The organism is Acinetobacter sp. BZX-2, assembly GCF_055179795.1.
Window position 1 is genome coordinate 2,363,336 of sequence record NZ_CM143686.1, and the last position, 57,671, is coordinate 2,421,006.

General features: G+C 37.6%; 49 protein-coding genes, 3 tRNA genes and 1 pseudogene (1 of these 53 cut by a window edge). 30 read left to right on the forward strand and 23 right to left on the reverse strand.

From position 1 onward, the window contains the following. The 3 genes in view from ACY45D_RS11150 to ACY45D_RS11160 are tightly spaced (at most 38 nt apart) and all read right to left on the reverse strand, a layout consistent with a single transcriptional unit that may run on beyond the window. Positions 1–198, reverse strand: partial view of a transglutaminase family protein gene (locus ACY45D_RS11150; RefSeq protein ID WP_463106812.1) — the start only. Its footprint begins 582 nt before the window's first position; 198 of the gene's 780 nt are visible here — the first part of the coding sequence; its start codon is at positions 196–198; its stop codon lies off the left edge, out of view. After that, positions 195–803, reverse strand: a complete 609-nt coding sequence (locus ACY45D_RS11155; protein WP_463106813.1) for an alpha-E domain-containing protein — start codon at positions 801–803, stop codon at positions 195–197. The genes ACY45D_RS11150 and ACY45D_RS11155 overlap by 4 nt, the downstream gene beginning before the upstream one ends. 38 nt (positions 804–841) lie before the next feature. After that, the gene (locus tag ACY45D_RS11160; protein ID WP_463106814.1) at positions 842–2,488 is read right to left on the reverse strand and encodes a circularly permuted type 2 ATP-grasp protein; all 1,647 of its coding nucleotides are present in this window, start codon (positions 2,486–2,488) and stop codon (positions 842–844) included. Between the two features lie 258 nt (positions 2,489–2,746). On the opposite strand from ACY45D_RS11160, the gene ACY45D_RS11165 reads away from it, so the two are divergent. Then, positions 2,747–3,742: a helix-turn-helix transcriptional regulator gene (locus tag ACY45D_RS11165; protein WP_463106815.1), complete on the forward strand. Its 996-nt coding sequence runs from the start codon at positions 2,747–2,749 to the stop codon at positions 3,740–3,742. A gap of 395 nt (positions 3,743–4,137) precedes the next feature. On the opposite strand, the gene ACY45D_RS11170 is transcribed toward ACY45D_RS11165, so the two are convergent. The 5 genes from ACY45D_RS11170 to mnmG form a co-directional block, all read right to left on the reverse strand. Beyond that, the gene (locus ACY45D_RS11170) at positions 4,138–5,115 is read right to left on the reverse strand and encodes a PoNe immunity protein domain-containing protein (protein ID WP_463106816.1); all 978 of its coding nucleotides are present in this window, start codon (positions 5,113–5,115) and stop codon (positions 4,138–4,140) included. Between the two features lie 60 nt (positions 5,116–5,175). After that, positions 5,176–6,162: a PoNe immunity protein domain-containing protein gene (locus ACY45D_RS11175; protein WP_463106817.1), complete on the reverse strand. Its 987-nt coding sequence runs from the start codon at positions 6,160–6,162 to the stop codon at positions 5,176–5,178. Positions 6,163–6,188: 26 nt separating this feature from the next. Beyond that, on the reverse strand, positions 6,189–7,541 hold the full coding sequence (locus tag ACY45D_RS11180) for a hypothetical protein (RefSeq protein ID WP_463106818.1): 1,353 nt from the start codon (positions 7,539–7,541) through the stop codon (positions 6,189–6,191). Between the two features lie 12 nt (positions 7,542–7,553). Next, entirely contained in the window at positions 7,554–10,418 is a 2,865-nt protein-coding gene (locus ACY45D_RS11185; RefSeq protein ID WP_463106819.1) for a type VI secretion system Vgr family protein, read from the reverse strand. Between the two features lie 145 nt (positions 10,419–10,563). Then, complete coding sequence (mnmG, locus tag ACY45D_RS11190) at positions 10,564–12,444, reverse strand: tRNA uridine-5-carboxymethylaminomethyl(34) synthesis enzyme MnmG (protein ID WP_463106820.1); 1,881 nt, start codon at positions 12,442–12,444, stop codon at positions 10,564–10,566. 253 nt (positions 12,445–12,697) lie between these two features. On the opposite strand from mnmG, the pseudogene ACY45D_RS11195 reads away from it, so the two are divergent. The 7 genes and pseudogenes from ACY45D_RS11195 to purD all read left to right on the forward strand — a co-directional run. Further along, a pseudogene (locus ACY45D_RS11195) lies at positions 12,698–12,931 on the forward strand (hypothetical protein); the annotation flags it as partial. 463 nt (positions 12,932–13,394) lie between these two features. Beyond that, positions 13,395–14,288, forward strand: coding sequence for a bile acid:sodium symporter family protein (locus tag ACY45D_RS11200; protein ID WP_463106821.1), 894 nt, complete (start codon positions 13,395–13,397; stop codon positions 14,286–14,288). Positions 14,289–14,406: 118 nt separating this feature from the next. Then, a complete protein-coding gene (gene prmA / locus ACY45D_RS11205) occupies positions 14,407–15,309 on the forward strand; it encodes a 50S ribosomal protein L11 methyltransferase (protein WP_463106822.1) in 903 nt (300 codons plus the stop codon). A gap of 20 nt (positions 15,310–15,329) precedes the next feature. Continuing rightward, a complete protein-coding gene (locus tag ACY45D_RS11210; RefSeq protein ID WP_463106823.1) occupies positions 15,330–16,202 on the forward strand; it encodes a zinc-ribbon and DUF3426 domain-containing protein in 873 nt (290 codons plus the stop codon). Positions 16,203–16,573: 371 nt separating this feature from the next. Then, entirely contained in the window at positions 16,574–16,843 is a 270-nt protein-coding gene (gene fis / locus ACY45D_RS11215) for a DNA-binding transcriptional regulator Fis (protein ID WP_001086304.1), read from the forward strand. 96 nt (positions 16,844–16,939) lie between these two features. Continuing rightward, positions 16,940–18,514: a bifunctional phosphoribosylaminoimidazolecarboxamide formyltransferase/IMP cyclohydrolase gene (gene purH, locus ACY45D_RS11220; protein ID WP_463106824.1), complete on the forward strand. Its 1,575-nt coding sequence runs from the start codon at positions 16,940–16,942 to the stop codon at positions 18,512–18,514. A 159-nt stretch (positions 18,515–18,673) separates the two neighbouring features. Next, positions 18,674–19,957, forward strand: coding sequence for a phosphoribosylamine--glycine ligase (gene purD, locus ACY45D_RS11225; RefSeq protein WP_463106825.1), 1,284 nt, complete (start codon positions 18,674–18,676; stop codon positions 19,955–19,957). Between the two features lie 280 nt (positions 19,958–20,237). On the opposite strand, the gene ACY45D_RS11230 is transcribed toward purD, so the two are convergent. After that, a complete protein-coding gene (locus tag ACY45D_RS11230) occupies positions 20,238–21,320 on the reverse strand; it encodes an AraC family transcriptional regulator (RefSeq protein WP_463106826.1) in 1,083 nt (360 codons plus the stop codon). A gap of 200 nt (positions 21,321–21,520) precedes the next feature. Between ACY45D_RS11230 and ACY45D_RS11235 the strand changes: the two genes are divergently transcribed. The 7 genes from ACY45D_RS11235 (at position 21,521) to ACY45D_RS11265 (ending at position 27,995) form a co-directional block, all read left to right on the forward strand. Then, positions 21,521–22,411 carry a 3-hydroxyacyl-CoA dehydrogenase gene (locus tag ACY45D_RS11235; protein ID WP_463106827.1) on the forward strand — a complete coding sequence of 297 codons (891 nt, stop codon included), beginning with the start codon at positions 21,521–21,523 and terminating at the stop codon, positions 22,409–22,411. A 603-nt stretch (positions 22,412–23,014) separates the two neighbouring features. Further along, positions 23,015–23,890, forward strand: a complete 876-nt coding sequence (locus tag ACY45D_RS11240; protein WP_463106828.1) for a MetQ/NlpA family ABC transporter substrate-binding protein — start codon at positions 23,015–23,017, stop codon at positions 23,888–23,890. Positions 23,891–23,963: 73 nt separating this feature from the next. Then, on the forward strand, positions 23,964–24,989 hold the full coding sequence (locus tag ACY45D_RS11245; RefSeq protein ID WP_463106829.1) for a methionine ABC transporter ATP-binding protein: 1,026 nt from the start codon (positions 23,964–23,966) through the stop codon (positions 24,987–24,989). Further along, the gene (locus ACY45D_RS11250) at positions 24,986–25,681 is read left to right on the forward strand and encodes a methionine ABC transporter permease (protein ID WP_120384415.1); all 696 of its coding nucleotides are present in this window, start codon (positions 24,986–24,988) and stop codon (positions 25,679–25,681) included. Before ACY45D_RS11245 ends, ACY45D_RS11250 begins: the two co-directional genes overlap by 4 nt. A 149-nt stretch (positions 25,682–25,830) precedes the next feature. Continuing rightward, the gene (locus ACY45D_RS11255; RefSeq protein WP_463106830.1) at positions 25,831–26,454 is read left to right on the forward strand and encodes a hypothetical protein; all 624 of its coding nucleotides are present in this window, start codon (positions 25,831–25,833) and stop codon (positions 26,452–26,454) included. 126 nt (positions 26,455–26,580) lie between these two features. After that, the gene (gene gloB, locus ACY45D_RS11260; RefSeq protein WP_463106831.1) at positions 26,581–27,312 is read left to right on the forward strand and encodes a hydroxyacylglutathione hydrolase; all 732 of its coding nucleotides are present in this window, start codon (positions 26,581–26,583) and stop codon (positions 27,310–27,312) included. Between the two features lie 479 nt (positions 27,313–27,791). Then, complete coding sequence (locus ACY45D_RS11265; protein WP_120384413.1) at positions 27,792–27,995, forward strand: hypothetical protein; 204 nt, start codon at positions 27,792–27,794, stop codon at positions 27,993–27,995. 318 nt (positions 27,996–28,313) lie between these two features. Here the strand turns inward: ACY45D_RS11265 and ACY45D_RS11270 are convergent. The 5 genes from ACY45D_RS11270 to ACY45D_RS11290 form a co-directional block, all read right to left on the reverse strand. After that, a tRNA-Leu gene (locus ACY45D_RS11270) sits at positions 28,314–28,398 on the reverse strand. A gap of 37 nt (positions 28,399–28,435) precedes the next feature. Continuing rightward, positions 28,436–28,509 (reverse strand) — tRNA-Trp (locus tag ACY45D_RS11275). A gap of 41 nt (positions 28,510–28,550) precedes the next feature. Next, positions 28,551–28,635 (reverse strand) — tRNA-Leu (locus tag ACY45D_RS11280). 108 nt (positions 28,636–28,743) lie between these two features. Beyond that, positions 28,744–29,577 (reverse strand): protein kinase domain-containing protein, encoded by an 834-nt coding sequence (locus ACY45D_RS11285; RefSeq protein ID WP_463106832.1) that lies wholly within the window; start codon positions 29,575–29,577, stop codon positions 28,744–28,746. Then, the gene (locus tag ACY45D_RS11290; RefSeq protein WP_463106833.1) at positions 29,577–31,088 is read right to left on the reverse strand and encodes a DUF3336 domain-containing protein; all 1,512 of its coding nucleotides are present in this window, start codon (positions 31,086–31,088) and stop codon (positions 29,577–29,579) included. Before ACY45D_RS11290 ends, ACY45D_RS11285 begins: the two co-directional genes overlap by 1 nt. A 226-nt stretch (positions 31,089–31,314) precedes the next feature. On the opposite strand from ACY45D_RS11290, the gene ACY45D_RS11295 reads away from it, so the two are divergent. The 6 genes from ACY45D_RS11295 to ACY45D_RS11320 all read left to right on the forward strand — a co-directional run bounded on the left by ACY45D_RS11295 (position 31,315) and on the right by ACY45D_RS11320 (position 41,299). Beyond that, positions 31,315–32,187 (forward strand): ATP-binding protein, encoded by an 873-nt coding sequence (locus ACY45D_RS11295; RefSeq protein ID WP_463106834.1) that lies wholly within the window; start codon positions 31,315–31,317, stop codon positions 32,185–32,187. A 673-nt stretch (positions 32,188–32,860) separates the two neighbouring features. After that, complete coding sequence (dnaE, locus tag ACY45D_RS11300) at positions 32,861–36,430, forward strand: DNA polymerase III subunit alpha (protein WP_463106835.1); 3,570 nt, start codon at positions 32,861–32,863, stop codon at positions 36,428–36,430. 40 nt (positions 36,431–36,470) lie between these two features. Then, positions 36,471–37,304, forward strand: coding sequence for an RNA methyltransferase (locus tag ACY45D_RS11305; RefSeq protein ID WP_463106836.1), 834 nt, complete (start codon positions 36,471–36,473; stop codon positions 37,302–37,304). Further along, positions 37,304–38,149: a serine O-acetyltransferase gene (gene cysE, locus ACY45D_RS11310; RefSeq protein ID WP_463106837.1), complete on the forward strand. Its 846-nt coding sequence runs from the start codon at positions 37,304–37,306 to the stop codon at positions 38,147–38,149. Before ACY45D_RS11305 ends, cysE begins: the two co-directional genes overlap by 1 nt. A 116-nt stretch (positions 38,150–38,265) precedes the next feature. Then, positions 38,266–39,186, forward strand: a complete 921-nt coding sequence (locus ACY45D_RS11315; RefSeq protein WP_463106838.1) for an ABUW_2363 family tetratricopeptide repeat lipoprotein — start codon at positions 38,266–38,268, stop codon at positions 39,184–39,186. Between the two features lie 100 nt (positions 39,187–39,286). After that, positions 39,287–41,299, forward strand: coding sequence for an esterase/lipase family protein (locus ACY45D_RS11320; protein ID WP_463106839.1), 2,013 nt, complete (start codon positions 39,287–39,289; stop codon positions 41,297–41,299). A 102-nt stretch (positions 41,300–41,401) separates the two neighbouring features. On the opposite strand, the gene yaaA is transcribed toward ACY45D_RS11320, so the two are convergent. Beyond that, on the reverse strand, positions 41,402–42,181 hold the full coding sequence (gene yaaA / locus ACY45D_RS11325) for a peroxide stress protein YaaA (protein ID WP_463106840.1): 780 nt from the start codon (positions 42,179–42,181) through the stop codon (positions 41,402–41,404). 124 nt (positions 42,182–42,305) lie between these two features. Between yaaA and ACY45D_RS11330 the strand changes: the two genes are divergently transcribed. Further along, positions 42,306–42,938, forward strand: coding sequence for an alpha/beta hydrolase (locus ACY45D_RS11330; protein ID WP_463106841.1), 633 nt, complete (start codon positions 42,306–42,308; stop codon positions 42,936–42,938). A 64-nt stretch (positions 42,939–43,002) separates the two neighbouring features. On the opposite strand, the gene rtcR is transcribed toward ACY45D_RS11330, so the two are convergent. After that, positions 43,003–44,598, reverse strand: a complete 1,596-nt coding sequence (rtcR, locus tag ACY45D_RS11335; RefSeq protein ID WP_463106842.1) for an RNA repair transcriptional activator RtcR — start codon at positions 44,596–44,598, stop codon at positions 43,003–43,005. A 213-nt stretch (positions 44,599–44,811) separates the two neighbouring features. Here rtcR and ACY45D_RS11340 point away from each other — a divergent pair, with 213 nt between their 5' ends. The 8 genes from ACY45D_RS11340 (at position 44,812) to ACY45D_RS11375 (ending at position 50,394) form a co-directional block, all read left to right on the forward strand. Beyond that, a complete protein-coding gene (locus tag ACY45D_RS11340; RefSeq protein WP_463106843.1) occupies positions 44,812–45,087 on the forward strand; it encodes a hypothetical protein in 276 nt (91 codons plus the stop codon). Between the two features lie 94 nt (positions 45,088–45,181). Next, complete coding sequence (locus ACY45D_RS11345) at positions 45,182–45,664, forward strand: hypothetical protein (protein ID WP_463106844.1); 483 nt, start codon at positions 45,182–45,184, stop codon at positions 45,662–45,664. Between the two features lie 209 nt (positions 45,665–45,873). Beyond that, complete coding sequence (locus tag ACY45D_RS11350) at positions 45,874–47,145, forward strand: RtcB family protein (RefSeq protein WP_463109479.1); 1,272 nt, start codon at positions 45,874–45,876, stop codon at positions 47,143–47,145. 4 nt (positions 47,146–47,149) lie between these two features. Continuing rightward, complete coding sequence (locus ACY45D_RS11355; protein WP_463106845.1) at positions 47,150–47,569, forward strand: hypothetical protein; 420 nt, start codon at positions 47,150–47,152, stop codon at positions 47,567–47,569. Between the two features lie 5 nt (positions 47,570–47,574). Next, the gene (locus ACY45D_RS11360) at positions 47,575–47,979 is read left to right on the forward strand and encodes a DUF7684 family protein (protein WP_463106846.1); all 405 of its coding nucleotides are present in this window, start codon (positions 47,575–47,577) and stop codon (positions 47,977–47,979) included. 25 nt (positions 47,980–48,004) lie between these two features. Next, positions 48,005–48,466 carry a DIP1984 family protein gene (locus ACY45D_RS11365; protein WP_463106847.1) on the forward strand — a complete coding sequence of 154 codons (462 nt, stop codon included), beginning with the start codon at positions 48,005–48,007 and terminating at the stop codon, positions 48,464–48,466. 250 nt (positions 48,467–48,716) lie between these two features. Further along, a complete protein-coding gene (gene rtcA / locus ACY45D_RS11370; protein ID WP_463106848.1) occupies positions 48,717–49,748 on the forward strand; it encodes an RNA 3'-terminal phosphate cyclase in 1,032 nt (343 codons plus the stop codon). Positions 49,749–49,953: 205 nt separating this feature from the next. Then, on the forward strand, positions 49,954–50,394 hold the full coding sequence (locus ACY45D_RS11375) for a DUF2147 domain-containing protein (RefSeq protein ID WP_463106849.1): 441 nt from the start codon (positions 49,954–49,956) through the stop codon (positions 50,392–50,394). A 317-nt stretch (positions 50,395–50,711) separates the two neighbouring features. Here ACY45D_RS11375 and ACY45D_RS11380 read toward each other — a convergent pair whose 3' ends face one another. The 7 genes from ACY45D_RS11380 to pheA all read right to left on the reverse strand — a co-directional run bounded on the left by ACY45D_RS11380 (position 50,712) and on the right by pheA (position 57,669). After that, positions 50,712–51,278: a hypothetical protein gene (locus ACY45D_RS11380; protein ID WP_463106850.1), complete on the reverse strand. Its 567-nt coding sequence runs from the start codon at positions 51,276–51,278 to the stop codon at positions 50,712–50,714. 64 nt (positions 51,279–51,342) lie between these two features. Beyond that, positions 51,343–51,873 (reverse strand): IS630 family transposase, encoded by a 531-nt coding sequence (locus ACY45D_RS11385; RefSeq protein WP_463109389.1) that lies wholly within the window; start codon positions 51,871–51,873, stop codon positions 51,343–51,345. Continuing rightward, complete coding sequence (locus tag ACY45D_RS11390; protein WP_463106851.1) at positions 51,870–52,247, reverse strand: IS630 transposase-related protein; 378 nt, start codon at positions 52,245–52,247, stop codon at positions 51,870–51,872. The genes ACY45D_RS11385 and ACY45D_RS11390 overlap by 4 nt, the downstream gene beginning before the upstream one ends. 206 nt (positions 52,248–52,453) lie before the next feature. Further along, positions 52,454–53,194, reverse strand: a complete 741-nt coding sequence (locus tag ACY45D_RS11395) for a hypothetical protein (protein WP_463106852.1) — start codon at positions 53,192–53,194, stop codon at positions 52,454–52,456. Between the two features lie 170 nt (positions 53,195–53,364). Continuing rightward, complete coding sequence (locus ACY45D_RS11400) at positions 53,365–53,742, reverse strand: hypothetical protein (protein WP_463106853.1); 378 nt, start codon at positions 53,740–53,742, stop codon at positions 53,365–53,367. Positions 53,743–54,282: 540 nt separating this feature from the next. After that, complete coding sequence (locus ACY45D_RS11405) at positions 54,283–56,529, reverse strand: bifunctional prephenate dehydrogenase/3-phosphoshikimate 1-carboxyvinyltransferase (RefSeq protein WP_463106854.1); 2,247 nt, start codon at positions 56,527–56,529, stop codon at positions 54,283–54,285. Positions 56,530–56,562: 33 nt separating this feature from the next. Further along, the gene (pheA, locus tag ACY45D_RS11410) at positions 56,563–57,669 is read right to left on the reverse strand and encodes a prephenate dehydratase (protein ID WP_089604838.1); all 1,107 of its coding nucleotides are present in this window, start codon (positions 57,667–57,669) and stop codon (positions 56,563–56,565) included. Between the last annotated feature and the right edge of the window lie 2 nt (positions 57,670–57,671).

Below are 57,671 nucleotides of genomic sequence, written 5' to 3' on the forward strand. Positions count from 1 at the left end.
AGGTTCGCGCTGTGTACTGGTCAACCAAACATTATTAAATGCATCTTTTTTAATATATTTTTGCCCTGGAACGCTCACACCCCAAGTGTGAATCTGCTGATGTGCATTACTTTGTGGCGTCATTTTGATGTATTGAATACTATTTTTCGCCCAGTCTGAATATTGATAATGGGTTTGATGATTAATCATGAGCTTCATAAGCGAACCATCTCAAATAGGGAATCAATATGATCACTAAAATGATAATAACGCATACTATCAGGCTGCTTTTTAAGTTCACCCCATGCATCTGGTAAACTGGCCATACCCTGCTGATCTAAGCGCTCAATTAAACCATCTAGGGCTTGCAAAGTTTGCACACTAGTTTGTTTTAAACGAATTTGACGATCTAATTGCTCCATTTTCTGGCCTAAGCTAAAAAATAAAAATAACAGCTCATCTTCTTCTGCTTCTAAAACGTCATTACATTCGTCACACACATCACAAATAAGCCCTGCATTTTTCTCAGCTTGTTGTAATAACTGATTTAAAGCTGCAAAAGACTGCGCAGAAATCACACCACGTAAGTCATAAATATTATTCTTTGCATTTTGAAATTGTTGATGAAAAGAAGCAGGTTGTTCTGTATCTAAAATCATTTCATTCAATGAAGATGCATCAAATGCAGGCAAACAAAATGCATGCGCATAGTCCAGCGCTGAAGTATTATTTTTAAACGGAAACTGGCTACATAAATATTGTATACGGGTCAAATAGCGACCTAACCAAAATATATTTTGTGCATTCATACTTAGTAAAATCATGTTCACTCCCCTATGGTTAAATGAATCATTTGAATGTTCTAAATAGAATATTCATCAATCACCCATGTATCCTTAATTCCACCACCTTGCGATGAATTGACCACCAAGGAACCCTGTTGCATCGCTACTCGGGTTAAACCTCCTGGTACAATTTCAATTCGCTCAGGTGAACTCAAAATAAATGGGCGTAAATCAATATGACGCTCCACAATACCTTGTGAAGTCAACGTAGGCGCAACAGACAAATCTAAAGTCGGTTGTGCAATATAAGCCGATGGTGAGGCGATGAGTTTCATTCTAAATAAATCAATGTCCTGTTCAGTCGCTTGCTGGCCGATTAACATACCGTAGCCACCAGAACCCTGAGCTTCTTTCACCACCAATTGATCTAAATTGCTCAGTACATAATCCAGTGCATCAGGTTCACGACATTGATAAGTTGGCACATTGGATAGAATTGGCTGTTCATTTAGATAATAGCTGATCATTTGATCAACATAAGGATAGATTGACTTATCATCCGCCACACCTGTGCCGGGCGCATTGGCTATCACGACATTATGACTTAAATAAGCGGACATTAACCCCGCTACGCCAAGTGTGCTATCGGGTCTGAAACTCAATGGATCCAAAAAACCATCATCCAAACGCCTATAAACTACATCAACTTGGCTACATCCTCGGATCGTTTTGACATAAACCTTCTCGTTCTCAACAAAAAGATCACGTGATGTTACTAAAGGAACACCCATCTCTCTTGCTAGGAAAGCATGCTCATAGTAAGCACTATTATAACGACCAGGGCTAAGCACAACGATCAGTGGCGCATCCACTTTAGAGTTTTCAGCTAATATTTCACGCAACAATTGTGGGTATTGTTCAATCCCTGCCCCATATTGATGACACAATTCAGGCATGAGTTTTTGACTCATTTTGCGACTTTCTAGCATGTACGACACCCCAGATGGTGTGCGTAAATTGTCTTCTAAAACAAAAAACTCTCCTTTGCTGTCCCGAACGATATCGATCCCACTAATTTGACTATAAATATTGCCATTCAAAGTATGATTTAACATTACGGGTTGGTAGGCTTCATGGGTTAATACTTGAAGTTCAGGAATCAATCCTTCCTTTAAAATACTTTGCTCATGGTAAATATCGGCCAAAAAAAGATTTAAAGCCTTAATCCTTTGCGTACAACCAGCTTCTATGGTTTTCCACTGTTGTTTAGCGATCACACGAGGAATCAGATCAAACGGAATAGTCCGTTCAATGCCTGTATTCTCACCATACACAGCAAAGGTAATACCTTGATATAAAAAATGTTCCTGCGCCAATTTATTGAGTTGTTCAAGTTCACAAATACTATGTTTAGATAACCAATCTTCGATTTTATTTGCCACCTCAGGTGATAAAACCTGATCATCCGTCAATTCATTAAAAAAAAGGGAGTTTGCCTGTTTCAGCAAATGCTGTGTCGTGTGTTGTTTTTCGATTTGCATATTCGACTGATTCGTTTGGTTATTTAAACCATGATGGGGAAATACTGGCTCAGATAAGACTTGTTTCATCTGTAAAGTTGGATCGCTCAACTCAGCCTGCTGTTTTGCTTCTAAAACTGGCAAAATGAGTTGTTCTGTATAACTTGCACTGCTTGAATTTGTATCTATGGTTTCTTTTAGCATACAAACCTCTTTTTTATGTCTTCTAATGGCAACTTAAAAACAGCAATTTCAATGCCAATACTTTTAGATTTTCTAAATAGTTTTTGTCTATCGTATGATGATTGATGAAACAAATATAAATTCTGAACCCATATTTTTATTTTCATTATCAATACTTAAACACTTTTTTTAGGATATAACTTGCGAAATGTGCCGTAATTTTCTATTGTGTTATAGGTTCTGCTCCCATAAACATTCACGATTTTATTGATATCCAACATGCCTGCACAAGAAAAAGAAACGTCAAATAGCCTATATCGCCAATGGCAAATCCTTTCCCGCCTATCCACTGGAAAATGGATGGGCACACGTGAGTTACAAGAAGTATTAGAACGTGAAGGTATTGAGATTAGTTTAAGAACGATTCAACGTGACTTAAACCAAATTGCGCAACGCTTCCCTATTGAAAGTAATAAAACAGTTCCGCAAGGCTGGCGCTGGCGCTCAGATGCACCGATTCAAAGCTTACCGCACATGACCAGTTCGCAAGCGGTGACCTTTATGATGGTTGAAGAACATCTTAAACATTTGCTACCACCTAGCCTGATTGATGAAATGAATCCTTGGTTTGATTTGGCGAAACGTAGCTTATCGACCCAAAATAATGTTCGACAATGGATTAATCGTGTACGCATCGTCCCTGCAACACAACCTGTAATTCCGCCTTTGGTTGAGCGCCATGCACAACAAGCGATTTATGAAGGTCTGTTACAAGACAAACAAATTGAATGTATTTACCGTTCTCGTGGACACTTAGGTGAAGACAAAACCTATTTGCTCAATCCACTCGGCTTAGTTCAAAAAGGTGCAATTATTTACTTGATTTGCACGCGCCATGATAAATCTGACGTACAAACTTTCGCTTTGCATCGTTTTAAATCAGCAACAGTTTTAGATACACGTGCGTTGCATCCTGTTGATTTTGATATTGATACCTATATCGACTCTGGTGCTTTAGGTTTCCGCGTTGATTTTTCAAAACCAACAGAGAATGTAGAGTTAAAACTCATCATGCACGAAGATGATGCACAATACTTTACTGAAAGCCAGCTGAGTAAAGAGCAAAAAGTTGAAGCGCTGAATGATCAACTTTATCAAATTAGTGCGGTTGTTCCTTTTACCTCACAATTGGTTTGGTGGCTCAGAAGTTTTGGTAAAAAATTAGTCCGTATCGAACCTGTTGAAGTATTTAATGCAGTGCATGAGATTGAGTAATTAAGTACTTATCTAAATGACTCACTTGCTTTTAAATCTATAAAAAAAGAGCCTTAACGGCTCTATAGTTTGGTCATTTTTGTTTTATTTACTTTTACTGATTGTTTTATTGCTGATTCAAATCATTGATGTTGTATGTCCACACCAATACAACATCAATTCTTAATTGGAGAATGGTGAACTATCGTGACATCGCACATGCAAGCTCACCCGTGTTATAACGTATCGATTTCTTTGTCATACTCGTTTACCTCTTGTTTTGAATGTAAATTTAATTTAGCTGATAAAAATGATGTTGTGAAATAAGCAATTCAGTATCGTTTTTCTTAAATTCTGTTTAGGAATTATTTTGATATTGTTATTCAATATTGAATACGTTCTACATTTATTTAAAATTATTCCTCGCCACTAAACTGCCAATACACCATACCCCAATTATTTTTGAAGTTTGGGAATACATCGCCTTTATTAAAATATTGACGTGAATTTTCCTTCGCTACCGTAAACCAATAACCTGATCGTGGGCAGATTTCTCCTGCTGCAATACTGTACTGTTGAGTGTCTAGCCTTGGATCATGACTTGGTTTTTGGCTTCGTGCCCACTGAACTATATCTTTTGGGTAAAACAAATATTTATGTAATGCGCTATCATCCAAATCTAATAAATAAACCAGTGCGGCTGCTTCAAATGCCCAATAACCTGAATACCCAAAACTATTTTCTAAATCTAAATGACTGTTATACCAAAGTTCATGTTTATTCATTTGATACCAATCAGATAAATATTCATCTAAATGTTCTAAAGCACGATCTTTATTTTTCTTAATTAAAACATTGTCTATCACATCGCATAATGATGAATAGGTTAAAGAAAACAAATTACCTTCGTTTATAGTCGGATGTTTTGGATCATTCAGCTTAAAAAATTTATTTATAATTTCATCTTCACCTGAATATCTTTCGCCTTCACCATTGACCAATTGATGTATACGTTCAAAGAGATCATCCCTATTTAATAAAAAAGCCAAACCTAATATATTCAATGTAGCTGATTGGGTCGCTATCACAGATGGCTTTTCTGATTGTTTAAAAATTGCCAATGCCTCAGCTTGTTTTTCATATCCTTCAATCATTTTTTCAAATAAGGCAATCATTTCCTCTATTGCTTGTCCAGCCGTATATGAAAGATAAAGTAAAAACAAATAATCATTAGTGATAAGGGTCCAACGCCGATCCTCGCCACAATTATATTGATCATCCTCAAAAGCATCACTTTCTTTCCAAAAATCAATGTCCTCAATGTAAAAATCATGTGCATTTTGATAATATTCTTCTGTTACAAATTGCTGTCTACGTTGTTCTGTAAAATTCATTATTTTTCTCTAAATCAAAAAATTAAAAGACCCATATAAATATGAGCCTTTAAAAATAAACTATTCCTCACCACTAAACTGCCAATACACCATACCCCAATTATTTTTGAAGTTCGGGAATACATCGCCTTTATTAAAATATTGACGTGAATTTTCCTTCGCTACAGTAAACCAATAGCCTGATCGTGGACAGATTTCTCCTGCGGCAATACTGTACTGTTGGGTATCTAGATTTGGATCATGACTTGGTTTTTGGCTTCGTGCCCACTGAACTATATCTTTTGGATAAAATAAATACTTATGTAATGCGCTATCCTCTAAATCTAATAAATAAACCAATGCAGCAGCCTCAAATGCCCAATATCCTGCATATGAAATACCACTTTCTAAGTCTAAATGACTGTTATACCAAAGTTCATATTTATTCATCTGATACCAATCAGACAAATATTCATCTAGATATGTAATTGCATTCTTCTTATTTTCATCATTATTATTGTCTATCACTCTACACCAATCTAAATGGTAGGCAGGGTTATATAATGCTTCATCTCCAACCGCTATAACAGGATGATTTGAATCATTAAACCTTAAAAAGCGTGATGTAATTGCATCTTCAACTAATGTTCCACCATTTTCTCCATTGATAAGTGTAATTATCCGTGGTAATAAATCTCTGCGATCTAATAAATAGGCTAAACCTATAATAGAAAGTATTTGCCCTATGACACCTATAATTGAAGGCTTTTTAGATTGATTAAAAATTGCCAATGCCTCTGCTTGCTTTTCATAGTCTTCAACCACCTTTTCAAATAATGGAATCATTTCCTCTATAGGTTGTCCAGCAGTATATTTCAAATATAAAATATCCAAGTCAGTAGCTGTTATTAGACTCCAACGGCTTGCTTCACCACAATTATATTGATCATCTTCAAAGGCATCACTTTCAATAAATAAATCAATACTTTCATTATAATGTTTTAACGCATTAACATAATATTCTTCTGTTAGAAATTGCTGTCTACGTTGTTCTGTAAAATTTGACATTATTTATTCCTTATCTAAGTAAATCTTTATTTGGTATGACCATTTTTAATATTTGCCCGAGTAACGCGATTTTTTAAAGCCTCATCTATTTTTGCAGCACCCCAAAAGTTAGAAGGTGTATGTTCATTTAAATGATCTCGATGGTTAACAGGTTGAGCATTTTGGATAGACAATGCCAAAGCATTGAGATGTTCAACCGTTTCAGGATGCGCATAATTATAATAAAGCAAATGTTTAGTAAAGCCTGCTGCAATAACTAAGGGGGTTTTACGCAAACGATGTTTTACCCATTCATCACTCATCTGTTGATCAATTAAGTATTTTCTTTGCGGTTTTAATTTAACGGGTTTTCTCTTTGTTTTAGCTGCATTTTTATTTTCTGCATCTTGAGCTGCTTTGTCACGGCTTGCATTTAAATCATTCAGCAAAGACCCTGGCCCTTTACCAACGCCCATACTTAGACTCGCTTTAGCTTCAATAATCGCATAAGTCTTGGTATTCATTATGCCAATATCTTTCTTATCCGATTTCCATATCGCATCAATCCCTTGATCATTTACACCAATATGTAGCCTCGTCATAATCCGCTGTAGTTTTTGTGGCAGTTGTTGTCCAGAATCATGAACTGCAAATACAGCTAGCTGTTTAGCAACCCAATAATCTGCCATATGTTCACCCACACCACCAACCTCTAAATTCGTTAAAACTTTTGAAAGATCTGCTTTTGATAAGCTCCGCCCTTTATTGCCTTGTCCATTTCCATTTTGTCCAGTTTTACCATCGTAGGTGGTTTTATTTGCAGTGCGATTTTCATACCCTCTTCCGCCTCTAGCGTTATTTCCACCATGCATTGCGGAGGTTTTAGGTACTTTTGTTTTCCAATGCAAAATCTTTCTTGCAAGTAACTGTATCAACGATGAAACTGAAGTTTCGATAAAATTAAATGTAATTTCGATACTTTGATTAATCCAATATTTCGCCCATTTATTGTCAATATTTTTATTGGATGCAGTCAAAGCTTCTCGCTTAGCACTTTGAATTAGCGCTCTTATTGTTTTATCACTGACGACTGCACTCAACCATTTTTCTGGGTCACCATAGATTTTACAATGTGCCATGATAAAGCGAATAAGCTCAAAGAGTATTTCAGGTCTCCGATTCACTATTCTTAGACCTGCTTTGACGCCATCTCCTGGCCCAGGAATAAAGCCAATAATGCATAAAATTACTTCAAAATAATGATCATCTGTTTTTTCTTGATACAAATTGTACGAAGCTCTAGCTAAGTCTGCGACATCAAGGGCTACGCCAGCTGGCGAAAAACCGATTGCGATTGCTTGTGTAATAAGTGCCACATCATCTTTATTAAAATCAACCATATATAACCTATTTTAATTTTCAATATTCCAATCTTTTAATAATTCTTCAAGCTCTAGCTCATCTTGACTTGTAAAATTTTCTAAATTGTTTTCTTTAAGAACATCTATTTCAACTTCTCGTTGATCCTCTCCATACCAAACTGTATAAGACTCACCCGATGGAACATTTGGCATTTTTGCAAAACCGTTATCATCTAAATGCCCCTTAAATTCCTGTCCTTTCTCAAATATAACCAAGTAAGGTGCACCCTTCATTGGTTCAAGTGTTGGCCAGTGATAATGCAGTTCAAGGAAATTCTTAAACTCTCCTAAAGGCGGTAAACTATACGTAACCTGATCTCCCTCCTTAAACACATGCTGCCCCGCTCTATTCTCCAACACATGACTCGTTGCGAATAAAATCCCTGCTTCATCTAAAACAATTTCTGCAATTTGAGATTTAATTCTTATTCCTTTCGGCGCACTAATCACAACCTGACCATCTACAGAACTAATTTGAATATTTTCCTTGGCTAAAATCTCCATCCCTTTCGATTGCACATGAATACTGAATTTACCTTGTGCTGCAACCCACTTAACATCCTGTATTGCAAACATGCTCATTTTGTTCAATGCATGCACAATATAGTTATTCTGCGTGCTGACATTCATACTATCACCTGCATAATGGTTAATCTGACCCGCTGCAGAAAGGTGAATATCTTCTTGTGTTGTGAGTGCGATACCATCAGGTGAATCAAGTAGTAATAATGCTTTGTTAAATTTGGCTATCTTGTCTTCTATCTGTTCTGCAAAGGCTTTGAGTTGCTCGATTGATTCTATTTCATCGGTTTGTTGGTTCTTGGCAAGATCACTCAGTGCCTTGGTGTTGCTTTGGCTATGTTCAAGTTGTTGCTTGGCCTGTGTGGCATCGAGGTGGTCGCCTTGAGCCTGCTGTTGTGCATCGGTAGTGATCAGTAAGCCCTGTCCTGCTCGTACTGCACCCCATTGGTCTGTTCTTAGTTCAAAGCCTTCGCCTCGGTCGTCACTTTCTGCTTGGGCTTTGGGATGACTTAACTTACCAAGGTTGAGTTGGCTGGCACCATGGCTGCTGTGGAGTTGGGTGCTGATTTGTCCTTTTGTGTCGTCAAAGCGCAGTTGGTTGTAGCCTGTGCCTTGGTATTCTTTGCTTTTAATCCCTGCCAGTTTTTTGGTTGCGGGAAGTTTGCCAAGGTTGTCAAATTTAGTCGGTTGGCGTTGTCCTTCGTGGATGCGTCCTGTGACAAAGGGTCGATCGATATCACCTTCAAAGAAGTCGATCACCACGATTTCATTTATACGGGGGAGGAATCTTGCCCCGTAGCCATCGCCTGCCCATGGGGTCAGTACATCAATCCAAGCCGAGTCGGTATCGTTGTTGTTGCTACCTGCACCAGCTGCATGTTGGTGGTCTTGGTTGCGGGTAAACAGAAAGCGGACTTTGATGCGCCCCCATTCATCGACATGGATTTCTTCATCACTGGGACCCACCACTCTGGCGCGTTGTGGATGTGCGACTGGACGTTGTTGTGGATGGTATTCTGGAACTGTGGGGATGTGACGTCGTTGTAGGGTCAAGGTATTGGCTTGGCGTTCGTCGTTGTTTGTTTTGTCATTATTATTGTTTGGATGGTTGTTTTGATTATTGCTTTGCCATTGGCTTTGTTTCAGCAAACGATTGACTTGTTGATTGAGGTCTTTGGGTAAGTTGTTTTGGTTGTAGAAGCTTTTGGCGGTGATCAGGAATTGTTTGTCTGCATCTGTATGTTGTTGTATTTCTGGGTGTTCGGTGAATTCGAACCAGTATCCAACGTGGGCATCTCGGACTGTGGAGTGTGCTGTAAATTGTTTGGCTTGTGAATTGTAGTATTGGCTGAGGTTGTTGTTGAATTTTTCGAGTTGGCGGTTGCCTGCTCGGCTTACGCCATCGTCTCCATTGAGGTCAGGTATCCATGCTGGACTGTAATACCATGCGTGTTCAAGGGAGAGTCGGCTGTTGTCTTGGTTATCACTGTGTTGATGGTGGCTGAGTACTGAGCCTGCACCTTCTTCGGTGTCGAGGAGTTCAGCTTGCCAGCGTTGTAGATGGACTGCGGTGGGTTGGAGCGTGCGTTGTCCTGCAAAGTGTGTGATGCTGTCTGTGTGTTCCACGGCACTGCTGCGGTGAAAACGGATGTTGCGACGTTCTAGGGATTTGTATTGGTTGTTATTGTCAATCAGTCTGAGTTTTTGTGCTTGTATCGGGTGTTTTGAATGGGGTACGCTAAGTTGGCCCTCGTCTATTAATGTGCTTACACCTTCCTCAGCAAGTATCCTTTGAATGAATGTTTCATCTCGTTCGTTGTATTGCATGATAAAGGGACGTACAGCGTAATCTTGGGTTAATCCACTGAGATCTAGACTTAAACTTGAAGCGAATAACGGGCTTTGTGTTTGCCATTCTTTGAACAGGATTTGGATGACTTCGATCGCGGTTTTATTCATAAACACGCGTGAATTTGTTCGGTGTTTCCACAGTGCGGTTGGGTCTTCAACCGTGAGGCGGTAAATTGTCAGTGCGCCATCACTCGCGCCAATTTCAGCTTGGGTAACAATACCTGAAATACGTGTCAGGTCTGATCGATCTGTGACGATGTCGATGGCGGCTTGGCTGGCAATGAATTGTTTTAAGGGAATTTTATCGTTGGTCGATAGGCAGATGAGTTGTAGTTTTATGCCTGTATTAAGCTGATGTGTGCCTTCGATGTGTTGTAAAAGGACTTGTTGGTTTAAGTTATCATTACTCAGTTGTAGGTGTATGGCACGTTTTTGGGCGCTGAGTCCAATGCGTTCTAACGCGGTGTAGATATTTTGAGACATAATTTGTTATTTATATTTAATATTGAGAATTATTATGCATTTTAAATTAAATAATGCAAATTAAACCATATTATAAATTACAAAACAGCATTAAAAAAACCCGCTCTCGGCGGGTTTTTTACAACTTTAATTTTTGAATAAAACGTTAAGCAGATTTTTTCGCTTGATTATTCTTACGAATCGTAATCATCACCAATTGAACCGCAGCAGGCGTTACACCCGGAATACGACCTGCTTGCGCCAAAGTTTCAGGACGTACATCTTTCAATTTCAAATTAATTTCACGAGATAAACCTGAAACAATATCATAATCAAAATCAGCAGGAATACGTGTTTCTTCCAAACGCTTCATTTGAGCCACATCTTCTTGCTGACGGTTAATATAGCCTGCATATTTCACCGCAATTTCAATTTGCTCACCGACAAATGCAGACACTTCAGAACCTGTAATTTCAGCAATTTGCGAGAAATTGATATTCGGACGTTTCAACAAATCAATTGCATTGGTTTCTTTAGACAAGTCATCACCTGTCAAATCAACGAATTTTTTACCCAATGGATTGTTCGGTGCAGCCCAAAGATGCTGTAAACGACCTGTTTCTTTCTCTACTGCTTCCATTTTTTCACAGTAGTTCGTCCAACGCGCATCATCCACTAAGCCCATTTCACGACCAATTGGTGTCAAACGCTGATCCGCATTGTCTTCACGCAACATCAAACGATATTCTGCACGTGAGGTAAACATACGGTACGGTTCTTTTGTGCCTAATGTAATCAAGTCATCGACTAGCACGCCCATATACGCTTCATCACGTTTTGGTGTCCATTGTTCTTGATCCCACGCACGGCGAGCAGCGTTCAGACCAGCAAGTAAACCTTGCGCGCCTGCTTCTTCATAACCCGTCGTACCATTAATTTGACCTGCAAAATATAAGTTACTGATCGCTTTGGTTTCTAAAGAGAATTTCAATGCTTGTGGATTGAAATAGTCATATTCAATCGCATAACCCGGACGAAGGATGTGCGCATTTTCCATACCACGAATTGAACGAACCAATTCAAATTGAACATCAAATGGCAGTGATGTTGAAATACCATTTGGATAAAGCTCATGGGTATCCAAACCTTCAGGCTCTAAGAAGACTTGATGTGAATTTTTATCTGCAAATTTATGAATTTTGTCTTCAATCGATGGGCAATAACGTGGGCCAACGCCTTCGATGACACCTGTGTACATGGGTGAACGATCTAAGCCACCACGAATAATGTCATGGGTACGTTCATTGGTATGGGTGATGTAACAATTCACTTGCTCAGGATGCATAGATGCATCGCCCATGAATGACATCGTCGGAGATGGGAAATCACCCGGCTGTGGTGTCATCACTGAGAAATCAACTGAACGTGCATCAATACGTGGCGGCGTACCTGTTTTTAAACGACCTACTGGTAAATTCAATTCACGAAGACGCGCAGCCAACGAAATTGAAGGTGGATCACCTGCACGACCACCTGAAGAATTATTTAAACCAACATGGATCACACCACCAAGGAATGTCCCTGTGGTTAATACAACCGTTTTCGCATCAAAACGGATACCCATTTGAGTCACGACGCCTTTAACGGTATCACCTTCAACAATTAAGTCATCTGCTGATTGTTGGAAAATGTCTAAATTGGCTTGATTTTCTAGGGTATGACGAATTGCTGCTTTAAAACGAACACGATCGGCCTGAGCACGTGTTGCACGAACCGCAGCACCTTTACGTGAATTGAGAATACGGAATTGAATACCACCTTTATCGGCAGCCAAAGCCATTGCACCACCTAGTGCATCAATTTCACGGACAAGATGTGATTTTCCAATACCACCAATTGCTGGGTTACAGCTCATCTGCCCTAAAGTCTCAATGTTATGAGTTAGGAGTAAAGTCTGTCGACCCATACGTGCTGCAGCCAACGCCGCTTCCGTACCTGCGTGACCGCCACCAATAACAATGACATCGTAAACTTTAGGATAATGCATAGTGATAATTGAGAGATAAATAAAATGACAGAAAATTATAGCAAAATTTTGTTTTTTATTTTAGCTCGTTTTACAAATTTTATTTATACAGGATAACAATACATCTTACACAACTTGACACTTTGTTTCATGATTCCCCCATAAATGAAATTTAATTTAATCAAAAACTTCTCTAGGATAAATACCGAACTGGCAATGATTCAATCTCTTTTTAGCGATTAAATCCACACTTTTTAATAAAAGGAATATCATCATGAAAAACACGATGTCTAAAGTGATTGCAACGACCTTACTCAGTTTTGTGACTTTTTCATTCGCTCATGCGGCAGAAGAAAATGCCAGCAAAGCTGAAGTTAAAAAACAGATTCAAATTTGTAGCAAGAAAAAGCAAGGCGACTGGGTGGTATATGCCAACAAAGGTGTTACTTTTAACGGTACTTGTGAACCAAATGCAGAAGGTAAATTGCAATTCACGTTCCCTGCACCACCTGCTGGCGCTAGCGCGATGAATGCACCGAGTGCAGAAGCAACGACAAATAGCGCAACGATACAATCTGCACCTGCTGCTGAACCAATGGCTGCTCCTGTCAATGAAGCACCTCAAGCAACTGAACAACCAAGTGAAAGTCAACCTGCTGAAGCGCCTATCCAAGCGCAATAATGCAATCACTGTAATATTCAACAGTTATAAGCGATAAAAAGTCTATTTCAACGATGTTGAAATAGCATATAGATGTAGAAAACAAAAAGTGGTTGACGAGAATGTCAGCCACTTTTTTATTGTCCGATCTCTTTACTTTTGGGTATTGAAATATCTTATACACAAATATAAGTTACTAATATTTAATATATTTTAATTAATCAAAAATTCATTTTTAAAAATAAAGATTATCAATTACACTCAAAGAAAATAGATATTTTAAAAACAATGACATGGAGTGTACAAAAAGATGGATTCGGGAATTATTACTATAATGTTACCGCTAGCACTGGCCATTATTATGATGGGTTTGGGCTTAGAATTAACGCCAAAAGATTTTGCACGTGTTTCAAAACACCCCAAAGCTGTACTGATTGCTTTATTTTGCCAATTGGTACTTTTAGTGGGAATTGCCTTTATTATCTGTAAAGTCCTTGCTTTGCCTCCTCTACTTGCAGTCGGTCTAATGCTCTTGGCAGCATCACCAGGAGGAAGTACTGCAAATTTATTTAGCTATTTATTTAAAGGGGATATTGCACTCAATATTACCCTCACGGCAATTAATTCGATCATTGCAGCTTTTACCCTGCCTTTAATTGTGAATTTCGCTATTCAGCACTTTATGAATGATGGCCAGCAGATCAGTATGCAATTCGGGAAAATCCTACAGGTTTTTGCCATTATTTTAGTTCCTGTGTGTATTGGTATGCTCATTCGCCACTATGCGCCCTCTTTTACAGAGAAGCTGAATAAGCCCTTACGTATTTTCTCTGTGGTCTTTTTAGTCTTGATTATTATTGGTGCGATTGCCAAAGAGCGTGCCCATATTTTGGAGTATTTAGCGCAGGTCGGTTTAGCTACAGTGATCTTCTGTATTTGTAGTTTGCTGATTGGTTATTTTGTTCCAAGACTCCTTGGTATTAATAGTGCCCAAGCACGTGCATGTGCTTTTGAAATTGGTATTCATAACAGTACACTGGCAATGACAATCGCACTGACTGTCATTGCAAATAGTACAGTGGCGATGCCTGCTGCTGTTTATTCTATTTTCATGTACATCTTTGCAGCTATTTTTGGCATGTTGATTTCTCGTTTAGCAAGCAATGAACCAAGCGTAGAAAACTCACCGAACCCCACTACATAATGCTGAATTAATCATTTTAAAATGGATGGTTTAGCCATCCATTTTTATTTTCATAAGGCGTGACAATGGAGTTTCGGCTACAATAGCTTTTTTTAAGAAAATACATTAGGTCTTTGCCGTGAAGTGGTTACAAATTCATATTACTGTTGAACAAGCTCAAGTTGATTTTACAGAAACATTATTAAGTTCTCTTGGCGCTGTGAGCGTTACACTCGATGATGCTGAAAACCAAGACTTGCTTGAACCACTTCCGGGTGAAACACCACTTTGGAATAAAGTCATTGTTACTGGCATCTATGCACAAGAAGATGATGAGCACATTGATGTTGAAGCTTTAGAAACATTTATTCGCACCCAAATGCCAGAAGTACCAATGCGTAGTGAATTTCTTGAAGACCAAGCATGGGAACGTACTTGGATGGATGCTTATGAGCCTATCCAAATTGCTGAAAAATACTGGATTGTTCCTGAATGGATGGAAGCACCTGAAGCAGATGCGGTCAATATTAAACTCGATCCAGGTTTAGCATTTGGTACAGGTAACCATGCTTCAACATTTCTATGCTTACAATGGCTAGGCAAAATTGATGTTAAAGATAAAGTTGTCATCGACTACGGTTGTGGTTCAGGCATTTTAGGTGTCGCTGCGCTGCTGTTAGGTGCTCGAAAAGTTTATGCCACAGATATCGACCCACAAGCTGTTTTAGCGACCAAACAAAATGCTGAATTAAATGGTGTGCTCGATAAGCTCTATGTTGGACTTCCAGAAGAATTCAATACAGAACTTGCAGGCCAAAAAGCAGATGTGTTTGTTGCAAATATACTTGCAGGACCACTTATGGCACTTGCGGCTGAATTCTCAACTTTGATTAAATCTGAGGGTGAGTTCGCACTCGCAGGCGTAATTGAAGAGCAAGTTACTGATGTTTCTAATGTTTATTCTGAGTTTTTTGATATAATAGAAGTGGAAAAACGTGATGAAAATTGGTGCCGAATTTCAGGATCACGTCATATGTATTAATCTGTGAAAAATAAGTTTTTATGACTGACAAACAAACCCGCTGCCCAAACTGTGAAACGATCTATAAAGTATCAGTTACGCAACTAACTGTTGCTCAGGGTATGGTTTGTTGTCCGAAATGTTCGACTAACTTTAATGCTTTATTACATTTACAAAGCCCCCCAGCTGTAGAAGAAATTAAAACCCTCACACCACAGCATATTGATCAAACACCACAGATGATCAATACATCGAACCATGACCATGACGCTGAAACACATTTTTTAGATATTTTTGATCGTAAAATAGAAAACTCAAACATTGACCTCAGAACCTACTTAAATAATCTCAATTATTTTAATAACGAGCCACTTCACAGCATTCCGAGTTTAAATTTAGCGCAAGGCATCATTGATCATGCCGATAATCAAAGCATCAATCCTAAAAGCAAAATTTACTATACATCTTGGGGGCTGATTAATTTCGCCTTACTGATTATCTTACTGTTTCAAATCGTATGGTTTAACCCCAGCCTGACTGACCGCTATCCTTTAATCAATCGGATATTTACACAAACCTGTTCGATTCTACGTTGTGATACGGCTGACCAGCGCTATAAACATATTGTGATTAGCAAACTAAAAGTAAAAGTTATCGATAATCAACAAACTCAATTTACAGGTCAACTGACCAACCAATATTCTAAAAGTTTAGAATTACCACTCATAAAAGTATTGCTTAAATCACATGATAATGTTGTAACAACGTATATCATTACACCGGATGAATATTTAATCGAAAGCTTGATTGGAATTAAACGCATTCCAAAAAATAGCCCCTACCCTTTTAAATTTGTTGTTACAGCGTCCAGAAATACATTTGATGCATACCAATTAGAAGTAATTCATCCCTAAGATTGAAAAAATCTATAAAAAAATGAAAAAAAATGTAGTTTTCTTGCTCATTTTTTCTTAGACAATGGTATCATGTGCGCCACGAAAGCTTTGTGCCACAAACTCCTCGCAATTTTTCACAAAAAATACAATCTTGTTTATGTGCTTTATAATAAATTCAGCGCATCAGGGCTGTTTTTTGTTTTGAGGCGTTCCGTAACAAATATTAATCTATTGTTACGCTTATTTTTCGCTCAATTGTGTAAGCTGTGGCAAGCTAATTGTTTCTGTTTTAGAGCCAACCGTTTTAGGATCTAAGACGGAGCTCAGTATTTTTTAGACCACATTGATCACTTTACCCAAGTGATTATAGATTTTTCGGATTATCTCGCATGAATAGCAAATCTCCTATTTTTACTGCACAATCTGATGTCGCTCTTCGTATCCACGTAGATCGCGCAGTTCGTCACTATTTTGCACAATTGCAAGGTGAACAACCATCACAAGTGTACGACATGGTGCTAGCAGAAATGGAGAAACCTCTTTTATCTGTAGTTCTAGAATATACGCGAGGTAACCAAACTCGCGCCGCTGAGATTCTAGGACTCAACCGCGGTACTTTACGTAAAAAGTTGAAAGCTCACGGTTTAATGAGTGAATAAATGATAAAATGCTCACGACTTGCGTGGGCATTTTTTTTACCTACGTTTTGCCTATTTGTTTAAATCTCTAGACTTAAAAAACTGTTGATGAAGATCATGACTATTAAACGCGCTTTAATCTCTGTTTCCGATAAAACTGGGATCGTTGAATTTGCCCAGAACCTTGTAGCTCTTGGGGTAGAAATTTTATCTACTGGTGGTACATATAAGTTGCTTAAAGACAACAATGTATCCGTAGTTGAAGTTTCAGAGCATACAGGTTTTCCTGAAATGATGGACGGACGTGTAAAAACACTACATCCAAAAATTCATGGTGGTATCTTAGCTCGTCGTGGTCTAGACGAAGCTGTTATGGCTGAACACAACATCGATGCGATCGATTTAGTTGTTGTTAACCTTTATCCATTTGCAGCAACTGTCGCAAAACCAAACTGTTCACTGGCTGATGCGATCGAAAATATCGATATCGGTGGGCCAACAATGGTTCGTGCCGCTGCTAAAAACCATGCTTCAGTCGGTATTGTTGTCAATGCTTCTGACTATGCAACGATTATCGATGAATTAAAAACAAATGCGGCGTTGTCTTATGAGACTCGTTTTGACTTAGCAGTGAAAGCTTTTGAACACACTGCGCAATACGATGGCATGATCGCTTCATATTTAGGTGCGCGTGTAGGTAAAGAGGAAGGCCAAGCTGATAAGTTTGCTCGTACTTTCAATACGCAACTGAATAAAGTACAAGATTTACGTTATGGGGAAAATCCTCACCAATCTGCTGCCTTCTATGTAGAAAGCACAGCAACTGAAGCTTCTGTTTCAACTGCGAAGCAACTTCAAGGTAAAGAACTTTCTTATAACAATATTGCTGATACCGATGCAGCACTAGAATGCGTTAAATCATTTGCAAAACCTGCCTGTGTTATTGTTAAACATGCAAACCCTTGTGGTGTTGCTGTTTCTCTAGATGGTATTCAAGTTGCTTATGATCTTGCTTATGCGACTGATCCTGAGTCTGCTTTTGGTGGCATCATCGCATTTAACCGCGAGTTAGATGTTGCAACTGCACAAGCAATTGTTGATCGTCAATTCGTTGAAGTGATTATTGCACCAAGCATTGCAGAAGGCGTACTTGAAGTTACTGGTGCGAAGAAAAATGTACGTGTGTTAGTTTGTGGTGAATTACCAAACATTGATGAACGTGCTGCACAATACGACTATAAGCGTGTCAATGGTGGTTTGTTGGTTCAAGACCAAGACTTAGGCATGATCACCAAAGATGATCTTAAAGTGGTCACCAAACGCGCTCCAACTGATGCAGAAATTGATGATTTGATCTTTGCTTGGAAAGTTGCGAAATACGTGAAGTCTAATGCGATTGTCTATGCAAAAGGCCGTCAAACCATTGGCGTAGGCGCAGGTCAAATGAGCCGTGTCAACTCAGCACGTATTGCAGCGATTAAAGCTGAACATGCAGGTCTAGTCGTTGAAGGTGCTGTTATGGCATCGGATGCTTTCTTCCCATTCCGTGATGGTATTGATAATGCAGCGAAAGCAGGCATTAAATGCATTATCCAACCAGGTGGTTCAATGCGTGATGAAGAAACGATTGCTGCTGCTGATGAAGCAGGTATTGCAATGGTCTTTACTGGCATGCGTCATTTCCGTCATTAATTTACAATAATTCATATTCAAAAATCCCCCTAAATCCCCCCTTTTTAAAGGGGGACTTGTCATGAATCAAAGAGCTCTTTAAATTCGTGATGCCCCTCCCTCCCTTTTCAAAGGGTGAGAAGCACCGCTTCGCAAGGGGGATTAAAAAAGGATAGTAAGATGAACATTTTAGTATTGGGTAGTGGTGGTCGTGAACATGCACTTGCATGGAAAATCGCGCAAGATGAAAAAGTAACTAAAATTTTTGTTGCTCCTGGTAATGCAGGCACTGCAACTGAAAATAAATGTGAAAATGTCGCTTTAGATATCCAAAATAACCCTGCAATTATCGATTTTGCTCAAAACAATGCCATTGATCTGATCATTGTCGGCCCAGAAGCACCACTCGTGAATGGTGTTGTGGATGCATGTCGTGAAGCGGGTCTTAAAATTTGGGGACCAACCCAATTTGCTGCACAGCTTGAAGGGTCTAAAGCATTTGCCAAGCACTTCTTAAAACGTCATAACATCCCAACAGCGTTCTACGATGTATTTACTGAAGTAGATGCTGCAAAAGCTTTTGTTGAAAAAAATGGGGCACCGATTGTGATCAAAGCGGATGGCCTAGCTGCTGGTAAAGGCGTGATTGTTGCCATGACCAATCAAGAAGCATTTGATGCGATTGATGATATGTTAGCAGGCAACAAATTTGGTGATGCAGGTTCTCGTGTTGTTATTGAAGAATTCCTTGCAGGTGAAGAAGCCTCTTTCATTTGTATGATTGATGGTGACAACATTTTGCCAATGGCAACGTCGCAAGATCATAAGCGTATCTTTGAAGGTGACCAAGGTCCAAACACAGGTGGTATGGGTGCGTATTCCCCTGCGCCTGTTGTGACTGCGGATGTTTTTGAGAAAGTCATGCAACAGGTAATGCGTCCAACAGTGGATGGTATGAAAGCTGATGGTCATATCTATACAGGCTTTTTATATGCGGGCTTGATGATTGATGAGACAGGTCAACCGCGTGTCATCGAATTCAACTGTCGTTTCGGAGACCCTGAAACTCAACCGATTATGATGCGCTTAAAATCATCTTTAGTTGATTTAGTTGAAGCAGGTATTGCTGGAAATCTTCCTGCTGAAGCAGATTGGGATGAGCGTAAAACTGTAGGTATCGTACTTGCGTCTAAAGGCTACCCTGAAACTTCAAGTAAAGATGACGTTATCTCGGGTTTAGATACAGAAATGACTGATGCTAAAGTTTTCCATGCAGGCACAGCAAGCAATGCCAATGGTGAAATCGTCACTGCTGGTGGTCGTGTACTTTGCGTAACTGCTCTTGGCAATACTATTGGTGAAGCTCAAGCCAAAGCTTTAGAACTTTGTCAAAAAGTAACTTTTGATGGCGTTCAATATCGTAAAGATATTGGTTATAGAGCGATTGCACGTGAAAATGCTTAAATAATTAATTTTCACCAATAAAACCCGCTCAATGCGTAATACTGATCAGTTAAGCATTTTTAATCCTCCCCCAACCCTCCTTTGAAAAAGGGGGGAGTATCTTGGATTTAATACCGTATTGAATTCACGAGTGTTCCCCTTTTGCCTTGCGCCATATATGGCTCAGGGTTTGGGGAGATTTATTAATCAGTAATAATAAAATTATGCTTACTGACTGACATTAGCTCAATGCGGGTTTTTTCATAACACATTATTTTATCTAGAAAACAAAAACACTTGCCTATTCATTTCTGACCTTTCGTAATTGTCTAGGCGTCATTCCAAACCAATTTTGACATGCACGGCTTAACGCAGATTGCTCAGAAAAACCAAGCACTGATGCAATTTGACTCATAGATGCTTTTGAATCTGCTAAATATTGTAAAAGTAATTGTTGTCTTAATTTGTCTTTAATCAATTCAAAGCTTGTACCCTCTTCATGCAGTTTGCGTTGCAAACTTCTTGGGTGCATCGCCAACATGTATGCAATATCCGTTTTATTGGCCTTTGGACTCGATAAGTTAATACGTATTGCATGACGAACTCGGTCACTGATTGAACCCTGATGACTGCGAAAATTCCGTTCAAGATAGCTTTCTACAATTTCACGTAAACCATGATCTGTACTGCCCAATGCCGTGTCGAATAATTTTTTATGAAAATACAAAGCTGCATGTTGTTGATCTGCAATCACTTCTGCTTGAAAGAATCGTTTATAGACATTCAAAGATGCAATAGGACTATGCGGCAAAGTAACTTTAAGTAGTTGATAATGATCTCCACTGAGATAGCGCATCACTCGATGGCAAACCGCAAGCCCAAGATCCATAGACTGGCGTTTACTTAAAATATTGGTCGCTTGCTTTAACTCAATATCAAAAATAACTTCCACAATATCATGATCATGCTTAAATAAATCTATAGTTGCATGCTCATTAAAATATAAGCGTGGTGCAGAACCATGTAAGAAGAGTAAATCAGAACTGTACTTCAGTACGTCACGAAGTGTCGATGCACTTTGTAAAATTGATCCAAGCACCCCCAAAATACTAATATCCTGATAACGTGAAATTCGTAAACCGAGGTCAGCACAATTGGATCGTTGTGCACTATCTTCCAAAAGTTGAATCACCGCATAGTGTGAAATCCATTCATTATCATCTTGTAATTGCAAAGCTTGAATACCATGCTTTTCCAACAAAGGCATGGGATCAATGTCTAACTGTTGCATAACCTCGACATAACCACGCAAGCCAGAACTATGCAACATGTCTTCATGGGTATTGTTATGGTTCACAAAATCGATCGAATCTGCCTGATTCATTTAAACAATCCTTGTCTCAATAAGTCAAGAAATAGACTCATTCTGTCAAGTTAGCATAAAAATTCAAAGACACAATAGGATGAATGGACATTTTAACCACATCTTAAATTTTGCAGATTAAACGTATGGATTCGGCAAATTAAATGCGGTGAAAAAAGGAATGATTCATTTTTGATTAAGGATAAAATAAGGAAAATACAATGCATTTCAAGAATGTAACTGTAGCTGGCAGTGGTGTACTCGGTTATCAAATTGCTTTTCAAACTGCTTTTCATGGATTTAAAGTCACGGTTTACGATATCAATGATGAAATCCTTGATAAAGCCAAAGAAAAATTTTTTGTATTAGCTGAATGTTATAAACGCGATTTGAATGCCACCCAAGAACAATTGGACAATGCATTTAACAATTTAAGTTATGATTCTAATCTTGCAGAAGCAGTAAAAGATGCGGATTTAGTCATTGAAGCTGTACCTGAAGACCCAAGTATTAAACAAAACTTCTATCAAAAACTCAGCCAAGTCGCGCCTGAGAAAACCGTATTTGCAACCAATACCTCTACTTTATTGCCGAGTCAATTTGCAGAATTTACAGGAAGACCTGAAAAATTCTTAGCGCTGCATTTTGCCAATATGATTTGGGTCAATAATATGGCAGAAATTATGGGACATGCATCTACAGATCGAGAAGTCTTTGATGATCTAGTCGAATTTGCCAAGGCAATTGATATGTTGCCATTACCGATCTACAAAGAGCAGCCAGGCTATCTACTTAACTCAATGTTAGTCCCGTTTTGTATCTCTGCACTGGAACTTTGGGTAAAAGAAGTTTCAGATCCTGAAACCATTGATAAAACTTGGATGAAATCCTTCGGTTCACCAAAAGGCCCTTTTGCGATCCTAGATATCATTGGCATTAACACTGTCTACAATGTTGCCAAATTGAATATTGATACGAGCCCTCTTATGGCTCGTATCGCAGAAAGACTACAAACTGAATTTATTGATCAAGGCCACTTAGGTATGCCTACAGGTAAAGGATTTTATAGTTACCCAAATCCTGCATATGAATCAAAAACATTCTTACAGTAAATTGATTTAAATTATCAATCCACGCATTCATGACGATATTTTATCCAGTCGGAAGCGTTACATTTACGATAATACGATAAAATATGTGAATGCTAGAAAGATAATTTTGAGTTTAAATGGTATTCAATATCCAAAAGATATTGAATACCACACGAATACTTGTACAAATGCTAGCTCTGCTGCACGCGATGGAGTAGCGACAGCGGGTCTTATATATTCAAAAATAAGATAATAAATCCTTAAAAACTTATATGCAAAGAATAAGTATAAAAATTAACCACATACACATTAATATTAAACAAAAGCAATTGTTTTACTTATCAATTTAATAAAAACATTAAATTTATATCGATTATTTTTTAAATATTCGTTCAAACCTTTTCACTATATATAAGATAATTTTATTGATATGATAAACAAATCTTTAGGGAATCGTTGAAGAATCCAATTTTACAACCTGACTCTAATCCACAAATCAAAGAACACAATATTCATGGATAAATACAAAAAAATCTATGCATATGTTTTCTATAAAATGTTAGAAATTCAATTAAATCAAATGAGAGTGTAAAGAAGTTTGCATTTCCTCACTAGGATGAATACATGAAAAAGCTGTTTGGTGTTTTATTGAGTGCCTCTGTGCTTACCCTCTCTGCTTGTGGAAAACAAGAAGCGCCTAAAAATGATGCAGCAGCTCCAGCAGATGCAAGCAAAGAACAAGTAGTGACCATGGCTTCAACTGGCTCGGATGCTGATATTTGGCGTTACATTGCAACACTACCTGAAACAAAACAGGCAGGAATCAAACTAGAAGTTAAAAACTTCACTGATTACGTTGCAATGAATACTGCTGTTGCAAATAAAGAAGTTGACATCAATGCATTCCAATCTTATGCATATCTTGTTGCTTTTAACGATTCAAACAAAGACAAAATTGCAGCTGTTTCTACGACTTACTTAGAACCAATGGGTATTTACTCAAGTAAAGTTAAAAAAGTTGAAGACTTTGCCCAGGGTGCAACCATTGCGATTCCAAATGATGGTGCAAATGAATCACGTGCATTATTGCTTTTACAATCTGCTGGCTTAGTAAAATTAAAGGATGGTTTTGATCTTGTAAAAGGTACACCTGCTGATATTACTGAAAATGCTAAAAAAATTGTGATCAAACCGATTCAAATGGCAACAGCTGTACGTGCTAAAGATGAAGTTGATGCGATTGTATTGGGTAATACACTTGCAATGGAAGGTGGTTTAAACGTACTCAAAGACTCTGTTTACTATGAGCCAATCGATCAAACCACAAAAATGAACGTGAATGTTCTTGCCGTTGCAGAATCACGTAAAGATGATCCTATTTTGAAAAAAGTGGGTGAGTTATATCACGTTCCAGCTGTAGGTAAGTATGTTCAAGAACACTTTGGTGGAACTAAAGTCGATGTAAATAAACCTGTAAGCTATCTTACAGAATCAAAATAGTCTTATAATGGCTTAAACGAAACAGGCAAAGTTACTTTGCCTGTTTTTTCATTTTTGTATAGTTTCTGACGATATGATTGAATTTAAAAACATTTCAAAACACTATGAACTTAAAGGTCAAACCATACCTGCATTGGATCAGATCAATCTGAATATTCCAGCAGGAAGTATTTTTGGCATTATTGGTTATAGTGGTGCAGGAAAAAGTACCTTAATCCGTATGATTAATTTGCTTGAGCGTCCGAGTCAAGGGCAAGTCATTATTAATCAAAAGGACTTTACGGCACTAGATGCACGAGCATTACGTCAAGAACGTGCAAATATCGGTATGATTTTTCAGCATTTTAATTTACTGCAAACCAAAACAGTTGCAGATAATATTGAAATGCCACTCATTTTATTGGGTATCAATAAAGCTGAACGTGAAAAGCGTCTGAATGAGCTACTTGAGTTTATTGACTTAAAACACAAAAAAGATGCCTACCCTGATGAACTTTCAGGTGGTCAAAAACAACGTGTCGGAATTGCACGTGCTTTGGCGAATCATCCTAAAATTTTACTGTGTGATGAAGCAACATCTGCGCTTGACCCTCAAACCACCAAATCCGTTTTAGCATTGCTCAAAAAAATCAATAAAGAGCAAGGAATTACCATTGTCATGGTCACCCATGAAATGGATGTAATTGAAAGTGTTTGTGACTATGTTGCAGTTATGGAACAAGGTAAAGTGATTGAAACTGGCTCTACATTGGAGCTATTTAGTCAACCACAGCATCCTACAACTCAAAACTTTATTCAAACTGTACTACAGCAACAACTGCCTATAAATATTCTCAATAATCTTGAGAATCAAAATCATAACAGTATTTATAGCCTACAATTCTTAGGGACTTCTGCACAAGAAACAGTGGTACAAGCGGCGATTAAACAGTTTGATATTAGTTTAAATATTTTATTTGCCAATATGACTGAAATCAATGGTTCGGTGATTGGTCAAATGTTTATTCAATTACTTGGTGATCCTAATATTATCAGTCAAACTGTTGAATTTTTTGAACAAAATGGCGTTAAAGTGACACAATCAGGAGTAACTGTATGAGAGATTTAATCGTACAATGGCTCACTGAAATCACAGCTCCTTTTTGGCATAGCTCATTATCAATTGACCAATTTGTGACTGCGCTTCAAGAAACCTTTCACATGGTTTTCTTTGCCATGCTTTTTGGTACGATTTGGGGCTTTATTCAGGCCATTATCCTGTTGGTAACACGTCCACAAGGGATTATGCCAAATCGAGTGATTTATCATGTACTCAACCCAATTGTGAATGCTTTACGTTCACTGCCCTTTATTATCCTTTTAATCGCAGTCATTCCTTTGACCAAACTGATTGTAGGCACTTCAATCGGAACTTGGGCTGCCATCGTACCTTTAACGATCTATGTAGGCCCTTATATCGGCCGTTTGATTGAAACTTCACTACTTGAAGTCAATGAAGGCATTATTGAATCTGCGCAAGCTATGGGGGCTTCTCCAAGCCAAATTATTTTTAAATTTATTATCCCTGAAGCGCGTAGTTCTTTGATTTTAAATTTAACCACTGCAACCATTAGTTTGATCGGTGCAACAGCAATGGCTGGTGCAGTTGGTGCAGGTGGTATTGGTGACTTAGCTATTTCTTATGGTTATCAACGTTTTGATACCAGTGTTGTTATTTTGACCGTTATTGTTTTACTTATCTTAGTACAACTTGTACAAAGTATCGGTGATTGGTTATCTAAACTGAGATAACCACTTTTCACACTATATTCCATTGAGCATTTTCAATATACCCTCTTTTCGGAGGGTATTTTTTATTCCCACCGCATCAATGATTTAATAATTAAGCCATTGAAAGATTAAAATATCTTCATTAATGTAAATAAACTTTAAGATAAACCATGCAAATGAATAAGCTTACTCAAATAACCACAATGATCGCAGTCCTATTACCATCAATAAGTTCTGCACAAACCACCATGGACTACACCACCACAGTAAAAGTCAACCAGATTGAACTCGTTCAAAGCGTAGCGGCAAATCAAATTGAAAAACTTATAGGCAAATCGGTACAAAAAATCAAGAAAGAATACTCTGAATGTACTGCAAATCATGAATATTCCACATCATTTCCACATGGAAAGACTTTGAAATTTGAAATATTCTCAGAAGACAACCCGCAAATTAAATCAGAGAATTTCTATAAAACTAAACATAACTTTCAACAACTTAGTACAACCCAAGGTCGTGTTTGGCTCTCATGGAGCAATATGCAGTCACTCACTGAAATAGTCCTCATAAATGGTAAACACATCAATAATCGATATACATTCAATCAATTCAGAAAGGACTTTCCGCTGAGTGCTAAAACAGGAAATTCAGTGTTAATGTTGAGCAATGCAGAGGTCAAAAACTACCTTAAAAACCCAAATGACTACACGGCTGGTTATACAGCATATGTTCATTTTGAATTTAAACATGGAAAATTAAGTCAGCTAGAAATTAACCAAGCCATCGCCTGCTAGTGAATAATGCCAGTGAGCGCTTTTTTAAATAGCCCAATGCAATGCATAACAATACATAAATCCAAGATTTAATAGGATGATTCATTTAAAATATGCATTAAATAAGATTAGAGACGGAAATCTGTTATGCGCTATAAAATTCACGTGATCGATGTAAAGAATCAATTGCAGAACTATATTTGGCTCATAGAAGAAACCACAAGCCATGATGTGGTCGCTATTGACCCTACACAGGCCGATTTAGTTGAACGCTACTGTGCAGAACATCAACTTCATTTACAACAAATATGGCTAACACATTGGCATAAAGACCATATTGGTGGTGTACCTCAGTTGATTGCTGATCATCAAGTCCCTGTTTATGGGCCACGTGAAGAATTAACTCAGATCCCCTTTCTAACCCACCCATTACAACATGATGATCATTTCAAATTTCATGATTTAAACATTGAAATTATTGCAATTCCAGGTCATACCTTGGGACATATTGCGTTTTTTATAGATGAAATTGACAGTGTTTTTTGTGGTGACACCTTGTTTGCCATGGGTTGTGGACGTATGTTTGAAGGTACACCCGAGCAATTTTATCACTCGTTGAATCGCCTAGCAGCATTACCACCGAGAACAAAAGTCTACTGCACACACGAATACACGCTTTCCAACGCTCAATTTGCACTCCACATTGAACCTGAGAATAGAGCCATTCAACAACGTGCTGAAGAAGTGACTCAACTTCGTGCGCGAGGTGAAATCACTCTACCGAGCACCATCGAATTGGAGCTTGAAACCAACCCTTTTTTAAGAGTTGACAGCGCGGACGAGTTTGCACGTATTCGCGCATTAAAAGACAACTTTTAATACAAGTCATTCATTTCTCTTGCTCTGTATTTCTTGTTCTGTGTCCAACGTTAAATTTGCCAAAAATTTCAGCCACGATACACGTATAGATACAAGATATATAAATACAGAGCATACGCTAAAAAACACTTTAAATTTTGCGTTTAGCATATAAGTACCACAGCTATTTTTACGCTCTGATAAATTTATTTACATTTTCAGCAGATATATGCCTTGTTAAAAATTTGTGACAAATCATGTAGAAGCTTATGAGTATTTTTCACCATTAAAGCTATATCCATTTAATATTTATATATATTTTTAATAAAACAATTCGCACAACATACTTTTTAAATCATTCAATTCTTTTATATTTAAAATAGTGATTTTTAGTTGTGATCAAAAATTGATATAAAAAATAACTTTATGCAAATTGCCCCTTTAAAAATTTGATGGTCATCCCTATTAAATTTTAAGGGAAGGAATTAAGGAGATCTTCTGTGAAAAAGGTTGTTAAGGCAAAAAATTTAATTGCATTTCGTATCTGGTTAGAGAAATTAGGTTACTCAGTAAAAAACTTAGCTGATGGTAAAGGATTTACATTCAGCTTTAAGAAAGAATATGGCTTGGTCACATGTGATTTATCAGGTAACCCTTTGGCGGTTCAGCTTGGTGAAGAATTTGAAGATCACTTAAAAGCTTAGTGAATTTTTATAAACGATATTTAAATGAAGTGTCTCTTTGAATCAAAGACCTGCGTTGGATTTTTCTTTAAATAAAACTCAGGTCTTTCTGCATAATACACGGCATTCTGATTCGCTTTTAACTCGTAACAATCCCTTACCTCATTGTGATTATTCAAACCACTGCTTCGCTATGTTTTGCAAACTGTAGCCAACACTCAACGAATCTCAAATCATAAATATCGATACATTCAATGAATCAATATCGTATTCGTGTGAATCGTGCTTTGTAAATTTTAGGCAATAAAAAGGCAAGATTTTCATCTCGCCTTTTAAATATGGTGGGGACGGAGAGACTCGAACTCTCACACCTTGCGGCGCTGGAACCTAAATCCAGTGCGTCTACCAATTTCGCCACGTCCCCGAATAAAAAAACCACAACAGTGGTATTTTAAATAACTTGGCAGAGGATCAAGGATTCGAACCTTGACGAACGGTTTTGGAGACCGTCATGCTACCATTACACCAATCCTCTATCACATTTCATTTCGCTTTAATGCCACAAAATGAATTGCTTGGTGGGGACGGAGAGACTCGAACTCTCACACCTTGCGGCGCTGGAACCTAAATCCAGTGCGTCTACCAATTTCGCCACGTCCCCAATGGCTGTGTATATTATAGAGATCGTTTCAGTATGACAAGCCCTTTTTTATAAAAAGACGCTCGTTTGTTTAAATAAAAAACAAAAACGACCCGCACTGCTTTTTCATTAAAAAATTTGGCTTAATACTTGTTTTAATTGATAAATATTTGAACAACGTTGTGCTTTATTTTTCATCAGCATCTTTAATAATATTTCTTCCAACATTTCAAATTGTATTGGAAGATCAATTTTTAAGCTTTGACAATGTAAATTTGCCCAATCTAAATAGTGCTTTTGCTTAAATCGTATTTGAGTCAGCCATTCCAACCAAATAATACCCAATGCATAAACATCACTCGCAAATGATTTACTTTCGGCATGAAATAATTCAGGCGCCATATAGCGTGGAGTCGCAGTATTTGGCATTCGACCAATCCATTCAATAGCAGAAGCTTGTTCGAAATCAATTAAAGCAGCGACATCATTAGAATAACGAAAATGTGCTCCTTTCAAATCACCGTGGATATAACCGTATTCATGTAAATTTTCTAACACATCCAAGCTCAATTTCAACCGCCGAAGAATTTCAGTTCGAGATAATTGCGCTATATTGTTAGGAAATAATAAAGGTGCGTCCTCAACACACAATATTTGCTCAATAAATGCTTCACTTTTTTGAAAGTATTGTGGGGTGTTTAATATTGAGAAATTCAACAATAAGGTTCTTTCACAAGTTTGTTTTAGCTTAAGTTGTCTATAACAATTTAATTCATTTAAAAAGCTTTGCTCATGCGCCAAATAATCATTTGTAGATGCTGCACTTTGTAATTGCAGTTTCAACCAAAAGCCTCGCCCTTGCAGTTCAATGAAATAAATACGGCGACCAAAACTTTGGCTTTTGGGGGAATTTATCGCTGTTGCTAAATCAATATATTCTGCTGGTAATCCAATAACTACCATTAGACCTCTGCAAGTTGTACTGGAGTATTCGCTGCTTTTTGCTCAAAATTTAAAACTTCAAGACAATGCTGAATGGTTTTACCAATCCGTGCATGTGTTTCAATACTTGAAATTTTTGGCCAAGTCGCACGCTCCCCTTCTCGCTGTAAAAGTTTAAACAAATGCGGACGAGGGTTTTGCAACATATAGCTATAATGGCGCAAACTATACTGCCCAATAATATTCACATCACCATAATAACGCTGATCAACCACGCCATAGCCATGATCGAGTAAACGACGCACCGATGGAATTCGCCCCATGCGCCCACGAGCAAAGTCCATAATCCCCATAGTTGCCAATTTACCTTGTTGGCGCACAATACGCTCAGGCCAACTCAATAAATCCTTACGATAACGTTCTTCATCATTCTGCATAAAAGGCACGATATGCGGATTCACTTGACTGGCGATGGTGTAATTTAAGTTATAAAGGCGCGACATCCGTTCTTGAGGAAAGTCATTACGCACACTGCCATCTACCCAACGCGTATTGGCTAAATAAGGCGTATGCACGCCATCAAATCGTTTACTGGTCAATCGAACTGGTGGGAATAAAATCGGTACCGCGCAAGAAGCCAAAACTGCACTCCAAACCAACAAATCAGGTGATGTATACTTATTCATAATCCGTGCATCTTCTTGTGTAACATCATAAGGTGCAACGGTGACATTAATATCTAAGCCTGATTTCTCGAAGGCTTCCTCAAAAGTGACATCGCCTAAATTTTCGATTAAGAATTTTTTGAGATATTTTACATCAGCAAAACCACCATTTCCTTTAATCAACTCTCTAAAACCACGGAAATGGAATGCTTCACTATAAAATTGATCACCTGAAAGTAAGTTTGGAATTTGACTGGGTTCATTCACCCCCAATAAAGCAGTCATCAAGGCACCCGCACTTGAACCTGACAATACATTAGGCATTAAATCCTGTTCCATCAGTGCCTTACACACACCACTATGGAATAATCCTAAGGTTGCACCACCCGAAAACATCAGAGCAGGCTGACCATATGCTTTTTCACAATTTTTGAAAAAATTGATTTTATTTTCAATGGTAAACAACTGACAACTTTCTGAAGCAATAAACGTGAGGCTTTTATTCACCTCATCGATATAATCTTCAATAATTTTTTTTGTTCCAACATAACTATGTGTAAATAACAAAGGGTGACCAATATTTGCGACATCATGGCTAAAGCCTTCTCGCAGAATATAAATTAAATCTTGTGTTCTGTTCTGTTGACGATAACGGCGCAACAAATTTAAACGATAAGAAATAATTTCAGCATCAAAATAAGGTGAACTGTTATCGAACTTCCACTCTTGCGCACCCGTCTCTTCATCCAGTTTTAAAGCAATCGATTGCCACTCTTCATAGTTTTCAGCATGCGCCAATCTTCTTTTAAGTTTTTTTATACGATAAGCTTGATGCGGATTTAAATCTTGAGTGAGTTCTAATAGCATTTCTAATATTCCTTTGATTTTAATCCGATGAACTACACGATCATCTAACTGGACTAAATGTTCATCTATAAACTATGCTTAAAAATAAACAGATAATCAATCACCATCAGTCATTTAATCGACTGAACAAAGACAAATTATCGAAACCTAAGAGAAATCTACTAAAAAGGCTGTGCTAAGATAAGCACCTCATCGTCGTTTATTAAAATATCGAACGGATATCACAATGGCAACTTTCGATTTACCCGATAATATCATTCAGAAATTATCAACAGTACTTGATCAATTACAACAAGCTCTTCCAGAAACAAAACAAGAAACTGATTTTTCAGCACCTGCTTTTAGATGGCACAATAAGCAGCTTAAAGCGATATATCAACCAAAAGCAATGCATCTTGAAGATCTTAAAGGGATTGAACGACAAAAAGCAAAAATCCTACAAAATACAGAGCAATTTTTACATGGACTCCCTGCCAATGACATTTTGCTTACTGGCTCACGTGGCACAGGAAAATCGTCCATTGTCCGATCATTACTAACGCAATATGCAGATCAAGGCTTACGTTTAATTGAAATTGAACGTGATGATTTATCAGATCTGCCAGAAATTCAAAAAATAATTAAAGATCGTTCTGAAAAATTCATCGTCTATTGTGATGACTTGGCTTTTAACGCTGAAGATGAAAATTATCGCAGTTTGAAAAGTGTGTTAGATGGTTCATTACAATCAGGTTCTAGTAATTTTATTATCTATGCCACCAGTAACCGTCGTCATTTATTGCCTGAATTTATGCATGAAAATATACCCGTAACGAAAGTTGATGTACCTCAATATAAAGAGTTACACCCTCAAGAAGCGATTGAAGAAAAAATTTCTTTGTCTGATCGTTTTGGTCTATGGTTGTCTTTCTATCCGATGGATCAAAACCTTTATTTAGAAATTGTTGAGCACTATTTAAATAAAGAAAATATAGCGTTTAATGAAGATGTTCGAGCAGAAGCACTAAGATGGTGTCAAGCACGTGGGCAACGTTCAGGTCGTGCCGCTTATCAGTTTTCGAAACATTGGATCGGTTCAGAACGCTTAAAAGCGCTTTAATGCCTTTAGCACTTGTAAGTGCCTGAAAGCAGCTTAAGTAACCTGAGCTCGAGATAAGATATATCTCAACTATATGATACGCGGAAACGTCAGTCGCATTGTTTGAGGCATGAGGAATATATTCCGCAAGATCTGTAATATACTGTTTTTGCAAGATATTAGATACTTGATGGTATCTGTCGAGTTGGCGATGAGCGACACTGTCGCGCAAGATGGTTTTGCCCTTGCGTGGCAGTGCCACTCATCCCGAAAGCCTTGCGAGGTAATACCTCTCAGGTCGAACCTGAACAAGTTTGAAATATATTTCAATCGAAGTACAAGACGAAGTGAGTTAATCCTTACATTTAACTTTAAACGGTAAGACTCCGCAGCGCCTGATCTATCTTTTCAATAAATTACATCAGAGTTTATCCCGAACTGACGTTAAGCACTTTATTTTAAAGCCCAGTGATTATTGAAATATGCTGTTTCGATAATCACTTTTTACAAGTTTGATGCACAGAGGATTTGGCTTTTTTACATTCAATCAAAACAAAATGCTTTAAAAATAATTTAATAACATTGTATATCAATCATTTAATCTAAAATATTCTCAAACCAAAGAATAAGTTATTTCAGCACATCAGAGTTTAAGCGTGATAAAATGCCCCACAGTTTGATATAGGATTCGTCTATGCAGTTTGTTCATCTTGGTATTCATACAGAGTTTTCGATCACTGAATCGATCGTACGGATACCTGATCTGATTAAAGCTGCGACATCAGACGAAATGCCTGCTTTAGCCATTACAGACTTGTCCAATCTACATGCTGCTGTTAAGTTTTATAATAAAATACAGGGCAAAGGCATTAAGCCTATTTTTGGTAGTGTAATCCGTTTAAATGACGCTAACCATAAAGCAACTTTATTGGCGATGACCAATAAAGGTTGGCGTAGCCTCACTGAAATTGTTTCTCGTGGTTTTATTGAAGGTCAGCAACTTTCTATTCCATGCATTCAAAAAGATTGGATTCTTGAACAATCTGACGATTTAATTGTTTTATTAGGTTTACATAGTGATGTCGGAGAAATGCTCTGCTCTGCATATCCTGAAAAAGCTGAACCTTTATTAGAACAATGGATTGAAAAGTTTGGTAATCGTGTCTATTTAGCCCTGACACGTACTGGACGCCCTTTAGAAGAAAACTTTAACCAAGAAGCGTTAAAACTTGCTGCAAAATACAATATTGGTGTCGTTGCACACAATGATGTGCATTTTGTAAAACAAGAAGACTTTGAAGCACATGAAGCTCGAGTGTGTATTGCCGATGGTTATGTTTTAGGTGACAGTAAACGTCCTAAAAATTATACACCTGAACAATATTTCAAATCCTCAGCAGAGATGATCGAGCTGTTTGCCGATATTCCAAGTGCGATTGAAAATACGTTACAAATTGCAAAACGCTGTACTGTATCTTTACGATTAGGTTTCAATGACTTACCCGATTACCCTATTCCAGAAGGTCATACGATTCACAGTTATTTCAACCATTTATCTGAAGTCGGTTTGGAAGAACGCTTAACCGTACTCTACCCTGTTGAAAAACGTGATGAAGATTGGGCTGAAATCCGAAAACCGTATGATGAGCGACTGGCTTATGAGTTGGGTATTATCAATAAAATGGAGTTCCCCGGTTATTTCTTAATCGTAATGGACTTCATTCAATGGTCAAAAAATAATGGGGTTCCAGTAGGCCCAGGTCGTGGTTCAGGTGCAGGCTCTTTAGTTGCATATAGTTTAAAAATCACAGACTTAGATCCATTACGCTATGATCTACTCTTCGAACGATTCTTAAACCCAGAACGTGTATCGATGCCCGACTTCGATATCGACTTTTGTATCGCAGGTCGAGATAAAGTCATTGATTATGTAGCTCGACACTATGGGCGAGATGCCGTTTCACAGATTGCCACCTTTGGTACCATGGCTGCAAAAGGTGCGATTCGTGATGTCGCACGTGTTTTAAGCAAATCTTATGGTTTGGCTGACCGTATTTCAAAAATGATTCCCACCAAGCCACTTGGCCTGACCTTAGAAGAATCTTTAGAAGCAGAACCACAACTTAAAGATATCGTGACCAATCCTTCAAACCCTGACTATGATGATGCATCAGAAATTTGGGAAATGGCTCTCAAGCTTGAAGGCATTACCCGTAACACAGGTAAACATGCTGGTGGTGTGGTGATTGCACCTACTAAAATTACTGATTATTCAGCAGTTTTGTGTGAAGCAGATGGTACTGGTCGCGTCGCTCAGTTTGATAAAGATGATGTTGAAGCTGCTGGACTGGTTAAATTTGACTTTTTGGGCTTACGAAATCTGACGGTGATTGAAGCAGCCGTTCAAAATATCAATAAACGTATTCAATCAGAAACACCTGTCGATATTTCACTCATTTCTTTGACTGATTCAAAAGCATATTCGGTCTTTGCTGATGCAAATACCACTGCGGTATTCCAGTTTGAATCCGTGGGCATGAAAAAAATGCTCAAAGAAGCACGCCCAAGTAAGTTCGAAGAAATTATTGCCTTTGTATCCTTGTACCGTCCGGGGCCAATGGATCTGATTCCAGACTTTATTCATCGTATGCATGGTGGTGAGTTTGAATACCTTCATCCACTACTCGAAAGTGTACTTGAACCAACCTACGGCATCATGGTTTACCAAGAACAAGTGATGCAGGCAGCGCAGCTTTGCGCCGGTTATACATTGGGTGGTGCAGATTTACTTCGACGTGCAATGGGTAAAAAGAAAGTCGAAGAAATGGTCAAACAACGTGCCACCTTTATCGAAGGTGCTGCACTAAAAGATATCGATGAAGGCACTGCCAACCATATCTTTGACTATATGGAGAAATTTGCAGGCTATGGTTTTAACAAATCACATGCAGCAGCCTATGCACTCGTTGCTTACCAAACTGCTTGGCTAAAAGCACATTATCCTTCTGAGTTTTTAGCAGCTGTTTTATCTTCGGAAATGCAGAATACAGATAGTGTTGTATTCTTAATTGATGACTGTCGAAATAATGGTCTAGAAGTTTTACCGCCATCAATCAATATGTCGTTCTATCAATTCCATGCCAGTGATGCAGAAACCATTATTTACGGCTTAGGTGCAATCAAAGGCGTTGGTGAGCAAGCCATGCAATCTGTGATTGATTCACGGATTCAAGACGGCCCATATAAAGATTTATTCGATTTCTGCCATCGTGTAGATTTGAAAAAAATCAATAAGCGTACTTTAGAAGCTTTAATTCGTGCAGGTGCTTTAGACTGTCTCGGTATTGAACGTGCAAGTTTAATGTTACAGCTTCCTGAAGCCGTTCAAGCAGCTGAGCAAGCCCGATCAAACCGTGAAACAGGGATTATGGACTTGTTTGGAGAGGTTGAAGAAGTTCAGCGCAAGCCAGCCAAGCCTGTAAAACCATGGTCAGACGAAGTTCGCTTAAAAGGTGAAAAAGATACCCTTGGCTTGTATTTGACAGGTCATCCAATCGATGTTTACCGTGCTGAACTTAAAGCCTTTATTCCAAATAAAATTAATGAGTTAACACCTACACGTCGTGGTGTGACGACTGTTTTTGCAGGCTTAGTTGTTGATGTAGCAAACTTCCCAAATCGTATGGTTATTACACTGGATGATGGTACAGCACGTATCGAAGTTTCTACAAATCATGAGCGATTCCAACGTTTTAAAGACATTATTCAAAATGAAAAAGTGGTCGTGATAGAAGGTGAAATATATGAGCGTGAAGGGTTTGATCGTCCAATGGGACGTTTGACCAAAGCCTTTACACTCAATGAAATTCGTCAGAAACGTGCCAACCATATTGCGGTGACAATCAATCCTGAAATTATCACTAAAGCATTAGCATCGGATATTCAAAAGATTTTATTACCTTTCTGTAATGTCGATATGTGTCAACACATCCCGATGCAAATCCAACTAGACTATGACTATGCGACTGCTGAATTACATTTAGGGCAACAATGGAAAATTGCACCTTTAGATGAATTACTTGCAAAATTACGTGACTATTTCGGTAAAGAAGCAATCCACATTGAATATCAAGTCAAATCAAAAGCAGCTAAAGCTGTTGATCATCGACAACAACAGACTCAGCAACTTGCCCCTCCCCCAAGTGATATGAGTATGGATGATGCCATGGAGCAATACATGGCAGATGCAGGTCAGTTTTCGTAATTCACATTCTCAAATCAAAGCTTATATTTTTGGAAAAATAATGGATATTATCGAAAATGCTGTGATTTCACAGCATTTAAGTCATATACGTATTGTGATGGTCAATACCACGCTACCTGCCAATATCGGAAGTGCCTTGCGCGCAATGAAAACTATGGGCTTATGTAAATTGGTTCTTGTTGCACCCAAAACCTATCCACATCCAGATATTGATGCACTTGCAGCAGGTGCTACCGATCTTATCGATCAAATTGAAATTGTAGAAACGTTAGAACACGCCATTAAAGATTGTCATTTGGTCTTTGGTACGAGTGCGCGTAGTCGCACTATTCCATGGCCACTTTTAGATGCTCGCCCTGCTGCGCAAAAATCAATGCAAGCTGTTATCAAAGACCAACAAGAAATTGCCATTGTATTTGGGCGTGAAGATCGTGGCTTAACCAATGAAGAATTGGCACTAGCGAATTACCATGTCACTATCCCCGTGAATACAGATTATGGTGTTTTAAATGTTGCACAAGCTATCCAAGTACTGTGCTACGAAATGCGTATGGCAACCTTAGAATTAGTAGAAAAACAAGTTGATACACAGGCCGTCATGCATGTTACTGACTCAGATGCTATGCACTGGGATGAGCCTTTGGTTACACATGAACAAATGGAACAGTTTTATCCGCATTTTGAAAAAATGCTCGCTGAAATCGAATTCTTAGACCCTAAAAATCCAAGATTACTGCCATTACGCTTGCGCCGATTATTTGGGCGTATACAATTAGATAAAATGGAATATCATTTATTACGTGGCATATTTAGCCGAGTTCAAGCTTTAAATAACGGTACATGGAAAAAATCCCAAAATGAGGATCAAAACTAATGCTTAAACAGCTCAAAGAAGATATTCAAGCTGTATTTGCGCGAGATCCCGCTGCGCGAAATACATTCGAGGTTTTAACAACTTACCCAGGTATACATGCCTTAATTATGCATCGTATAGCACATGAACTTTGGGAAAAAGAGTGTAAAACTTCAGCACGAATCTTGTCTTCTTTCAGTCGTTTTGCCACAGGTATTGAAATTCATCCGGGTGCTAAAATCGGCAGACGTTTTTTTATTGATCATGGCATGGGCGTCGTGATTGGTGAAACTGCTGAAATTGGTGATGATGTAACTTTGTATCACGGCGTGACTCTTGGAGGCACAACGTGGAATAAAGGCAAACGTCATCCTACCCTTGGAGATGGGGTTGTTGTCGGTGCAGGTGCAAAAATCCTCGGGCCATTTATTGTGGGTAAAAATGCCAAAGTTGGTTCAAATGCTGTTGTCACCAAAGCAGTGCCTGAAGGTGTAACAGCAGTCGGTAACCCTGCTCGCTTTATTAGCAAAGACAAAGAAACTGTTCAAGTTAAAGAGCAAGAGCCGCGATGTCCTGACAATACCAATACTGATCATTTAACTGAAAGCAATGAAAATACTGACTTTCAAGCTTATGCTGCAAGCCAAGAACAGGTCGATCCTATTTTGGAAGGTATGCGTGTGCTGATCGATCGCTTAGAACAAAATGAAAAGCGTATGAATGATTTTTGTGTTCGACTTTCGCTTTTAGATCCAACATTTAACAAACAACAGATCGATGAACAGCCATATAGCGAAGAAGAACTCAAGATTATTGAAGATGTGCGACGTGAATGTAAGTCGCAAAGTAATCCATCTAAAAGCTAATGTATAGTTTTTAATACAATAAACTAAATCGAGTTGCATGTTTATACGTCTTTTCATAGACTGATCAATATGCAACTCCACTTTTAATTTTCAATATAAATCATTGGAAGAAATACATGACAATTAAGCCTTTGGCATATGCGTTACTTGCTACTTCAGTACTTACAGCATGTTCTATGACACCAGTGCAGCAAAAACCTGTTGCAAATGAACCGATCGTATATACAGAACCAGATTTATCTCCTCCGTTTTATGCTCTCAATCCATTCAATTATGATCAACCACCCGTATTTGAATTAGAATTGAAAAAGGCATCTACTCAACCTGTCAACAAACTTGAAGTGACTGATCCTGCAAATCCAACCCAAAAATTAATTCTAGACAGTAATAAATTAATTATTCCAACAATTGATAATAATCAACGTGCAATGAAATACGCTGTACTTGCAGGTGAAAATGAAATTGATATCACAGCAATTGATGATTTCTTGCAAATGGTCGAAGGTAAAGCACGTCATTACCCGCCACAATTTACAGATCGCCAAGAACGTAAAGGTTTTGAAAGCAAACTCAGAGAAGTTTCTACACAACTTGACCAATTGGCAGCGCACCCAAATGCATCTTTTGACATTTTAATTCGTGCATTTAAAGCCAGTGTATTGGGTCGTAATCTAGACTTAGGCTCGTCTTATACCACTAAATCTCTAGGTTATGCACAACGTATTTTAAAGATCAACAAAGAAGATCCTGAAGCAAACTTATGGTTTGGTTTCTCTTTATCTGAAGGTGGCGGTCAAAAAGAAGCACAACCTTATTTAGATAAAGCGATTAAACTGAATGTTCAAGAAGCTTATTTATCGTCTGCGAATAACTACATTAGTATGGAGCAGAAAAAAAATGCGATTCAGACTTTGAAAAATTACAAAGTCAAATATCCTTCTGAAGCTGAAGTTGCAGACCGCTTAATTCAGGAAATTGAGAAGCAAGGCCGTTACAACGTTTGGCAAATTATGAAGAATCCTGCGCAAGCACAATAATCCGATATAAAAAAATAGACTGATCATTCAGTCTATTTTTTTAAATAAAAATAGAAATTAAACAAAAGTATCGTATTATCCTTAAAAATTGATCTAGTTCATGATTATGCAAAGTACTAAAACAACGATCTTGCTCTCTATTCTGGCGCTCAGCACACTTAGCTTGGGTGGCTGCCAAGTCGTGAGTGTTAAAAATCAGAAAGTGAATGTAACAATCACCAACGAACGTGATAGTATCTTAACGCGTTCAAAGATGAGTGAAGCCAGTTTAAATGTACTTTCGATGACAGGTCGTGAGGCCAAAGCATGTGCTGAAGACCCAGACAAATGTGTTCAGGATCTAGAAGCTATACCACAGATTCAAGATGAACAATTACTGTCTACCATCAGTGAAATTTATTTAACCAAAGCCATCAATCTTAATGGTTCATCAAATTGCAAAATTAGCATTCTTTCAAAGCACCAATCAGAAGAAAAACAAAAACTCAATCAACAAAACTATGACCAATGTTTAGATCAACAAATGGCGATGTTAGATAAGAGTATCCGCTATAGCTATGCTTATTTATTTAACACTGAACGACATGCGCAAGATCGTATTTTTAATAACAGACAAGTTCAAATACGTGACTTTTATAATCAGGCTTTAGCCAAACTCATCACCACTTACTCAACTAGAAATAAATATCAAAAGGTGGGTAAACAGATTAAGGTGGGTACCAGTACGTACAGCATTAACTTTAATGGTTATCCTCAACTTGACAATATTGATTTAGAAAATCTACTTTCCAGCTATAACTTAAACTTTTCAGGATTGCGCTCGATCAACCGTAGAGATGGTTTTGGTGCTGAATTTGTAGCAGTACTCCCAAAATTAAAAGAAGAGCCTGAAGAAAGTAAATATATTATTGATCCATTTAATTACAAATATAAAAACGGTATCAATCCCAATATTCATCAACCCCGTTACTTATCAGTCAGCATGACTGCTCAACCTAAAAGCACAACAACGTTGCAAAATATTTTGCATGGCACTGAATTTCAACTGAATATCTATGACCCGTATAGTATTGAAAAAATAAATGTCGGTGCAAATGAATACCCGCTTGCAGCAAATTTCTCCGCGCCTTATGGGCTATGGCTAGCCGAAAATAACTTAGGTGCTGCAGCCTACCTCAGCTTGATCGACCGTGATCAACGCCTAACCATGCCTCATCTATATATGCTTGAACCCTATAACCCAAACAAAAAGGTCATTGTTTTGGTACATGGTTTGGCAAGTAGTCCTGAAGCATGGATTCGTTTAACCAACGATATTATGGGTGATCAAGTGTTGAGAGAGAACTATCAAGTGTGGCAAGTTTTCTACTCGACCAATATGCCAATACTTGAAAGCCGTTATCAGATTAATGCGATCATCAATCAAACTTTCAGTTCTATCGATCAAGAATCCTCATCTGTAAAGGATGCAGTGTTAATTGGACATAGTATGGGAGGCATTATTGCGCGATTATTGGTCAGCGATGCCGATTTAGTCAAACCTGCCTTAAAAAGGTTAAATAATCGAAAATACGATAAATTTAAAGATGACCCGATCTTTAAAGAACGTTTAACAATTAAATCTGTACCTAACTTTGAGCGTGCTATTTTTATTTCTGCACCGCACCGCGGTACTGCATTTGCAGATCGCTGGTTTACTTTAGCTGCGCGTAAAATTATTAAACTTCCAGGTGCGTTTTTAGGTGCTTTAGCGGATTCAATCGACGACCGTGATATCAATGCTAAAAACTTCTTAACAGATGTTGGACATGGCCTCATTCAGAATGGTCCAAGTGACTTAAGCCATAATTCAAATTTTACTTTGGTAACTGAAAATGTGATGCCTAAAAAAGGCATGATTTATCATTCAATTATGGGAAATGATACTGATAGTACAGATCCAAAAGTCATGTCTGATGGTATCGTGCCTTATACCAGTTCACATTTGGATGGTGCTGTTTCTGAAAAAATCATCAAAGGTGGGCATTCTATCCAAGAAACACCTGAAGCAGTTTTAGAATTAAGACGCATTTTAAGATTACATCTATCTGATTTGGGTATTTACAAGCCTTAGTTTATAACCTAACAAAAAATAAGCCAATCCTAGGATTGGCTTTTACTTTTTATGATCTCGCTATCTTGCTGAAAAGCCTGATCACTTTTAAGTTATGAACCGTTAAGCAGCTTGCTCATCACGTTTAAATACGAGTTCACCTTTCAAAGAACTATCTGCATCAAAGTAATAACCATCGGTATTAAATGATTTTAAATCTTCAAATTTATCCAATTGATTTTGAATAATATAACGTGCCATCAGGCCACGAGCTTTCTTGGCATAAAAGCTAATGACTTTATACTGTCCATTCTTCTGATCTAAAAATACAGGCTTAATAATTTCAGCTTGAATTTTAGCTTCTTTCACCGATTTATAATATTCATCAGAAGCAATATTCACCAACACCTTAGAACCTGATTGCTCTAAATCTTGATTAATCAAATTTGTAATGCGGTCTTCCCAAAACTCATACAAGTTATGTCCACGTGCATTAGCAAGTTTAATCCCCATTTCCAAACGGTAAGGCATCATCAAATCTAATGGTCGTAACAAACCATATAACCCAGATAAACTACGCAAATATTTTTGAGCGAATTGTAAATCTGCATCAGACAAATGATAAGCATCTAGACCTGTATACACATCGCCCTTGAATGCGAAAATAGCCTGTCTTGCATTAGAAAAATTAAAGTCAACATTCCAATCGCGAAAACGCTCAACATTCAAATGGGCAATTTTTTCACTCACCTTCATTAAACTGACAATATCAGATGTTGAAAGTTTACGACTTAAGTCGATAAGCTGTTGAGATTGATCGAGCAGTCTTGGTAAAGTATGCACATCAGTGGGAAGTGTAGATTCGTAATCGAGCGTCTTAGCAGGGGAAATTAGGGCGAGCATGGTCTTCCTGATCAAAAAATAATTAATCAAACTATATCAGTCGGAATATTTTAATTCCAATTCGTGTTTTCTGTGAACATAATCGGTAAACTATAGCACTTCCCTGCTATTTATCGTTTAAATTATGTCCGAACAACTGTTCATTCAAGGTTCGGTCGGCAAAATCGAAATTTTTGTTGACTATCCTCTGGGCGAAGTAAAAGGATTTGCTGTCGTTTGTCACCCTCATCCACTACAAGGTGGGACACCTCAACATAAAGTTCCAGCACTACTTGCGCAGATTCTTGCTGAACAAGGGTGTGTGGTTTATCGTCCAAGTTTCCGCGGTTCAGGCCAATGTGAAGGTATTCACGATGAAGGCCACGGCGAAACTGATGATATTCTAGATGTCATTAAGCATGTAAGACAATTACACAAAGGTCTACCTTTTTATGTAGGGGGCTTTAGTTTTGGTGCGCATGTCATGGCCAAGGCTTATCATGCCCTACCTGATGAAATAAAACCGAAACAAGTGATTTTGTGTGGCTTGCCTACAGCGACTGTTGATGGAATTCGCCACTACGAAACGCCGCCAATTAAAGGTGATATTTTGTTTGTGCATGGTGAAGCTGATCCAACCACAAAACTCGATGATTTATTGGAGTGGGCAAAACCACAACGACATCTCATTACCGTATTACCTGGTGCAAATCACTTTTTTACAGGTTATTTAAAACAACTCAGAATTGCGATTTCTCGCTTCTTACTGGTTGCTTAAATTTCGTGAAGTTATGAAGTTATAAGGCTCATCATGAGCCTTATTTTCATTTGTAAGATCACATTTACAAATCATTCCAAGTCAAATCAAACTTAGCCAAATATTTTTTAACTCGATCGCTGTCATTGGCGCTTTGCCGTTGCTCACGAGAGACTGAAAATAAACGCCGTCCTGCATCTGCCATCGACTTAGATTTGCGACAAATTTCAATGACACCTTCAAGCTGAATACGATCAAATTCATCAATCTGTGCAATTTGTTCGGCACTTAGTATTTGATCAAGATTTGAAAATACACGTGAAGATGTATGCTGCTCAATATTCCAAATCTTTTGTAAGCGATTGATTTCAGCATTCACTTCATTTAAGCCTATCCGTTCAGCATTTGCCAAGGTCGCCATTCGAGTCACACTTGCTGTTAAATCACGAAAATTACCCTGCCAAGTCGCTTCATAAGACTGTGCAAATTTTAAATATTTCTGCAAGGCATCACTATGAAAATGTAATTGACGTTGATGTTGATTGGCAAAGCGTTGTAATTCAAATTCTATATTGGGCGCAATATCCTCTAAACGGTCTTTTAAACTGGGCAAAAAGAAGGTCCACGTATTGAGTCTTGCCCACAAATCCTCACGGAAGCGCCCTGCCTGAACTTCTTGACGTAAATCTTTATTCGTCCCAGCAATCAGTTGAAAATCAGCCTGAATTTCCTTGTCACTCCCAACTGGAAAAAAAGATTTATCTTCAAGTGCTTTCAACAACATCGCTTGTTCATCCAGCCCCAATTCACCAATTTCATCGAGGAATAAAATACCGTTATCAGCACTTTTTAAATAACCTGTACGTGCTGAAATTGCTCCAGTAAAAGCACCTTTACTGTGTCCAAATAATGTTGACATGGCACTGTCACCAATTAAAGTAGCGCAGTTCACATCGATAAAACGTCCTGATAAATGGAACTTTTCTTTTTTAAGCTGATAAATCTGTTTGGCTAGGTGTGATTTTCCTACACCTGTCGCTCCCATGATTAGAATTGGAGCACTCGAACGTGTTGCGACTAATTCAACTTCTTGTATCAGTTGATTAAAATTCTTATTTTTTGTCGCAATATTGGCTTTAAGCTGCAACCAATTTTCAGACTGCTCATGCTCAAAACGCTGTGTTAAAGCTGCATAACGAGATAAATCTAAATCGATAATGCGATATTCACCTTCAGGTTGTTGTTTTCCTGCTGGTGAGCTTTGAATGAGTTTTGCAGGAAGATAATGTGCATCTATCAGTAAATACCAACAGATTTGCGCCACATGTGTTCCAGTGGTGATATGCAATAGATAATGATTATTTTCAACATCAAAGGGATATGACTTTACGAAGTCATATAATGCGCCATACATATCCGAAAAATCCCACGGATCTCGAATATTGACTTTATGACCTGTCACCTGTGTTTGTGGAGAAAGCTGCAAAGCATCTCGTTGTAAATGCTCAACTAAACCTGTATTACGGCGATCATGCAATAATACCAATTCGTCAACAATGAGGTCTTCATGCATGAGTAAGCTCATGGTCGGACGCCAACGTTGCCAACGCTCAGGCTTTTTGCCTTGATCTAAGGTTGAACCCACAAAACCTATAACGACTGTTTTTTTGGTATTTTGCATACTTTCTATAAAAAATTATATTTTCATATCCATCATATCGGGATTTTTATCTTAAAACATTTAAATTTAGTCTTTGTGTTAATCAAATATTGCATGATCATCTGATTAACCATTTTAGCTATAGACAATATTCTTGTATCTTTTCATCACCTCTGCTAATTTAACACTTCAACTCAAAACCATAGACAGGTGTCAGTCTTTAAAACGCAAAACATGTCTATACAAGTTATTGTTCAAAACGACAATATCGATCTTGCCCTAGAGCAATTAAGAATCAAAAAATACTACTTGCAAACCAATCATTGGTACAAAAAATGCCAAGATTATCAAGACAAACCACCTAGCAAGAGTCGCAAAAAAAGTGAATTAAAACTTCTCCATGGTCACAGCCAAATATTGGAAGATGATCCCCTTGCACTGAGGCTGAAAATCCATATTGAGGAGCATTATCAACACACTGATGAAAATACGGTGTGGGATATTCAGTAAGCGTTTCAGAAAAAAATTCATTCAGTCGTTTTATCTAAAATTCGTCTATAGAATCCATATTTACTATATGGATTCTCAAAAAATATGTGAAATTATGAAATTAAATAAAAGAGAAGTTCGTCATCTTGCAGGATATTTAGAAGGTATTTCTGAAACTGATGGGCAAATCAGGGAATTTTTAATTACAGCTGACTGCATCAAATATGATAAGAATTTAGATTTAGAAAGCAATTTTTTTAAACATTATCATTTTTTCAAAGAACATAAATTTACTGCAAAGCAAATTTCACTTGGTGAGCTTGAAAGTAAAATATTTCCTTTATTTTTATTACTTAATACCCGCTTACCAACTCAAAACTTAGATGACAAAAGAAGTTTTCTAACATTCCGAATACTCGATTACATTGCACAGTGCTACGGCTATCAATTTCCAGATCATCCCATGTACTTTAGCAAACTGGATTTCCCTAATGGCGAGATTAATTATTATCTCATCATTACAGGTGAAAAATACGCATTAGATATAGGATTCATTAGATATAAAAATTTATATTTAGATATATTTAAAGATATATAATTTTCTTAAAAAACTATATAAAAGCCTTTAAATGAAAAAAATTTTATTTTATTTAATATTTATCAATGTCTTAAAAATTTATTTAAAATTTAAAACAAACTTGGCACACTCTTCGCAATATACAATACATGCATCATAAGATGTATAGCTATATCACCTGTCTGCAACCGCTTGGCAAGCAGGTTTTGAAAAGGATAAAAGCAATGACAATGTTAATCGCAGAACAAATTGAAAAACAAGCAAGTTCTTCACAAAATCAGGAACGTACTTATAACGTTATTCAGGACGCTAAAGGTGTTCCTATCAAAATGTGGACCAAAGGTGTCCCTGTCGATGAGAAGTCGAAAGATCAACTGTTAAAAACAGCACAAATGCCGTTTATTTATAAATGGATGGCTGTTATGCCTGATGTGCATGTCGGTATAGGTGCAACCATTGGAAGTGTGATTCCAACCAAAGGTGCGATTATTCCTGCTGCTGTTGGTGTAGATATTGGCTGTGGAATGATGGCGGCACTTACATCTTTAACTGCATCTGATCTACCTGATAATCTACATGCATTACGTACTGAGCTTGAACGTTTAATTCCACATGGGATGACGAAAGGTCGTGGTCGTCGTGACCGTGGTTCATGGGAAAATACATCTGAGCGTGTCGATCAGGTTTGGGCTGAATTGGTCACAGATTTTGAATATATTTGTGCCAAGCACCCTCGTTTAAAAAATACCAATAACCATAAACAGTTAGGTACGTTAGGAACTGGAAATCACTTTGTTGAAATCTGCTTAGATGAGCATCAGCAAGTCTGGATCATGTTGCATTCAGGTTCTCGTGGTGTTGGGAATGCGATTGGAAACCACTTTATTGAGCTTGCTCGTAAAGATATGCAAAAGCATTTTATTAACCTGCCCGATAAAGATTTAGCTTATTTGGTTGAGGGTACTGAACATTTTGATGATTATTGGTTTGCGGTGGGTTGGGCGCAACGATTTGCCATGAAAAACCGTGAATTAATGATGGAAGCTGCTGTTCAGGCTTTACGTATTATCATCAATAAGCCCTTTAATGCCAAAGTTGAAGCTGTGAATTGTCATCATAATTATGTTGATAAAGAAGAACATTTTGGACAAGAAGTCATGGTTACTCGTAAAGGTGCGGTACGTGCCCGCTTGGGTGAGTATGGGATCATTCCGGGTTCTATGGGTGCGAAGTCTTTTATTGTCAAAGGTAAAGGAAATCAGGAATCTTTCTGTTCATGTTCACATGGTGCGGGTCGTGTACATAGCCGTACTGCTGCCAAAAAGTTGTTTACTGTAGAAGATCAGATTGAACAAACTCAGGGTGTGGAATGTCGTAAAGATGCAGCGGTAATTGATGAGATTCCTTCTGCTTATAAACCGATTGAAGATGTAATGAAAGCGCAAAGCGATTTGGTGGAAGTAGTTTATACATTGAATCAGGTTGTTTGTGTGAAGGGGTAATAACATGGTGACCATCACTTCCAATCCAAGCATAATTGAGATTCGGGCGTGGGCATTTTCTGATGAGAATTTACCTGCTCCTGAATGGGATTTATATCTGATATGGAAAGATGAAATATTACTTTTTTTAGAACTAGCTATAGACCATAAATGTAACAAACAGAATTTTTTTAAATATTTACTTTACTTTATGGTCGCTTATCAGTTTAAACATTTAAATGATCTGTTTGAAAAAAGATTACTTTTACAAAGATATTTGGATGAGTCTAAACATATAAAGCATGGGGATGTGCGTATTTGGAGAAATGAGCTTATGACCTTACAACGAAATATTCACTCTTTTTCATATGATGTATGGATTGAAAAAGGACTTATATATCATAAAGCTTTTTGTCTTTCCCAAGTCCCCACTGAATGTGAGTAAAACCAATGGATCGCTCTAAACAAATTAAGATCAGTCATTACAATCTTTTGGCTAATCAAGCAATCCATCATGGATTACCACAACAACCTTACATTGTTGTAATCGCTATACATAACAACAATGTGAGTAATGATTGGCGAAATAAATGTAGTGATTGGATTGTGAAATCTGAGCAATGTTATTGGGCATTGGCTTGGGGGCATGAGTGTTCAATTTGGGATGATGCACTAGATTATAGTTATTTAGAATTCTGTAATTACGACTTGCCTGATGACGATGATTATACCCTCATGACCACTTGGCATGAAGATCAAACTTTAGAAGAAGTTATAGAGTTTGCTGAATCCATTCCAGTCGATACATTACCTCAACAGGCTATATATCAAATCATTGTGCTAAATATTCACTAATTATTTAATTTATAAGGATAATAAAATGAAACTCGCAGAAGCATTATTATTACGAAGCGATCAACAGAAAAAACTCGCTTCATTAAAACAACGTATTAATGCAAATGTATTGGTACAAGAAGGTGATGAACCATCGGAAGATCCAAACGAGTTATTGAAACAAGTTTTTGCTTTAACTCAGGAATCTCAAAAACTGGTTTATGCCATTCATCAAACCAATGCGTTGGCGAAACTTACAGATGGTCGTTCATTATTGGCTTTATTGACTCAGCGCGATGAGCTTGTAGAACGTCATAAAATTTTAACGACTGCAATTAGCAATACGCATCGTGAGCCTGATCGCTATAGCTCACGTGAAATTAAATGGCACAAAGTGATTCCTGTATCATCCTTGCAAAAACAAGCAGATGATATCAGTGCCAAATTGCGTGATTTAAATGTGCTGATACAAGCCACCAATTGGCAAATCGATTTACTTGAAGTTTAAAGAATTTATAAGTTTCGGCTTATAATCCAGTTTGAACATACTGGGCGAGTGCAAGATCCCCTACTTCCACAACACTGGATTGAAAATAATGTGTAGTGGCTTGCAGAGCGAGTGGGTTAGCTTAACCAAAATAGGCACAAATCAACCCATCACATTGCACAATGAAAACCTTTGTGAGAACAAAGTTACCACTCACTTAGCATCACCATGTACTGACAGTATGTTCTTTTTATAAAATTGATAGAAGAAAATGAATACATTACTCAAAAATAAAACCATCCAAATTGATGGTTCACAAGGCGAAGGCGGCGGACAAATTTTAAGAACTGCACTTTCCCTTTCAATGCTGACAGGGATTCCTTTTGAACTTGTGAATATCCGTGCAGGACGTAAAAAACCAGGCTTAATGCGTCAGCATTTGGTGTGTGTACAAGCATCACAACGAATCAGTAACGCAATTGTAGAAGGTGCAGAATTGCATTCTCAAAGATTGCATTTCCACCCCCAACAAGTTCAAGCAGGAAAGTACGATTTTCAGATCGGTTCTGCGGGCAGCACGATATTGGTACTACAAACCTTACTGCCTGTTTTGATGATGCAAAATGAAGCCAGTCAAATCACCATACACGGCGGTACACATAATCCTATGGCACCAACTGCTGATTTTATTGAACGTTGCTTTCTACCTACCATTCAGCAGCTTGGGATACAGGTTGATTTTGAATGCAAGCAAGCTGGCTTCTTTCCAATTGGTGCAGGTCAAATCAGTGTGACCATCCACCCATGGGTAGAAAAGCAGAAATTTTCAGTTTTGAATAAAGGCAAATTACTTGAAATCAATGCTTTTGCAGCAGCTTTAAATATTCAACCCAATATTGCAGATCGTGAACTTGAAGTGTTAAATAACAAATTAAGCTTAACACAACGTAAAAGACTGAACTTTCAAGGAATCAGCCAAGGAAATACGGCTTTTGTAGTTTTAAATTATGAACATCATCAGCAAGTATTTTCAGCATTAGGTGAAATGAAGAAAAGTGCTGAAAAAGTGGCACATGATTTAGCGAAAGAGGTTCAAGCTTATTTAGCCATAGATGCTGTGGTGGATGAATACTTAGCAGACCAACTTTTATTGCCTTTAGCTTTAGGCCAAGGTGGGCAATTTACCGCATCAGCCATCAGTGAGCATACAAAAACTCAAGCCTATATGATTCAAAAGTTTTTAGACTGTAAAATTGACTTTGAACCAATCCATAAAATTTATAAAGTGAGTGTTAATTTTTGATGCTCACTTTATTTCTAAAAGCAAATTGAATTAACACAAAGCAATCAATTTACTCGACCATGCCCCATAAAACATCTCTTTTTAGTTTAAAAAATCGCATATATTTGGCGTAATATGTAAATATTGACCTTCATAATTAATTGTATAATCAATGTATTAGCTAATCATAGCTGATGTTTTAAAAGTATTATATCAAAGGGATTTTATGAAAATTTTTTCAATGGCTGCCTGCATCGCTTTACTTAGCTCATCCGTTTTTGCTGAAGATATTTCAGGAACTTGGCGTTATATCGATGACAAAACTGGCGAAGCTAAAGGACTGGTCAAAATTGAAAAGCAAAGTAATGGGACTTATGCAGGTACTGCATTGAAATCCACGCCTCGCCCTGGTTATACACCAAAAGAGTTTTGTACCAACTGCCCTGCACCTTATACCAATAAACCGATCATTGGTATGCAAGTCATTTCTGGGTTAAAAACCACAGATCAAGTCAATTATACCGACGGTAAAATTATCGACCCTGTTTCTGGGAAAATTTATCGTTTAAAAGGCAAAGTAAGCTCTAACGGTAAAAAATTATTTCTCCGTGGCTATTTAGGCATTTCTGCAATTGGTCGTAACCAAACTTGGTTGCGTATCGAATAATATTTTAAGCTTTGTCGAAAAATGATGGCAGTTAATTCTTTTGTATATGACTGCCGTCTAGATTCTAGTTATAGAAAATTCTGATTTGATAAAAAAATTATCGGGAGTGTATCAAAAAGTTTAATGTTCATAGCCTGAATACCATGAAATATTAAAAATACAATGAATTTTTCCTATTTGTTTTAGCAATTCTAATGGCAACTTAGACAAGTATACAATACGATCTATAACTAGATTATTTTTTGAGCTACAATAGATAAACCCTTTTAGATTGCTTTTACGTTCACAAATATATTCAGAAGATTTACATCAGAAGTTTAATAATGATCTGCCAAATAATTATCTTCTACACTCATAAAACCATCACTTAATTCAATTTGAATATCTGGGCATTTATTTCCTTTTTCTTTATCAAGGATACTTAAACTTTGTATAGTTAGTTCTTTATTAAACAATCTCTTGATTTTTGAATTTTCAAAATGAAAAAGCCAGCTACCACAATCAATTGGCTCTAAATCAAATCGATGAAACATTATCAACTCCATAGAATTATCTATTTTTTTTGACTGGTCATACCTAAAATATAAGACGGCAACATAATTTTCAGAACATAATAATATTGGTTTAGCAAAACTTTTATCTGTAAATTTTATTTTTTTATTTTCAAATGCATATAATTTCTTTGAGATCATTTCCCATGAACATTTTTTTGTTAAATTTTCACTTCCGGTAAACTTTCCACTCACATCTAACCAATTACCTCCTAAATTCAACATATTTGACGAATATGGCATTTTAAATGCAGCTGATAGCTCATCTACATATCCAATTGGTCCATAAACACATCGATGATAATCTGCATATATCTTTTGTGCATACGTCACTAAAGTTTGCTCATATATAGTCTTTTTATTATTTTTCTGAATATAGCCACATGTAAATTAAAGGCTACATTTCTTTAAATCCAATATCTAAAGCCTCAGAGATAGAAATACTCTGCTGACTTACAATATTTCTGACTTTCCTTTTTAGTACAGACCATGCTTGTTCAATTGGATTTAAATCAGGGCTATATGCAGGAAGATAGGCAATTCGTACATTATACGCTTCCGCAAGCTGTACTATCTCTTTGCCTTTATGAATAGAAGCATTGTCTAGAATCAAAAGATACTTTGACCTAGGTAAATTTTGAAATAAATAATCAAGCCATCCTGTGAATAACTTTCTGTCACATGAACCTTGAAAAACTATTGGTGACAAAAAACTGTATGGGGAATTTGATCTCACGGCACTGAGCATACTTATTCTTTTTCCATGACCACCTGATTTTAAATCTTGACAACGTTTCCCTTTAAATGACCAGCCATATTCTGCTGTCTCAGCACTGTTTATTCCAGATTCATCTACATACAGAATATTTTCCTGACCATATTCACTTTCCCATTGAGGGAGAATCCATTGAAATACCGTTCTGCTTATTTTGCAGGCTTGTCTGTAGAGGAAACTCTTTTTTTATGAGTCCAACCTAATTTATGAAGTGCAGCAAGCACGACATCATAAGTAATCGCATATCCAAACTGAATTTCAAATAAGGCAACTAAGTCTTTTGCCTGTGAAAACTTTGTATTTTCCACGAATACTTTGAATGCCTGCCAATCCTTAATGGATGATGGTCTACCAACATTGACAAGTTTAGGCTGAGCCAGTTGTCCAGTCTGCTGTTCAAGTAGAATCCAGTCATCCAATGTTGTTCGGGCGATGTTGAAAGTCGTGCAGGTATTTGATTTATGGTTGCTCTTTGTGTAGAACTCCATGACTTTCTGACGTAAGTCTTCTGAATATATTTTTGGCATGTAAAAACAGTTTAAAAGAATTTATCTATTGTAGCTCAAAAATATCTTTTTTCTATAATTTCAATTTGAGTATGTCTTTTATCAATTGAACGTACTTTATATATATAATTACTTTCTAATTTTGTAGGCATACCTATCGCAAAATCATGATAATTTTTCCAAAAGATATTGCGTTCAATATACTGTGGTGGTAAAGGTAAACTAAATTACTGTCCTACTTCTAATTCACACTTTAACTTTTCGGCACTTTGCTCAAAGTTTGGAATAATCGTGTTGAATTGTATTTCGATTATATCATTTTTTGAAAATTCTAAATTTTTTATAGTTTTTTCAAGCTCTACTTTATTTTCTAACCTATTTAAATTATTTTGCTTTACTTGAGTTAAAATTGGAATTTTTAGATCACTTTCTTTACCTTGAAATAGTTTTCTACCTAAATCAAATTTTTTATACTGCTCATCTTGATATTGGTAATCATTCAGTTCTTTGTTATACAAATATAATCCCCCCAGAAAAAATACCAAGATCAAAATACTTAAACATAACATTGCATATATTTCTTTGTATGAATGAATATATATACCACATAATAAAAAAACAGAAGAAGATAGCCAAATAATTGACCCAATATTAAGTTCAAATGCTTTAGCCATCAGAATATGTATGAGAATACCGAAAATCATTAAAATAAAAGTAAATACTGTCCATTTTTTGGCTTTTTTATCATTATAAGACCTTTCTTTAAATGATTGACTATAATACCAAACTGCTCTAAAGAATGTGAAATTTGCCCATACAGGAAATACCCAAAAAAAAGGAAGAATAAAAACATGCATAATTAATGCAACGATTATTACCTGGAAACCAGTCATACCATCTTTTACAGGTAAAAATAATGAAACTCCCCAAAGAATGCAAGCAATTACAATCGAAAGAATTGAAGCCATAATTATTTTCTATTATTAATTGTCATAGATAATTGCATAGACAAAATGCTGAATCAATAAAAAATCTGTACAAGCAACACTTAGTCCTTATATAGCATACATTAAATATTCTTCAATTGTATATCAATGCTAAATTGACATTTCTATTCAGCATTTATACAAATGTATTTTCACCCTTTCCACTGAAAACCACTAAACGTATCATTTTGCTTTAGTGCATTTTCAACCGCATTTGCCAATTGCTTAATCATGCTCTGCGTTTCAATCTTCTTAAACCAAGCTTGTTCTTCGTCTGCATGTGCCGAAATTTCACAACTCAGTAAACCATCATCATTAAGCTGACAATTTACCCCTAAATCTATCGGATGGTTTGCAACACTCACAGCTAAGTTTTCTTCAGAATTTGTTGTCTCTACTTTAAAACCATATTCAGTCAGTTGCTTTGACAATAAATCTGTCACATATCCCTGAGTGACATGACATGCATTCCCATGATCATTGCTTTTTACATGATTTTCACAGTTTGCAGTAAATTGTAATGTTCTCATCGCTTCATCCAAAAGACTTTATAGTTGTAGGGTTTTAGAATAAGCAATTAAAACAAAACAGCCAAGCTTTTGCTTGGCTGTTGTCGAACAAATATACAACGATCAGATGATTCTTTGAGCTTTTTATCGATTCCCGCATTTCTATATTTAAAGTTAAAAAGAAATGAGCAAGCATCTAACTCAAAATCAATCTAAGCTTGGGATAAGATATCTTCCCAACTATATGATACGCGGAAACGTCAGTCGCATTGTTCGAGGCCAGACTACATCTGCAATATACTGTTTTTGCGATATATTAGATACTTGATAGTATCTGTCGAGTTGGCGACTGACAAATGGTTTTGCCTACTTTTCCCGAAAGCCTTGCGAGGTAATACCTCTCAGGTCGAACCTGATCAAGCTTGAAATATATTTCAAGCGAAGTGCAAGACGAAGTGGGTTAATCCTTACATCTGACTTTAAACGGTAAGACTCCGCTGTGCATGGTCTATCTTTTCAATAACGTACATCAGAACTTACCCCGAACTGACGCTAAGCCACTTATTCAGTGACTTGAATAGCTAAGCCAGCCTGATTCGCCAACTCGGTGAATGTAGGGAAACTGGTTGCAACTGTTTCCGTACCAACGATTTTAATTTCACCAGAAGTACGTAAACCTGCCATCGAAAAACTCATTGCAATACGATGATCGTGATGTGACTCAATTTCACCACCTGTGAAAATCGCAGACCAATCACCAGATTGACCTTTACCTTCGATAATGATGCCGTCATCGGTTGGTGTACAGTCAATGCCCATGGTTTTTAAACCATCTGCCATCACCTGAATACGATCAGACTCTTTAACACGTAATTCAGCAGCGCCTGTTAACACCGTTTGACCTTCAGCACATGCTGCGGCGATAAATAGCGATGGGAATTCGTCAATCGCTAAAGGCACTTGATCTTCAGGCATATGAATACCCTTCAATGTCCGTGTACCACGAATACGAATATCTGCGATTGGCTCACCACCTGCAATACGTTCATTTTCAACGGTTAAGTCAGCACCCATTTGTTTGAGGATTTCAATGACACCTGTACGTGTTGGGTTAATCCCTACAGCTTCAAGTGTTACATCAGAACCTTCAGTAATCGCTGCACCGACCATAAAGAATGCTGCTGAAGAAATATCAGAAGGGACTTGAATTTCAGTACCCACTAATTTTCCACCACCTTGTAGAGAGATACGATTGCCTTCAGTTTTCACATCATAACCAAATGCACGTAACATACGTTCTGTATGGTCACGAGTTGGTTCAGGTTCAGTTACTGAAGTTTCACCTTCAGCCCACAGACCTGCCAGTAAAATTCCAGATTTCACCTGTGCAGATGCCATAGGTAAATCGTAATGAATCCCTTTCAAAGCTTGAGCGCCAGTAATTGATACTGGTGGCGTACCACGCTCACCCGTTGTTTGAATCTGTGCACCCATTTCACGTAAAGGCTTAGCAATACGTTCCATTGGACGTTTCGACAACGATGCATCACCCGTCATAACAGAATCAAACTGCTGCGCAGACAACATGCCTGACAATAAACGCATTGATGTACCTGAGTTCCCCATATACAAAGCTGTCTTCGGCGCTTTTAAACCGTTGATTCCTACGCCATGAATCGTCACTTCACCGTTCTTAGGGCCTTCAATACTGACACCCATATCACGGAAAGCTTGTAGTGTCGCAAGCGCATCTTCACCTTCAAGGAAGCCTGTTACATGCGTTGTACCTTCTGCAATCGCACCAAACATGATGGAACGGTGTGACACAGACTTGTCACCCGGCACGGTAAATTTACCTTTAAATGTCTTATCACCCGGCAAAATGGTAAATTGTTGTGTCACCTTATTTTTCTCCATCAAAGGTTTATTGGCGAGCATATGATTGAAATGTTGTCTTGCCGCTTGTGCATGACCGAGCAATCCCATCAAAGCTTGTGAGTTTTCATCTTCAATCAGTTGGCGTAATGTTGCAAGTTGTGTTTCAAAACCATCTACAGCATTGAGAATGGCTTTTTTATTGGCAAAAAAGATATCGTGCCACATCTGCGGATCACTAGCTGCGATACGAGAGAAGTCACGAAAACCACCTGCTGCATAGCGGAAAATATCAAGATTATCTTCACGATTTGCAAGCTGTTCGACCAAATTAAATGCCATCAAATGCGGTAAATGACTGGTATGTGCAAGCACTTCATCATGCTTATCTACATCCATACAAATCACTTCAGCTTTGGCTGCTTGCCACAACTGTATTAATTTCTCTACAGCCCAATCTGCACTACTCGGCAATGGTGTCAAAATCACTTTATGATTTGCAAATAAATCAACTTTACCTGCATGTACACCTGTATGTTCTGCACCTGCAATCGGATGTCCCGGAACAAAACCAGCAGGCAAATGTTCACCATAAACAGCTTTGGCAGCTTCAACCACATTACCCTTGGTACTACCCACATCGGTAATGATTGCATTTTCAGCGATATAAGGTTGAATAATTTCAAGAATTTTCTGTGTCGCACGTACAGGTAAAGCCAGTACGATTAAATCTGCACCTTTCACTGCATCTATCGGATCACTGAACCCTTCAGAGATGATTCCCAAATTTTTAGCATCTTCTAAAGTTTTCTGTGAACGCGTTGACGCTACAATTTTCTCTGCAAGGTGTTCTGCGACAATCACACGAGCGAGACTTGAACCAATTAGTCCAAGTCCAATGAATGCAACTTTTTTAAATAATAGTTGTGACATGACGATTTTTATACCACTAATTTCACAACAATATTAAAGTACAGCAACAGGATAAGAACCCAGTACGCGGACTTCTTTCACCAATGGGCGAATATCTTCAATCGCTGCTTTCACATTTTCCTGTTCCACATGACCTTCTAAATCGATGAAGAACACATAAGCCCATTTTTCAGGTAATGCAGGACGAGTTTCGATACTGGTTAAGCTAATATTATGTTTCGCAAAAGGCGCTAAAATTTCCAATAATGCCCCTGCACGATCATGTGCAGAAATGAGTAATGAAGTTTTATCATTACCACTTTGAGGAATTTTTTCACGCCCAATCACAAGGAACCGTGTGGTATTTTCTGGATTATCTTCAATATTGCCATGCAAAATTTCTAAATCATAAATACTTGCTGCTACGTCCGATGCAATAGCCGCTGAATGCCACTCATTGCGAATACGGCGTGCTGCTTCTGCATTGGAATTTAAAGCAACCTGCTCTACGCCCGGATAATGTACATCTAACCATTTACGGCACTGCGCCAAGGTTTGTTGATGTGCATAAATCTGTTTGATGCTGTCTTTACGCGTATTTGAAGACACAAGGAATTGATGATGAATACGTAATTCAACTTCACCAATTACATTCAAAGACGATACTTTAAAGCAATCTAGAGTGTGGTTAACCACACCTTCTGATGAGTTTTCTACGGGTACTAAACCATAGTGTGCACTGCCTGCTTCAACTTCACGGAACACTTCATCGATCGTTGGCAATGGACGAACCACAGCATCTTGACCAAAATGTTTTAAAACCGCTGAATGTGTATAGGTCCCAACTGGACCAAGGAATGCAATACTTTGTGGTGCTTCAAGCGCTAAACAGGCTGACATGATTTCACGGAATAAACGTGCCATGGTTTGATCAGACAATGGACCTTCATTACGATCCATCACTTTACGTAATACTTGCGCTTCACGTTCAGGACGATAAAACAGCGGATTCTCTTCTGCGGCAAATTTTGCTTTGGCAACTGCTTCCGCCAGCTTTGCACGGCGGTTAATCAATTGTTGAATTTGTTGATCTACAGAATCAATATCTTCACGGATTTGAGCAAGATCGAGAGAAGTCGTGTTTTGATCATCGTTGATCATTG

What these genes read in the sequence shown, in the direction of transcription:
- ACY45D_RS11155 (WP_463106813.1), bottom strand. Translation starts at nt 803, where the DNA reads ATGATTTTACTAAGTATGAATGCACAAAATATATTTTGGTTAGGTCGC.
- ACY45D_RS11160 (WP_463106814.1), bottom strand. Translation starts at nt 2,488, where the DNA reads ATGCTAAAAGAAACCATAGATACAAATTCAAGCAGTGCAAGTTATACA.
- ACY45D_RS11165 (WP_463106815.1), top strand. Translation starts at nt 2,747, where the DNA reads ATGCCTGCACAAGAAAAAGAAACGTCAAATAGCCTATATCGCCAATGG.
- ACY45D_RS11170 (WP_463106816.1), bottom strand. Translation starts at nt 5,115, where the DNA reads ATGAATTTTACAGAACAACGTAGACAGCAATTTGTAACAGAAGAATAT.
- ACY45D_RS11175 (WP_463106817.1), bottom strand. Translation starts at nt 6,162, where the DNA reads ATGTCAAATTTTACAGAACAACGTAGACAGCAATTTCTAACAGAAGAA.
- ACY45D_RS11180 (WP_463106818.1), bottom strand. Translation starts at nt 7,541, where the DNA reads ATGGTTGATTTTAATAAAGATGATGTGGCACTTATTACACAAGCAATC.
- ACY45D_RS11185 (WP_463106819.1), bottom strand. Translation starts at nt 10,418, where the DNA reads ATGTCTCAAAATATCTACACCGCGTTAGAACGCATTGGACTCAGCGCC.
- mnmG (WP_463106820.1), bottom strand. Translation starts at nt 12,444, where the DNA reads ATGCATTATCCTAAAGTTTACGATGTCATTGTTATTGGTGGCGGTCAC.
- ACY45D_RS11200 (WP_463106821.1), top strand. Translation starts at nt 13,395, where the DNA reads ATGGATTCGGGAATTATTACTATAATGTTACCGCTAGCACTGGCCATT.
- ACY45D_RS11210 (WP_463106823.1), top strand. Translation starts at nt 15,330, where the DNA reads ATGACTGACAAACAAACCCGCTGCCCAAACTGTGAAACGATCTATAAA.
- fis (WP_001086304.1), top strand. Translation starts at nt 16,574, where the DNA reads ATGAATAGCAAATCTCCTATTTTTACTGCACAATCTGATGTCGCTCTT.
- purH (WP_463106824.1), top strand. Translation starts at nt 16,940, where the DNA reads ATGACTATTAAACGCGCTTTAATCTCTGTTTCCGATAAAACTGGGATC.
- purD (WP_463106825.1), top strand. Translation starts at nt 18,674, where the DNA reads ATGAACATTTTAGTATTGGGTAGTGGTGGTCGTGAACATGCACTTGCA.
- ACY45D_RS11230 (WP_463106826.1), bottom strand. Translation starts at nt 21,320, where the DNA reads ATGAATCAGGCAGATTCGATCGATTTTGTGAACCATAACAATACCCAT.
- ACY45D_RS11235 (WP_463106827.1), top strand. Translation starts at nt 21,521, where the DNA reads ATGCATTTCAAGAATGTAACTGTAGCTGGCAGTGGTGTACTCGGTTAT.
- ACY45D_RS11240 (WP_463106828.1), top strand. Translation starts at nt 23,015, where the DNA reads ATGAAAAAGCTGTTTGGTGTTTTATTGAGTGCCTCTGTGCTTACCCTC.
- ACY45D_RS11245 (WP_463106829.1), top strand. Translation starts at nt 23,964, where the DNA reads ATGATTGAATTTAAAAACATTTCAAAACACTATGAACTTAAAGGTCAA.
- ACY45D_RS11250 (WP_120384415.1), top strand. Translation starts at nt 24,986, where the DNA reads ATGAGAGATTTAATCGTACAATGGCTCACTGAAATCACAGCTCCTTTT.
- ACY45D_RS11255 (WP_463106830.1), top strand. Translation starts at nt 25,831, where the DNA reads ATGCAAATGAATAAGCTTACTCAAATAACCACAATGATCGCAGTCCTA.
- gloB (WP_463106831.1), top strand. Translation starts at nt 26,581, where the DNA reads ATGCGCTATAAAATTCACGTGATCGATGTAAAGAATCAATTGCAGAAC.
- ACY45D_RS11285 (WP_463106832.1), bottom strand. Translation starts at nt 29,577, where the DNA reads ATGGTAGTTATTGGATTACCAGCAGAATATATTGATTTAGCAACAGCG.
- ACY45D_RS11290 (WP_463106833.1), bottom strand. Translation starts at nt 31,088, where the DNA reads ATGCTATTAGAACTCACTCAAGATTTAAATCCGCATCAAGCTTATCGT.
- ACY45D_RS11295 (WP_463106834.1), top strand. Translation starts at nt 31,315, where the DNA reads ATGGCAACTTTCGATTTACCCGATAATATCATTCAGAAATTATCAACA.
- dnaE (WP_463106835.1), top strand. Translation starts at nt 32,861, where the DNA reads ATGCAGTTTGTTCATCTTGGTATTCATACAGAGTTTTCGATCACTGAA.
- ACY45D_RS11305 (WP_463106836.1), top strand. Translation starts at nt 36,471, where the DNA reads ATGGATATTATCGAAAATGCTGTGATTTCACAGCATTTAAGTCATATA.
- cysE (WP_463106837.1), top strand. Translation starts at nt 37,304, where the DNA reads ATGCTTAAACAGCTCAAAGAAGATATTCAAGCTGTATTTGCGCGAGAT.
- ACY45D_RS11315 (WP_463106838.1), top strand. Translation starts at nt 38,266, where the DNA reads ATGACAATTAAGCCTTTGGCATATGCGTTACTTGCTACTTCAGTACTT.
- ACY45D_RS11320 (WP_463106839.1), top strand. Translation starts at nt 39,287, where the DNA reads ATGATTATGCAAAGTACTAAAACAACGATCTTGCTCTCTATTCTGGCG.
- yaaA (WP_463106840.1), bottom strand. Translation starts at nt 42,181, where the DNA reads ATGCTCGCCCTAATTTCCCCTGCTAAGACGCTCGATTACGAATCTACA.
- ACY45D_RS11330 (WP_463106841.1), top strand. Translation starts at nt 42,306, where the DNA reads ATGTCCGAACAACTGTTCATTCAAGGTTCGGTCGGCAAAATCGAAATT.
- rtcR (WP_463106842.1), bottom strand. Translation starts at nt 44,598, where the DNA reads ATGCAAAATACCAAAAAAACAGTCGTTATAGGTTTTGTGGGTTCAACC.
- ACY45D_RS11340 (WP_463106843.1), top strand. Translation starts at nt 44,812, where the DNA reads ATGTCTATACAAGTTATTGTTCAAAACGACAATATCGATCTTGCCCTA.
- ACY45D_RS11345 (WP_463106844.1), top strand. Translation starts at nt 45,182, where the DNA reads ATGAAATTAAATAAAAGAGAAGTTCGTCATCTTGCAGGATATTTAGAA.
- ACY45D_RS11350 (WP_463109479.1), top strand. Translation starts at nt 45,874, where the DNA reads ATGTTAATCGCAGAACAAATTGAAAAACAAGCAAGTTCTTCACAAAAT.
- ACY45D_RS11355 (WP_463106845.1), top strand. Translation starts at nt 47,150, where the DNA reads ATGGTGACCATCACTTCCAATCCAAGCATAATTGAGATTCGGGCGTGG.
- ACY45D_RS11360 (WP_463106846.1), top strand. Translation starts at nt 47,575, where the DNA reads ATGGATCGCTCTAAACAAATTAAGATCAGTCATTACAATCTTTTGGCT.
- ACY45D_RS11365 (WP_463106847.1), top strand. Translation starts at nt 48,005, where the DNA reads ATGAAACTCGCAGAAGCATTATTATTACGAAGCGATCAACAGAAAAAA.
- rtcA (WP_463106848.1), top strand. Translation starts at nt 48,717, where the DNA reads ATGAATACATTACTCAAAAATAAAACCATCCAAATTGATGGTTCACAA.
- ACY45D_RS11375 (WP_463106849.1), top strand. Translation starts at nt 49,954, where the DNA reads ATGAAAATTTTTTCAATGGCTGCCTGCATCGCTTTACTTAGCTCATCC.
- ACY45D_RS11390 (WP_463106851.1), bottom strand. Translation starts at nt 52,247, where the DNA reads ATGCCAAAAATATATTCAGAAGACTTACGTCAGAAAGTCATGGAGTTC.
- ACY45D_RS11395 (WP_463106852.1), bottom strand. Translation starts at nt 53,194, where the DNA reads ATGGCTTCAATTCTTTCGATTGTAATTGCTTGCATTCTTTGGGGAGTT.
- ACY45D_RS11400 (WP_463106853.1), bottom strand. Translation starts at nt 53,742, where the DNA reads ATGAGAACATTACAATTTACTGCAAACTGTGAAAATCATGTAAAAAGC.
- ACY45D_RS11405 (WP_463106854.1), bottom strand. Translation starts at nt 56,529, where the DNA reads ATGTCACAACTATTATTTAAAAAAGTTGCATTCATTGGACTTGGACTA.
- pheA (WP_089604838.1), bottom strand. Translation starts at nt 57,669, where the DNA reads ATGATCAACGATGATCAAAACACGACTTCTCTCGATCTTGCTCAAATC.